53 protein-coding genes and 2 pseudogenes (1 of these 55 running past the window's edge) are annotated in these 55835 nt (G+C 68.4%); 32 read left to right on the top strand and 23 right to left on the bottom strand.

From position 1 onward, the window contains the following. Positions 1–463: 463 nt before the first annotated feature. A pseudogene (locus tag AC3RCC_RS24465) lies at positions 464–1474 on the bottom strand (P1 family peptidase); the annotation flags it as partial. Between the two features lie 456 nt (positions 1475–1930). Between AC3RCC_RS24465 and AC3RCC_RS24470 the strand changes: the two are divergent. From AC3RCC_RS24470 to purU, 4 genes are all read left to right on the top strand, one after another. Continuing rightward, a complete protein-coding gene (locus tag AC3RCC_RS24470; protein ID WP_492256883.1) occupies positions 1931–2605 on the top strand; it encodes a response regulator in 675 nt (224 codons plus the stop codon). Further along, complete coding sequence (locus AC3RCC_RS24475) at positions 2602–3990, top strand: sensor histidine kinase (RefSeq protein ID WP_492256884.1); 1389 nt, start codon at positions 2602–2604, stop codon at positions 3988–3990. Before AC3RCC_RS24470 ends, AC3RCC_RS24475 begins: the two co-directional genes overlap by 4 nt. Positions 3991–4097: 107 nt before the next feature. After that, positions 4098–4376: a GNAT family N-acetyltransferase gene (locus AC3RCC_RS24480; RefSeq protein ID WP_291636180.1), complete on the top strand. Its 279-nt coding sequence runs from the start codon at positions 4098–4100 to the stop codon at positions 4374–4376. Between the two features lie 198 nt (positions 4377–4574). Beyond that, positions 4575–5435 carry a formyltetrahydrofolate deformylase gene (gene purU, locus AC3RCC_RS24485; protein ID WP_291636178.1) on the top strand — a complete coding sequence of 287 codons (861 nt, stop codon included), beginning with the start codon at positions 4575–4577 and terminating at the stop codon, positions 5433–5435. 99 nt (positions 5436–5534) lie between these two features. Here purU and AC3RCC_RS24490 read toward each other — a convergent pair whose 3' ends face one another. Further along, a complete protein-coding gene (locus AC3RCC_RS24490) occupies positions 5535–6197 on the bottom strand; it encodes a L,D-transpeptidase (protein ID WP_492256885.1) in 663 nt (220 codons plus the stop codon). Between the two features lie 52 nt (positions 6198–6249). Next, positions 6250–6885, bottom strand: coding sequence for a DsbA family protein (locus AC3RCC_RS24495; RefSeq protein WP_291636175.1), 636 nt, complete (start codon positions 6883–6885; stop codon positions 6250–6252). Between the two features lie 187 nt (positions 6886–7072). On the opposite strand from AC3RCC_RS24495, the gene AC3RCC_RS24500 reads away from it, so the two are divergent. Together AC3RCC_RS24500 and AC3RCC_RS24505 are read left to right on the top strand one after the other, a co-directional pair. Further along, on the top strand, positions 7073–7735 hold the full coding sequence (locus tag AC3RCC_RS24500) for a response regulator (RefSeq protein WP_291636173.1): 663 nt from the start codon (positions 7073–7075) through the stop codon (positions 7733–7735). Beyond that, a complete protein-coding gene (locus tag AC3RCC_RS24505; RefSeq protein WP_492256886.1) occupies positions 7732–9060 on the top strand; it encodes an ATP-binding protein in 1329 nt (442 codons plus the stop codon). Before AC3RCC_RS24500 ends, AC3RCC_RS24505 begins: the two co-directional genes overlap by 4 nt. A gap of 38 nt (positions 9061–9098) precedes the next feature. Here AC3RCC_RS24505 and AC3RCC_RS24510 read toward each other — a convergent pair whose 3' ends face one another. The 6 genes from AC3RCC_RS24510 to AC3RCC_RS24535 form a co-directional block, all read right to left on the bottom strand. Beyond that, positions 9099–9326 (bottom strand): hypothetical protein, encoded by a 228-nt coding sequence (locus tag AC3RCC_RS24510; RefSeq protein WP_291646433.1) that lies wholly within the window; start codon positions 9324–9326, stop codon positions 9099–9101. Positions 9327–9405: 79 nt separating this feature from the next. Beyond that, entirely contained in the window at positions 9406–11343 is a 1938-nt protein-coding gene (locus AC3RCC_RS24515) for a mechanosensitive ion channel family protein (RefSeq protein WP_492256887.1), read from the bottom strand. 168 nt (positions 11344–11511) lie between these two features. Then, on the bottom strand, positions 11512–12501 hold the full coding sequence (locus AC3RCC_RS24520) for a TRAP transporter substrate-binding protein (protein ID WP_492258826.1): 990 nt from the start codon (positions 12499–12501) through the stop codon (positions 11512–11514). Next, complete coding sequence (locus AC3RCC_RS24525) at positions 12498–14363, bottom strand: TRAP transporter large permease (protein WP_492256888.1); 1866 nt, start codon at positions 14361–14363, stop codon at positions 12498–12500. Before AC3RCC_RS24525 ends, AC3RCC_RS24520 begins: the two co-directional genes overlap by 4 nt. A 4-nt stretch (positions 14364–14367) precedes the next feature. Beyond that, complete coding sequence (locus tag AC3RCC_RS24530) at positions 14368–14682, bottom strand: NIPSNAP family protein (RefSeq protein ID WP_291636160.1); 315 nt, start codon at positions 14680–14682, stop codon at positions 14368–14370. Next, positions 14679–14930 (bottom strand): hypothetical protein, encoded by a 252-nt coding sequence (locus AC3RCC_RS24535; RefSeq protein ID WP_492256889.1) that lies wholly within the window; start codon positions 14928–14930, stop codon positions 14679–14681. Before AC3RCC_RS24535 ends, AC3RCC_RS24530 begins: the two co-directional genes overlap by 4 nt. 63 nt (positions 14931–14993) lie before the next feature. Here AC3RCC_RS24535 and AC3RCC_RS24540 point away from each other — a divergent pair, with 63 nt between their 5' ends. The 8 genes from AC3RCC_RS24540 to AC3RCC_RS24575 all read left to right on the top strand — a co-directional run bounded on the left by AC3RCC_RS24540 (position 14994) and on the right by AC3RCC_RS24575 (position 21783). Further along, a complete protein-coding gene (locus AC3RCC_RS24540) occupies positions 14994–15347 on the top strand; it encodes a hypothetical protein (RefSeq protein ID WP_452119455.1) in 354 nt (117 codons plus the stop codon). A 221-nt stretch (positions 15348–15568) separates the two neighbouring features. Continuing rightward, positions 15569–16090, top strand: a complete 522-nt coding sequence (locus AC3RCC_RS24545; protein WP_492256890.1) for a YcnI family copper-binding membrane protein — start codon at positions 15569–15571, stop codon at positions 16088–16090. A 45-nt stretch (positions 16091–16135) separates the two neighbouring features. Beyond that, positions 16136–17731 (top strand): copper resistance CopC/CopD family protein, encoded by a 1596-nt coding sequence (locus tag AC3RCC_RS24550; RefSeq protein WP_492256891.1) that lies wholly within the window; start codon positions 16136–16138, stop codon positions 17729–17731. Positions 17732–17772: 41 nt separating this feature from the next. Then, complete coding sequence (locus AC3RCC_RS24555; protein ID WP_291636151.1) at positions 17773–18252, top strand: copper chaperone PCu(A)C; 480 nt, start codon at positions 17773–17775, stop codon at positions 18250–18252. Positions 18253–18450: 198 nt separating this feature from the next. After that, positions 18451–19215 carry an SDR family NAD(P)-dependent oxidoreductase gene (locus tag AC3RCC_RS24560; RefSeq protein WP_492256892.1) on the top strand — a complete coding sequence of 255 codons (765 nt, stop codon included), beginning with the start codon at positions 18451–18453 and terminating at the stop codon, positions 19213–19215. 265 nt (positions 19216–19480) lie between these two features. Continuing rightward, positions 19481–20479: a tonB-system energizer ExbB gene (gene exbB / locus AC3RCC_RS24565; RefSeq protein ID WP_492256893.1), complete on the top strand. Its 999-nt coding sequence runs from the start codon at positions 19481–19483 to the stop codon at positions 20477–20479. A 6-nt stretch (positions 20480–20485) separates the two neighbouring features. Then, positions 20486–20926, top strand: coding sequence for a TonB system transport protein ExbD (gene exbD / locus AC3RCC_RS24570; protein ID WP_452119460.1), 441 nt, complete (start codon positions 20486–20488; stop codon positions 20924–20926). Then, on the top strand, positions 20923–21783 hold the full coding sequence (locus AC3RCC_RS24575; protein WP_492256894.1) for an energy transducer TonB family protein: 861 nt from the start codon (positions 20923–20925) through the stop codon (positions 21781–21783). The genes exbD and AC3RCC_RS24575 overlap by 4 nt, the downstream gene beginning before the upstream one ends. A gap of 54 nt (positions 21784–21837) precedes the next feature. Here the strand turns inward: AC3RCC_RS24575 and AC3RCC_RS24580 are convergent, their stop codons facing one another. The 3 genes from AC3RCC_RS24580 to AC3RCC_RS24590 all read right to left on the bottom strand — a co-directional run bounded on the left by AC3RCC_RS24580 (position 21838) and on the right by AC3RCC_RS24590 (position 24383). Continuing rightward, positions 21838–23085 (bottom strand): alpha/beta hydrolase, encoded by a 1248-nt coding sequence (locus AC3RCC_RS24580; protein ID WP_465247188.1) that lies wholly within the window; start codon positions 23083–23085, stop codon positions 21838–21840. Positions 23086–23224: 139 nt separating this feature from the next. Then, the gene (locus tag AC3RCC_RS24585; protein WP_492256895.1) at positions 23225–23989 is read right to left on the bottom strand and encodes an SDR family NAD(P)-dependent oxidoreductase; all 765 of its coding nucleotides are present in this window, start codon (positions 23987–23989) and stop codon (positions 23225–23227) included. A 103-nt stretch (positions 23990–24092) separates the two neighbouring features. Then, complete coding sequence (locus AC3RCC_RS24590; protein WP_291636137.1) at positions 24093–24383, bottom strand: metal-sensing transcriptional repressor; 291 nt, start codon at positions 24381–24383, stop codon at positions 24093–24095. A 201-nt stretch (positions 24384–24584) separates the two neighbouring features. On the opposite strand from AC3RCC_RS24590, the gene AC3RCC_RS24595 reads away from it, so the two are divergent. Further along, the gene (locus AC3RCC_RS24595; RefSeq protein WP_492256896.1) at positions 24585–25484 is read left to right on the top strand and encodes a nickel/cobalt efflux transporter; all 900 of its coding nucleotides are present in this window, start codon (positions 24585–24587) and stop codon (positions 25482–25484) included. Here AC3RCC_RS24595 and AC3RCC_RS24600 read toward each other — a convergent pair. The 8 genes from AC3RCC_RS24600 to AC3RCC_RS24635 all read right to left on the bottom strand — a co-directional run bounded on the left by AC3RCC_RS24600 (position 25465) and on the right by AC3RCC_RS24635 (position 33107). Beyond that, positions 25465–26328: a GNAT family N-acetyltransferase gene (locus AC3RCC_RS24600; protein ID WP_492256897.1), complete on the bottom strand. Its 864-nt coding sequence runs from the start codon at positions 26326–26328 to the stop codon at positions 25465–25467. The genes AC3RCC_RS24595 and AC3RCC_RS24600 overlap by 20 nt on opposite strands. Then, on the bottom strand, positions 26325–26846 hold the full coding sequence (locus AC3RCC_RS24605) for a hypothetical protein (protein WP_492256898.1): 522 nt from the start codon (positions 26844–26846) through the stop codon (positions 26325–26327). Before AC3RCC_RS24605 ends, AC3RCC_RS24600 begins: the two co-directional genes overlap by 4 nt. Before the next feature lie 12 nt (positions 26847–26858). Continuing rightward, positions 26859–27788, bottom strand: coding sequence for a nucleoside hydrolase (locus AC3RCC_RS24610; RefSeq protein WP_492256899.1), 930 nt, complete (start codon positions 27786–27788; stop codon positions 26859–26861). A 5-nt stretch (positions 27789–27793) separates the two neighbouring features. After that, on the bottom strand, positions 27794–28555 hold the full coding sequence (locus AC3RCC_RS24615) for an ATP-binding cassette domain-containing protein (protein ID WP_492256900.1): 762 nt from the start codon (positions 28553–28555) through the stop codon (positions 27794–27796). A 139-nt stretch (positions 28556–28694) separates the two neighbouring features. Beyond that, positions 28695–29615: a sugar ABC transporter substrate-binding protein gene (locus AC3RCC_RS24620; protein WP_492256901.1), complete on the bottom strand. Its 921-nt coding sequence runs from the start codon at positions 29613–29615 to the stop codon at positions 28695–28697. A 91-nt stretch (positions 29616–29706) separates the two neighbouring features. Continuing rightward, positions 29707–30654 (bottom strand): ABC transporter permease, encoded by a 948-nt coding sequence (locus AC3RCC_RS24625; protein ID WP_291636123.1) that lies wholly within the window; start codon positions 30652–30654, stop codon positions 29707–29709. Positions 30655–30662: 8 nt separating this feature from the next. Further along, positions 30663–31442 (bottom strand): SDR family NAD(P)-dependent oxidoreductase, encoded by a 780-nt coding sequence (locus AC3RCC_RS24630; RefSeq protein WP_492256902.1) that lies wholly within the window; start codon positions 31440–31442, stop codon positions 30663–30665. Positions 31443–31613: 171 nt separating this feature from the next. Then, positions 31614–33107 carry a xylulokinase gene (locus tag AC3RCC_RS24635; RefSeq protein WP_492256903.1) on the bottom strand — a complete coding sequence of 498 codons (1494 nt, stop codon included), beginning with the start codon at positions 33105–33107 and terminating at the stop codon, positions 31614–31616. Between the two features lie 234 nt (positions 33108–33341). Here AC3RCC_RS24635 and AC3RCC_RS24640 point away from each other — a divergent pair, with 234 nt between their 5' ends. The 11 genes and pseudogenes from AC3RCC_RS24640 to AC3RCC_RS24690 all read left to right on the top strand — a co-directional run bounded on the left by AC3RCC_RS24640 (position 33342) and on the right by AC3RCC_RS24690 (position 44331). After that, positions 33342–34256, top strand: coding sequence for a LysR family transcriptional regulator (locus tag AC3RCC_RS24640; RefSeq protein ID WP_291646403.1), 915 nt, complete (start codon positions 33342–33344; stop codon positions 34254–34256). Between the two features lie 231 nt (positions 34257–34487). After that, on the top strand, positions 34488–34958 hold the full coding sequence (locus tag AC3RCC_RS24645; RefSeq protein WP_291646402.1) for an NAD(P)H-dependent oxidoreductase subunit E: 471 nt from the start codon (positions 34488–34490) through the stop codon (positions 34956–34958). Beyond that, positions 34955–36526, top strand: a complete 1572-nt coding sequence (locus AC3RCC_RS24650) for a formate dehydrogenase beta subunit (protein ID WP_291636113.1) — start codon at positions 34955–34957, stop codon at positions 36524–36526. Before AC3RCC_RS24645 ends, AC3RCC_RS24650 begins: the two co-directional genes overlap by 4 nt. Positions 36527–36536: 10 nt before the next feature. Further along, complete coding sequence (fdhF, locus tag AC3RCC_RS24655) at positions 36537–39419, top strand: formate dehydrogenase subunit alpha (protein ID WP_492256904.1); 2883 nt, start codon at positions 36537–36539, stop codon at positions 39417–39419. Next, on the top strand, positions 39406–40248 hold the full coding sequence (gene fdhD / locus AC3RCC_RS24660) for a formate dehydrogenase accessory sulfurtransferase FdhD (RefSeq protein WP_492256905.1): 843 nt from the start codon (positions 39406–39408) through the stop codon (positions 40246–40248). The genes fdhF and fdhD overlap by 14 nt, the downstream gene beginning before the upstream one ends. Next, complete coding sequence (locus tag AC3RCC_RS24665) at positions 40245–40544, top strand: formate dehydrogenase subunit delta (RefSeq protein WP_492256906.1); 300 nt, start codon at positions 40245–40247, stop codon at positions 40542–40544. The genes fdhD and AC3RCC_RS24665 overlap by 4 nt, the downstream gene beginning before the upstream one ends. Positions 40545–40615: 71 nt before the next feature. After that, positions 40616–41379 (top strand): annotated as a pseudogene (locus AC3RCC_RS24670) (IS5 family transposase). Between the two features lie 191 nt (positions 41380–41570). Beyond that, entirely contained in the window at positions 41571–42083 is a 513-nt protein-coding gene (locus AC3RCC_RS24675; RefSeq protein ID WP_291636107.1) for a cupin domain-containing protein, read from the top strand. An 82-nt stretch (positions 42084–42165) separates the two neighbouring features. Continuing rightward, positions 42166–43017 (top strand): alpha/beta fold hydrolase, encoded by an 852-nt coding sequence (locus AC3RCC_RS24680; RefSeq protein WP_291636105.1) that lies wholly within the window; start codon positions 42166–42168, stop codon positions 43015–43017. Between the two features lie 210 nt (positions 43018–43227). Continuing rightward, positions 43228–43623 carry a c-type cytochrome gene (locus AC3RCC_RS24685; RefSeq protein ID WP_291636103.1) on the top strand — a complete coding sequence of 132 codons (396 nt, stop codon included), beginning with the start codon at positions 43228–43230 and terminating at the stop codon, positions 43621–43623. 261 nt (positions 43624–43884) lie between these two features. After that, complete coding sequence (locus tag AC3RCC_RS24690) at positions 43885–44331, top strand: NUDIX hydrolase (RefSeq protein WP_291636101.1); 447 nt, start codon at positions 43885–43887, stop codon at positions 44329–44331. An 18-nt stretch (positions 44332–44349) separates the two neighbouring features. Here the strand turns inward: AC3RCC_RS24690 and AC3RCC_RS24695 are convergent, their stop codons facing one another. Further along, complete coding sequence (locus AC3RCC_RS24695; protein ID WP_492256907.1) at positions 44350–45096, bottom strand: 2OG-Fe(II) oxygenase; 747 nt, start codon at positions 45094–45096, stop codon at positions 44350–44352. A gap of 187 nt (positions 45097–45283) precedes the next feature. Between AC3RCC_RS24695 and AC3RCC_RS24700 the strand changes: the two genes are divergently transcribed. Next, positions 45284–47794, top strand: coding sequence for a heavy metal translocating P-type ATPase (locus tag AC3RCC_RS24700; protein WP_492258827.1), 2511 nt, complete (start codon positions 45284–45286; stop codon positions 47792–47794). An 11-nt stretch (positions 47795–47805) separates the two neighbouring features. Next, positions 47806–48216, top strand: coding sequence for a Cu(I)-responsive transcriptional regulator (gene cueR, locus AC3RCC_RS24705; RefSeq protein WP_291636095.1), 411 nt, complete (start codon positions 47806–47808; stop codon positions 48214–48216). Between the two features lie 218 nt (positions 48217–48434). Here the strand turns inward: cueR and AC3RCC_RS24710 are convergent, their stop codons facing one another. Continuing rightward, positions 48435–48716 (bottom strand): hypothetical protein, encoded by a 282-nt coding sequence (locus tag AC3RCC_RS24710; protein WP_291636093.1) that lies wholly within the window; start codon positions 48714–48716, stop codon positions 48435–48437. Between the two features lie 214 nt (positions 48717–48930). Here AC3RCC_RS24710 and AC3RCC_RS24715 point away from each other — a divergent pair, with 214 nt between their 5' ends. The 3 genes from AC3RCC_RS24715 (at position 48931) to AC3RCC_RS24725 (ending at position 53079) form a co-directional block, all read left to right on the top strand. Beyond that, entirely contained in the window at positions 48931–50373 is a 1443-nt protein-coding gene (locus tag AC3RCC_RS24715; RefSeq protein WP_492256908.1) for a cytochrome P450, read from the top strand. A 372-nt stretch (positions 50374–50745) separates the two neighbouring features. After that, positions 50746–51183 carry a YMGG-like glycine zipper-containing protein gene (locus AC3RCC_RS24720; protein WP_291636089.1) on the top strand — a complete coding sequence of 146 codons (438 nt, stop codon included), beginning with the start codon at positions 50746–50748 and terminating at the stop codon, positions 51181–51183. A 366-nt stretch (positions 51184–51549) separates the two neighbouring features. Further along, positions 51550–53079 carry a hypothetical protein gene (locus AC3RCC_RS24725; protein WP_492256909.1) on the top strand — a complete coding sequence of 510 codons (1530 nt, stop codon included), beginning with the start codon at positions 51550–51552 and terminating at the stop codon, positions 53077–53079. An 8-nt stretch (positions 53080–53087) separates the two neighbouring features. On the opposite strand, the gene AC3RCC_RS24730 is transcribed toward AC3RCC_RS24725, so the two are convergent. After that, positions 53088–53678, bottom strand: a complete 591-nt coding sequence (locus AC3RCC_RS24730; protein WP_291636086.1) for a hypothetical protein — start codon at positions 53676–53678, stop codon at positions 53088–53090. Positions 53679–53935: 257 nt separating this feature from the next. Here AC3RCC_RS24730 and AC3RCC_RS24735 point away from each other — a divergent pair, with 257 nt between their 5' ends. Further along, on the top strand, positions 53936–55835 hold the 5' portion of the coding sequence (locus AC3RCC_RS24735) for a hypothetical protein (protein ID WP_492256910.1). It continues 488 nt past the right edge of the window; only the first 1900 of its 2388 coding nucleotides appear in the window; the start codon lies at positions 53936–53938; its stop codon lies beyond the right edge, outside the window.

A 55835-nucleotide genomic window follows, 5' to 3' on the forward strand; every position in this document is an offset into this window, starting at 1 on the left:
CGGGCCGTTCTCTGCAGCAATGAACGATCGCCTCGCGGGCGCTTTTGCGGTGGTCCGGGCCTATGACGTTCCCGGTCTCGGGCATCCCCTACAAGGCAGAGCTCGACCGGCTGCACTGGAAGCTACTCTCTCGCTTGCCTGGACCGCGCCTTCGCGGCGACGCTTCGGCCGTTTCCGCGATGGGCCGCCGCAAGGCCAACGAATTCGAGGCATCGCGGTCCCGCTACACCCCCGGTCGTCAAGGAGAACCAGGCCCGGGGCACGGCCGCAGCTCCGGCCTCCGTTCGAGGCGAAGGAATCGACAGGAAATCTGCGCGCGCAGTCCCGCGCGCGCTCGCGTGAGCGCTAGGCAGGATCGTCCGCAGACCTGCCTACGAGGTTTTCGGGAAGCCCTGTTCCCAGGAAAGCGGCCGCATCTCGGCGCCGGCAATGGCCCGGGTCGAGCAAGGCTCGCTGCCGGGGCTCAGCCGATCGAGGGCTTTCCCGCTCCGCCATCGTAATCGCGCCAGGCCGGAAGGTCGTGCTCCGGCAGACTCTCCGCGCTCATGATGGCGCGCGCCACCGCATGCGCCATCACCATCGCGGCGATCGTCCCGATAACAGTGACATCGGCGCTGACATCCACCGCCTTGCCAGTCGAAAGCGCGAAGATGGTGTCGCCATCGAACATGGTGTGGATCGGGTTGATGCTGCGGGCGAACCCGTCATGGGCCATCTGCGCGATCTTGCGCAACTCGGCCTTGCCGAAGGGCGCGTTGGTCGCGATCGCGCCGATTGTGGTGTTGGCGCCGCCGAAACCCGTCACGCCATAGCCGCCCATCATCGCAGCGACCGTATCGCGGAAGCCGCTCCCCTCGCCGCTGCGCGCGCCGGCGAGGATCCGGCCGTTTCGGGGATCATAGACATCGCCGACGGCGTTGACCGCGACGATCGCGCCGACGACGATCCCGGTGCCCGGTACGGTCCAGCTCGCCGTGCCGAGCCCGCCCTTCATCGCGAACGCCGGACCGAAGAGCTTGCCGATGCTCGCGCCGGCGCCGGCGCCGACATTGCCCTGCGCCGAAGGCTCCCGCGTCGCGGCGAGGCAGGCGGCATAGCCGGCATCGGCATCGGGCCGGACCGAGAAATCGCCGACGCCGAGATCCATCAGCACCGCAGCCGGGACGATCGGCACCACGCCGGCGCCGATCGGGAAGCCATGCCCGCGCTCCTCCAGATAGCGGGCCACGCCGGTCGCCGCCGCGAGGCCATAGGCGCTGCCGCCGGAAAGCAGCACCGCCTGGACCTTCTGGACATAATTGCTGGGATCGAGCAGGTCGGTCTCGCGCGTGCCGGGCGCGGCGCCGCGGACATCGACGCCCGCCACCGCTCCCTCCTCGCAGAGGATGACCGAACAGCCGGTCGGGCGAGCGGTCAGGCTGTGATGCCCCAGCTTGATGCCGGGCACGTCGACGATGCAGCCGCCGAGAATGTCGCTTCGATGGTCCAAGGTCATCGCCCTTCCCTTAATCACAGATCGCCATGTCGCAGCCGGAGCACGGCCAGCAGGTATTCAGGTGGGGCACGACAGGCGAGCATGACACCGGTAAAGCGGCGGCGAAACTCGGTGCGGCCGAGGATGTCAGCTGAAGCACTAGCGAGCGACAGATTGCAGTTACGTTAAGAACTCGACGCTCCCTGCATTCCGACCGGCTGCGATCATGTCTTGCGATGACCGCAGATCAAGTGGCACGTGTGCAGCAACCTTACGGCAGAGGACGGCGGCAGCAGGACCGGCTCGACCGCGCTCGCAGTGCCGAGAGCAAGCCGCCTGGGCCATTTGCGATTGCGCAAGGATTGAACCGCTTATCTAGGCGCGGCTTTTCGAACGGGGGTTCGTCGCGGATCGGCAGGTTTGCCGTCACCGGCGGCCAAGGATGGGCTTGCGGCTTTGAGATTACTGCTCGTCGAAGACAATGACGAACTCGCCGGCCTGATCGAAGGCCAGCTCCAGGCCGGCGGCTATGGCCTCGACCGGGTCGACTGTGTCGCCGATGCGATCGCAGTGCTGGACTCGCGCAGCTACGCTGCGATGATCCTCGATCTCGGCCTGCCCGATGGCGATGGCCTCAAGGTCCTGCGCCATGTCCGCAGCCGCCAGCTCTCCTTGCCTGTGCTGATCCTGAGTGCGCGCGGCGCCACGGACGAGCGGGTCAAGGGCCTGGAGCAGGGTGCCGACGACTATCTTGCCAAGCCCTTCGCCTTCGAGGAGCTGAAGGCGCGCCTTGCGGCGCTGCTGCGCCGGCCGGGAGCCCTGCTCGGCGCGCAGCTGACCGTGAGCAATCTCGTCTTCGATACGCAGGGCCGTCAGGCCAGCGTCGAGGAACGGCCTCTGCCCCTCTCCGCGCGCGAGACCCAGCTGCTCGAGCTGCTGATGCGCCGGGCCGACAGGATCGTGCCGAAGAACGCGGTCGAGGACCAGCTTTTCGGGCTCGACGACGAGTTCGGCTCCAATGCCGTCGAGGTCTATATCCACAGGCTGCGCAAGCGGCTCCAGGACGGCAAGGCCGGCGTGACCATCAATACGGTGCGCGGGGTCGGCTATGTGTTGACGGCGGCCCCATGATCCGGCCGGGACGCAGCCTGCTGTCGAAGATATTCCTGCTGCAGGCGCTGGTTCTGTGTCTGGCGGCGCTGGCCGTCCCCCTCGCCATCGACGCGATGCTGAAGCGGCGCGCCGCCTTTTTCGAGCAGAAGGTCCTGACTGACCGGGCCCGGCTGGTCGCGGAGGCGCTGGCCGTCACGCCCGACGACAGACTGGCGCTGGCGCCGGGGCGCTATTCGCGGGAAGGCGAAAGCGGGGAGTTCGGCTATGCGGTGGTCGACGCGGCCGGGACGGTATCGCTCGCCTCGTCGCCTTTCGCCGAAGGCCTGCTGGGTCCACTCGGCCGAAGCGAGAAAGCCCAGTTCTCCTCGCTGGCGGCGGAGGGCCGCCAATATCGGGCGGTGAGCTTCCCCGTCACGGTCGAGAACCGGCCCTATTGGGTGATGCTGGGCTGGAATCTCAGCGAAGAAGATGTGATCCACGACGATCTGCTGCACAATTTCCTGTGGAGCGCCCTCGCCGTCGCAGCGCCGCTGCTATTGCTGCTGCTCCTCCTCAACGCGCTGATCGTGAAGCGCTTCTTCCGCCCGGTGCTGGGCCTCTCCCGGCAGGTCGCGGCGCTGGATCCGGGCCGCAGCGATCTGCGCCTGCCCACGCAAAGCCTGCCCGCCGAGATCCTGCCGCTCGCCGAGGCTTTCAACCTCGCGCTCGAGCGGGTCGAGCAGAGCTACCAGGTCCAGAAGGAGTTCACCGCCGACGCCGCCCATGAGCTGCGTACGCCGCTCGCGGTCCTCGATGCGCGCCTGCAGACCCTGCCGGAATCGGAAGCCCGCGCCGCTTTGCTCGCGGATGCAAGGCTGATGGCGCGGATCGTCAACCAGTTGCTCGACATGGCGACCCTGGAGCAGGCGGGCCGGGACGGCGGCGAGACGGACCTGCTCGAGATCAGCCGCTCCGTGGTCGGGGACCTCGCGATCGAGGCCATCAAGAAGGGGCAATCGCTCGGGCTCATCGAGCCGGAAGGCCTGACCAGCCTGCGTGTCCAGGCGCAGGAGCAGGATGTCTGGCACATGCTGCGCAACCTCGTCGAGAACGCCATCCGCCACACGCCGGCGGGCACCACGATCGACGTCGTCCTGGAGAAGGATGGCAGCCTGACCATCCGGGACGACGGGCCGGGCATTCCGGAGGAGCTGCACGCGCATATCTTCAAGCGCTTCTGGCGGCGCAAGCGCAGCGGCAATGCGGGTGCCGGGCTCGGCATGGCGATCGTCCAGCGCGTCGCGCAATCCAATGGCGGCTCGATCACGCTGCACTCGGCCGAGGGTCGAGGCACTGCCTTCGTCATCCGCCTTCCGCTCGTGCCAGACGCAGAACCGGCGCTGGGGCTCCCCCGCCCCCATTGAGCACGCCGTTCTTTTGAGACTTGACGCACCGGGCGTGCTGCTGGTCACCTGCCGAAACGATCCGCGCGCGGCGGCTCGCTGACGCAGACCCACAGGAAGGGCCGCCGATGGACAATGCCGTCGTCGACAGACCGGATCAGAATCGCTTCGAGCTGGCGATCGGCGATGAGCTCGCCCTCGCCTATTATCGCATCGAAGGCGATCATATCGTCCTCACCCATACCGAGGTTCCGCAGGCGCTTTCGGGCCAGGGCGTCGGCTCGCGGCTGGCGAAGGGCGTGTTCGAGCAGATCCGCGCCGGCGGGCGCAAGGTCGTGCCGCGCTGCTCCTTCATGGCGGGCTGGGTCAGCCGGCATCCGGAATACAACGACCTCCTTGCCGGCTAGACCGCGTCAGCGAGCCTCACCCTCGGGTCGCACACAGACCTTGCGGAGCGCCAGGCCGAGCCGATAGGTGGGCGAGGCCGCCCGGGCGCCACGAAACGCATGCGTCCGGCCAGCATCCGATACCGACCGAACTGCCCGCCGGCGCTTCGACAGCCGTCCTTCGATCTGCGGGGGGCGATGACCTTGAGAGCCCCTTTCATGCCGACCGAACAATACCTCCTGACCCTCTCCTGCCCGAACCGCCCGGGCATCGTCGCCGCGGTTTCACGGCATCTTTTCGAGAACGGCGGCAACATCCAGGAAGCCAACCAGTTCGACGATGTCGAGACCGGCGACTTCTTCATGCGCGTCGTCTTCAATTTTCCGGAGGCTGGCTCGCTCGCGCAGTTCCGCGAGGGCTTCGGCGCGATCGCCGAACGCCATGCGATGACATGGCATGCAAGGCCGCGCCGGGAGCGCCAGCGGGTGCTGCTGCTGGTCTCGAAATTCGACCATTGCCTGGCCGATCTGCTCTATCGCTGGCGCACCGGCGAGCTCGACATGGAGATCGCCGGCATCGTCTCGAACTATCCGCGCGAGATCTATCAGCACCTCGATTTCGACGGCATCCCCTTCCATCATCTGCCGATCAGCAAGGACACCAAGCCGCAGCAGGAGGCTCAGATCTGGGAGCTGGTGCAGGAAACGCGCGCCGATCTCGTCATCCTCGCCCGCTACATGCAGGTGCTGTCCGACGACCTCGCCGGCAAGCTCAGCGGGCGCTGCATCAACATCCACCACTCCTTCCTGCCGGGGTTCAAGGGCGCCAAACCCTATCATCAGGCGCATTCGCGCGGCGTGAAGCTGATCGGCGCCACTGCGCACTACGTGACGGCCGATCTCGACGAAGGGCCGATCATCGAGCAGGACATCGAGCGCATCAGCCATCACGACACGCCCGAGGATCTCGTCCGCAAGGGCCGCGACATCGAGCGGCGCGTCCTCGCCCGCGCCGTCGCCTGGCATCTCGACGGACGCGTGCTCGGCAATGGCAGCAAAACCGTGGTCTTCCGGGACTGAGTAGGAAGGGTCGGGATCGGCGCTCAGGCCGATCCCGCACCGGATGCGATAACAAAAAGATAGATCACCGTGATCGCGTCCGGACGGACGCGCGGCGATCTAGAGAACCACCACCTTCGAGCCGCTCGGGATGCGGTTGTAGAGGTCGATAACATCCTGGTTCATCATCCGGATGCAGCCGGAGGAGACCGCTTCGCCGATCGTCTCGGGCTCGTTGGTGCCATGGATGCGGTAGAGCGTGTCCTGGCCGTTCTTGAACAGATAGAGCGCGCGAGCGCCGAGCGGGTTGTTCTCGCCGCCGGCCATGCCGCCGGCCCATTTGGCATAGCGTTCCGGCTCACGCCGGATCATGTCCCGTGTCGGCGTCCAGCGCGGCCATTGCGCCTTGCGCTCGACCACCGCCGTGCCGCTGAATTCGAGTCCGGCCTTGCCGACTCCTACGCCGTAGCGCAGCGCCTTGCCGCCCTCCTGCACCAGATAGAGGAAGCGGTTCTTCGGATCGACGACGAGCGTTCCCGGCTCGTGCTTGGTCGGGTAGTCGACGAGCTTGCGGACATAACGCGGCTGAAGATCGGCGAGGTTGACCGCCGGGACATGGAATTTCTCGGTCTCGAGCGCGCTGTAGCGCTGCGCCACCAGCGGATCGATGGCAGGCGCGGCAGCAACCTGCGGCGGCGGGGCGCGCACGGTGGTGCAGGCGGCCATGGTCAGGGCGAAGGCGATGACGGCGAGACGTTTCGCCGGCAGGAAGGCGCAGATCATGCGAGGCTTTCGGCTGAGAGGGGTAGAGCGGGGAACGGAAGCGGCGCCCGGGCTATTTTCCGGCCTGCCTGGCGCGCGCATCGGCGACCACCTGCTTGAAGCCGGCATAGTCGAGCGCCGCGGTCCGGAACGGGCCGACGAGATAGGCTGGCGTGCCTTCGAGGCCGATGGCGTCGGCCTGGGCGAGATTGCGCCGCAGCAGCGCGGTGATCGCCTCCGACTTGGCCTTGAGATCGGCCTGGAGGCGGGGCATCTCGACACCAGCGGCCTGGATCGCCCCGAGGATCTTGTCTTTGGGGATGCGCATGCTCGGCAGGGTCATCAGGGCATGGTGGGCCGCTTCGTACTTGCCCTGATAATGCGCCGCGAGGGCGAGCTGCGCGCCATAGACCGAGGCGTCGCCGAGGATCGGCCAATCCTTGTAGACCAAGCGGATCTTGCCATCGGTCTTGACGATGCGGGCGAGATCGGGCGCCGCCTTCTTGCAGTAGGGGCAGTTGTAGTCGAGGAAGGCGGCGATGGTGACGTCGCCCTTCGGGTTGCCGGCATTTGGTGCCTCGGGATCGTTGAGCACCGCGTCGGCGCCGGTCTCGACGGCGAAAGCGGGCCGGGCGCCAAGCAGCGCCGGAACGCCGGCGATGGCAACGCCGGATGCAGCCAGTCGGATGAGCGCGGCACGACGGTTCATGGGAATCTCCAGCAGGACGGCGGGGGAATGACGGGGACCGGGCGGCAGGAGCGGCTCGGCCGGCACGGGCGGCAGATGGCGGCAGGACATGGGCGACCTTTCGATCGGTTGAAGCTGCCCTGTCGAAATTCCAGCTTAAGCCAGCCTTAAGGCTGGGCTGGCTGGTCGCGGGCGAAGGAGCGAGCGGATGCGCATTCTCGTGGTCGAGGACGACCCGATCCTCGCCGACGGCCTCGCCGTCGGCCTCGGCCTTGCCGGCATGACGGTGGACCGGGTGGAGAATTGCGCCGATGCACGCGCGGCGCTCGCGACCTCGGCCTTCGACGCGATGGTGCTCGACCTGATGCTTCCGGACGGCTCCGGGCTCGACGTGCTCGGCGAGATGCGGCGCAGCGGCAACCGGACGCCCGTCCTCCTGCTGACCGCGATGGACGATACGCCCGACCGCATCCGCGGCCTCGACAGTGGCGCCGACGACTATCTCGGCAAGCCCTTCGACCTCGACGAGCTGGGGGCCCGCGTGCGGGCGATCGCGAGGCGCGGCAGCGGCCGGGCTGCGCCCCGCCTGAGCGCCGGCGGTGTCGTGCTCGATCCGGCAAGCCTCTCCGCGACGTTGAACGACACACCGCTCGCCCTGTCGCGGCGCGAGTTCGCGGTGCTCTCGGCCCTCATGGAACGGCCCGGGATCGTGCTCTCGAAATCGGAGATCGAGGACCGGCTCTATGGCTGGCAGGAGGAGATCGAGAGCAATGCGGTGGAGGTCCACATCCACCATCTGCGCGCCAAGATCGGCCGCGATGCGATCGAGACGGTGCGCGGCCTCGGCTACCGGATCAGGGCGATTTCATGAGCTCACTGCGCGGACGGCTCTTCGCGATCCTGCTGACGGCGACCGGCGTGATCTGGCTCTCCGCCGTGGTCTGGATCTATTCCGGCACCCATAGGGAGCTAGAACGCGTCCTCGACACCCGTCTCCAGGAGGCGGCGCGTATGGTGAACTCGCTGGTCGGAAGCGCCAACATGACGGTTGCGATGGCGGCGCTGCCCAATCAGCAATTCGAGCCCCTCGGCTATGAGCGCCAGCTTTCCTGCCAAATCTGGTCCTTCGACGGTCGTCTCGTCGCGCGCTCGGACGGCACACCCCCCGGCCGCCTGACGGAGGCTCCCTCGGGCTTTTCCGACCGCATCGTCGATGGCGAGCCCTGGCGCGTCTACACCGTCGCCAACGAGACGGCCGGAATCCACATCATGGTCGGCGATCGGCTGGGCCTGCGCGACCGTCTCGTCTCCGAGTTGATCAAGGGGTTGCTCGCCCCGGCCCTGTTGATCGCGCCACTGCTCGGCCTGCTGATCTGGATCAGCCTCGGACAGGGACTGCGGCCGCTGCGGGCCATGGCCAATGAGGTGCGCTCCCGTGAGGCCGACGATGTCAGGCCAATCGACAGCGCCCATGCCCCGGCCGAGGTGAAGCCGCTCACCGAGGCCCTGAACGGCCTGTTCGCGAAGGTCGAGACGGCGCGCCGGCATGAGCGCGAGGTCACCGCCTTCGCTGCGCACGAGTTGCGCACGCCGCTGGCGGGGCTGAAGACACAGGCGCAGATCGCGATGGCGACAGAAGATCCGGCGGTGCGGCAGGGAGCACTGCAGCGGATCGTGCTTTCGGTCGACCGGACCACAAGGCTGGTTCGGCAACTTCTGGCCCTGACGAAGCTCGATGCGGGCGGCCCGCCGCCCACCCCAGAGACGGTGCCCGTCGGCCTAGTCTTCGACGAGATCACCGACAATGCGCACGGCGCCGGACCACAGGTCTCGGTCGCGATCGATCCGGCGCTCCGAGATCTGACGATCCGGGCCAGCCGCGAGGTCCTGACCCTGGCGCTACGGAACCTGCACGAAAATGCCGTCCAACATTCGCCTGTTGGCGGCAAGATCATCTGGCGGGCAACCGCGAGCGGCCTTGGCATCGCCATCGAAGACGAGGGCCCGGGCATCCCGGAGGATGAGATGGCGCTCGTCACGCAGCGTTTCTTTCGCGGCCGGCACAAGAGCGCGCTCGGCACGGGCCTCGGCCTCGCCATCGCCGATGCCGCAGCACGACGCATGGGCGCCTCACTACGGCTGAGCAAACGGCTCGACCGCTCAGGCCTGCGGGCCGAGATCGAGCTAGGCGCCTGAATCTGCGGAAGCGGACAGGCGCCCGCAGGCCGGGCGGCTCAGCCCCCGCGCGCCTCGACCACCTTGCGGCAGCTCTCGGAGAGCTTGGCCTTGTTGTCACGCAGGCAGGCGTTCATCTGCTCCGACTTGCCGACGAAGGAGGCACAGAGCTTGACCGCATCGGAGCGGCAGGCCGCACGCTCCTGGGCCGTCGGCTCGGCCTGGGCGAACACTGGCGAGCCGGCCAGCAAGAGACTGGCGCAAGCGCCGACAAGATACCTGGTCATCGCATCGTCCTTTCATCGTGAGCCGCCCCCCGCGGCCCGGGGTAACGGGGATCGAAGGGAAAGCGGGGCGGCGTTTCGATCATGGCGTCGCCCCGGAGGGTTTCCCGGGCACGGGATCTGCCGCCGAGGCGCCATCCGGAACCCCAGTCGCCGAGGCTTCCGCAGCAGGTGGCGAGGCCGGCAGCTCCGCGATGGCGACCGAGACCGGGCCCGGAGCGCCGGTCATCCGCGAGTCCTCGACCACCTCCTCGATCAAATGCCGCACCAGCGGTGGCACGCGCTCGATCGCCGGCGCCACCATGTCGAAGCCGAAGCCGATGCTGCCGCCGGTGCCGTCCTGCGGTTCTGTCCGCAGCATTGCGATATCGCCGACGATCGCGGCATGGATCGTCGGCTCGCTGCGCAGGGCGGCGACCGCGTTGCGCCTGAAGCGGGTCATCCCCGCCTGGCCCGGCGGCGCCGCGAAGGGCACATCGACGATCACATGCACCAGCCGGCGGCTGTGGTTGGTGACGGTGCCGAGCTCACCGAGCGGGATGGTGTGGACGCGGCCCGACTCGTCACGCAGGCGAACGCTGCGCAGATTGATCTGCTCCAGCCGGCCGCAACGGCCGGCCGCCTCGATGGTCTCGCCGAGCCGGAAGACGTCGTCGAGCATGTAGAAGACGCCCGAGACGATATCCTTGACCAGGGTCTGCGAGCCGAAGCTGATCGCCAGGCCGGCAATGCTGGCTCCGGCGAGCAAAGGCGTGGTGTCGATGCCCATGGTCGAGAGCGCGATCAACAGGAACACGACCCCGATCAGCCCGATCGCGACGAAACGCAGGATCGGCAGCACGGTGGTGAGCCGCGCCATCCGATCATCCCCCGACGCCGTTCCGAGCTCCGCCTCGCCGGGTGTGAGCTTCGCCTCCGTCCAGACGTGGATCGCCGCCGAGAGGGTGACGGCGAGCACGAGGACGAAGGAGGCGAAGGTCAGGCGGTGGGTGAAATTGAGCCAAGCCTCGGGCGTGAAGCCGCCGAATACGTCCCGCCACCAGAATTGGATGACGATGCGGACCAGCAGCGCCGCCGCCAGCGCGTCGACCACGACGCGGACGACGAAGAAACGGCGCATGATCTCGGGCTTGCGGGAATCGCGGATGCTCACGGCCAGCGCCCGATCGAGCGCGACCGCCAGCAGCAGGATCACGATCATGCCGACAGCACCGCGATAAAGGTCGAAATCGAGCCCGATCCAACCCCAGACCCAGAAGCTGAACAGCAGGAGCACCATCCCAGAGGCGAGCAGGCGCGAGACCATCGGCAGGCCATGGCGGCCGAGATCCCGCAGCAGCCGCAGCGCCGCCAGCGCCATGCAGAGCGCCACGACCCAGGAGATCAGCCGCAGCGAAGGCAGAGGCAGCCCCATACGCTGCGCCGCGCCGAGCAGCGCATTGTGCAGGTGGCCGACGGCGAAGATGATGCCGAACTGCCAGACCGCCTTGCGGGCGCCGTGATCGTCGACCGCGACCAGGCGCAGGCGGCGCATCGTCGGCTGGAACAGGATGTGCAGCAGCGTCAGCAGCAAAAGCCAGCGGATCAGCCCCGTCGTCAGATCGCTCGGAAAGGTGCTCGTGCCGGGCGCGATGCCGAGGACGCGGACCAGCAGCACCCTGCCCGTCACGGTCGCCGCGAGCACCACCAGCGCGTCGAGCCCCGTGACCCGCATGATCCCAGCGAAGGCCGAGCGCGTCGCGCCGGCACGCTGGCGGCGATGCCTCAGCAGATGCCCGGTCAGCAGATAGACTACGAGCACGGCGCCGGCGACGAGCAGTGCCTCGGCCAGAACCACCCAGGCGGAGGGCGAACCCGGCAGGATGCGCCAGAGCGCGTCCGGCAGCAGGGGCGCAGCGTCGAGCGCCGCCAGGGCCTCCGCCTCGATACGCTTGAGCAACAGCGTCACGCCGTCCAGCGGCGAGGCCATCGCCGAGGCCGGCACCGGCGCTGCGGCCGGAACTGACGGGCCGCTCTGCATGCGGCGTTCCCCACTCTTCGCGCATCCGCGCAGCTTGCCGCTGCTTCGACGAACAGGATCGGCGCACCGGCCGATGCGCCATCCCCCTACGTCATGGGATAATCGAAGACGTGGCCGCGATCCAGATTGTCCCGGCGCGTTTCATGGCCCGGGGAGCAACCGAAGCCCTCAGGCGCTGCCGGCGATCGCCTCGATCTTCTCGATGCCGCCGAGCTTGGGCGCGAAGGAAGTCCAGAGCTTACGGGCGCCGGCCTCCCAGCCGGCCCGGTCCTCGGGCTGGGCGACCTTGCCGCCCTCGGCCTTGGCCTTGGCCATCGAAGCCTCCTCATCGGCGATGATGAGCTCGTCGAAATAGGCAGCCCCTTCCACCGCCGCAGCCGCCAACGCGGCCCTGTCCTCGGCGGAGAGCGATTTCCAGAAAGGCGCCGAGACATAGACCACGCCGGTCGCCCAGATATGGCCGGTCTCGATCAGCCAGGGCACGACCTCATGCAGCTTGAAGCCGACATAGGCGGATTTGGTCAGGTCCATCGCATCGACGACGCCGGTCTTCAGGGCGTTGTAGGTCTCTGGGATCGGGATCGGCGTCGGATGGGCGCCAAAGCCCGCCCAGAGTTCGGTGTGCAGCGGGCTCTGGATCACCCGGATGCGCTTGCCCTTGATACCGGCCGGCGTGGTGATCGGCTCCTTGGCGAGGAGATGGCGGGCGCCATAGTTGATGAAGCCGAGCACGACGAAGCCCTGCGCTTCGTATTTCGCCTTGAGCTCGTTCCCAAGCGTCCCGGCGAGCACGCGTTTCAGATGGCCGCGGTCGCGGAACAGGAAAGGCAGGTCGAGGATCTGGCCCTCCGGCACCCAGCCGGACAGGGCCGAGATGGTCGAGAGCGAAGCCTGGACCGAGCCGAGCTTGATGCCTTCGGCGACCTCCTTCTCGCCCCCCAGCGCGGCATTGGCGACGATGCGCAGGTCGAAACGGCCGGGTGCGGTCTTCGCGAGGATCTCGGAGATCCTGCGCCAGATCCGGGTTTCCGGCTTGTCCTCGCCGAGCAGCGAAGCGACCGTGACCGGACGGCCGGCAGCGAGGCCTGCACCTGCGGAGAGAAGCGCGGGCGCTGCGACGAGCCCGGCGGCGATCTGGCGGCGGGTGAAGGACATCAGAACAGCTCCTTGATCGAAGGCGAAAGTGAGGGCCAGGCGGCGGCGCCGAGGCAGAGGACCGCGAGCGCCGCGAGCAGGCTGGCGAGCAGCGGCAGCACCGCCCTGAACACCGAAGCGGCGGGCACGCGGGTGATGCCGCTGACGACATAGACGAGGATGCCGAGCGGCGGCGTCAGCCCGTGGATCATCAGGTTGACGACGAGGACGACGCCGAACTGGATCGGATCGAGGCCGGCCGCGATCGCCACGGGCAGCATGAGCGGCGCGAGCAGCAGGATTGCGGCGCCGATATCGAGGAAGAGCCCGGCGACGAGCAGGACGAGGTTGGCCAGCAGCATCACCGCATAGGGCCCGCCACCGAAGGCGGTGACGAGAGCGGCCATGTGCTCGGAAACCCGGTCGACGGCGAGCAGGAAGGCGAAGGGGGCCGAAGCCCCGATCAGCAGACCGACAGCCGCCGCCTCGCCGGCCGAGCTGCGCAGGGCCCGGCCGACGCCGGAAAGATCGAGGCTGCGCAAGGCGAGGCAGACGACGAGCGCATAGGCGACCGCCAGAGCCGAGGCCTCCGTCACCGTGACCACGCCGAAGCGGATGCCGACCACGACGACGACGCCGAGCCCGATCGCCGGCAGCGCCCCGACGAAACTGCGCCCCCGCTCGGTCGCCGTGGCCTTCGGAGCCTCATCGACAACGCCGCGGACGCTGAGATGGATGCCGATGGCGAGCGCCGGCACCAGCACCGCGCCGGCTACGAAGCCGCCGACCAAGAGCGAGCCGACCGAGAGATTGGTCGCCGTCGCCAGGATCAGGAAGGCGATCGAGGGCGGGATGATGTTGTCGAGCATCGAGACGCCGGCAACGATCGCCGCCGCATTGGCCGGCGGGTAGCCGCGCGCCACCAAGGCAGGAGCCATCACCTTGGCGCCGAAGGCGGCGTTCGCCACCGAGGAACCGGAAGCGCCGGAGAACAGCGTGCTGGCGACCAGCGCCGTCTGCGCGAGACCGGCGCGCCAATGCCCGACGAGCGATGCGGCAAAGCGCACCAGCCGCTCGGCGAGACCGCCGGCGGTCAGGAGTTCGCCGGCGAGCAGGAAGAAGGGGATCGCCAGCAGCAGGAACTTCGAGACGCCGGAGACGGTGTTCTGGACGATCGCCGGCTCGGGCAGCAGGCCGCCGAACGGGCCGGAGAGCGAGACGCCAGCAAGCAGCGCGAAAGGCAGCGGCGCACCGATCAGCAGGCCGATCCCGGCCGCAAGCGCCGCAACCAGGCTCGGCGTCGTCAGCGACAGGCCCGTCGTGCTCTGAGCGGCGAGGTAGAGGCCGATGCCGAGAAGCAGCGAGGCCAGGGCGGCGGCAGCCGAGCGGTCTAGCGCGGCCCGCCAGAGCAGGAGCAGCACCGTCAGCCCTCCGCCGATCGCGAATGCGGCGAAGCGCAGGCTCTCGGGCAGGCCGAGCACGGTCGAGGTGCCGCCGACCAACGCGGCAACGCCGGCCCCGCCGATGGCGATGACGAGCGCACCATGGATCGCGATCGCATCGGCAAGGATCGCCGCCAGGCGCTGCCCGGCTCCCGGCAGCAGCCGGACGAGGACGTCGAGCCGCATCGACAGGGCGCTGGTCGCGGCCAGCGGCATGCCGAGCGCGACCAGCACGACATTGAGCCAGATCGCGAGCTCGTCGGACCAGATCAGCCCGGCACCGAAGAGATAGCGGCGCAGGACGGCCAGCATGACGATGGCGAAGAGCAGACCGAGCACGGCCGCCCCCAGCCATTCGAGCACCGCCGAGACGCCGGCGAGGCAGCGCTCGCCCTGTCGGCGAAGCGCGGGCGAAGCCGGCGTTCGGGCAGCAGCGAGATTCACAAAGCTAGCGTAGCGGCGAGAAATCTGTCGGCCGCAGGATGCGGCTGCGCATCTCCAGCACATAGGGAGCGGCCTTGGCGCGGAACTCCTGCCAGCGCGGATCGGCCTCCATCGCCGCGCGCCGGCGCTCGCGGTCGCCGGCATCCTCGAAACGCCACATATGGACGACCTCGTTGACGACACCGCTATCGGTGGTGAACCAGCCGATCAGCTGGCCGAGATGCGAGACCTGCAGCGCCATGCCCTCCTTCACATAGAGGTCGAGATAGTCGCGGACATGGGCCGGCTTGATCGCGTAGGTGCGTTCGTCGAGGATCATGAAACAACCTGTTCCTGGGCTGCGGTGCGATCGCGGCGCAGCCTGTCGAATGCCCGGTCCTGCCGGGCGACGGCCGGTCCGAATGCCGGGCCAAAACCGGCGCGGAGGATCGCGGCCGAACCGAAGCCGGTCAATAGAACCGACCACCTTAAAGCGCCAGCGCCGTAGAAGGATTTTCTCCTTCTGGTCGAGGACACGGCCTGCGGCAACGCGCCCGCCCCTACGAAATTGACGCGCCGCGCCGCCATGCTATCGAAGGGGCAGGAGGGCAGAGCTTGTCCGCAATACGCCGCAAACCAGGATGGAGCCGGTTGGCCGCGATCGCCGCCGCCTATCTGCTCGTGCTGCAGGCGGTGTTCGGCGGGCTGGCCTCCGGCGCGCATGCGGCCGGCATGAGCCTCGACCGCTCGCTGGGCATGACGCTCTGCGCGCCCGGAGAGATGCCACCCGCCGATGGCGGCGCCGCGCCCCACGAGATGCCGAGCTGCTGCATGCTCGGCTGCTTCCTCTCAGGTTCCGGCGCGCCCGCCGCGACGGCCGGCTTCACCCCGGTCATCCATCGCCCGGTCGATCTGATCGCCTTCCAGCTCAGGCGCGACCTGCCGCATGGCTTCGCCGCCGGGCGTTCCCCGGCCAATCCGCGCGCGCCACCCGCCGCCATCTGAGCCCGCCCGCGCAAGGCGCGCCGGCAGCTCCCCGCCCTTTCACGTCAGGCCGCCCCGCCCGCGCAGGGCCGGCGACCGCACAGCGTGCAATGGGCGACCTTCTCAGCAAACAGCGCCTTCGTTGCTCCCGCTCAACGTGAGCGGCCCGCGCGCAGGCTCATCCTCAGGGCAAGCTCGCCCCTTCGCGCCCCCGCGGCCGAAGACGCCAAAGGCTTCAGACCATGTCGAAATCCGCATTCCTCGCGGCAGCGTTCGCCGCTCTCGTCACCTCCCCGACCCTCGCCCATGTCACGCTCGAAACCCAGCAGGCCGCGGTCGGCTCGACCTACAAGGCCGTGCTGCGCGTGCCCCATGGCTGCAAGGGCGCTCCGACGATCAAGGTCCGCGTCCGCGTGCCGGAAGGCATGATCGCGGTCAAACCGATGCCCAAGGCCGGCTGGGCGCTGGACACGGTGAAAGGCAAGTACGGCAAGACCTACGATTATTACGGCACGCCGACCGCCGAGGGCGTCACCGAGGTGGTCTGGAGCGGCGGCAAGCTGCTCGACGAGCATTACGACGAGTTCGTGCTGCGCGGCTATCTCACCGCCGACCTCAAGCCGGAGACGACGCTGCACGTGCCGGTCGTCCAGGAATGCGAGGGCGGCGGCGTCGAGCGCTGGATCGAGATCCCGGCCGAGGGCAAGAGCACGGACGACTACAAGTTCCCCGCTCCCGGCCTCAAGCTCGTCCCGAAAAAGTGAGGCGAAGGCGGCCGGGCCTCGTGCCCGGCCGCCGGCTCCAAACCCATGATCCGGCGCCTCTTCATCCTTCTCATCCTGCTCGCGGCCTGCGCCGCGGCGACGTTGCGGCCCGGCTCCGCCCTCGCCCATGCCGCGCTCGTCACGACGCTGCCGGCGGACGGTGCCGTGATGGCGCGCGCGCCCGCGCAATTCACGCTGAGCTTCAGCGAGCCGGTCTCGCCGCTGGTGCTGCGCCTGATCGGCCCGGACGGGGCGGCCAAGACGCTCGAACGCTTCTCGCTCGGCGACAGGACGCTGACGATCGAGGCGCCGGCCGATCTCGCCGAGGGCAGCTATGTGCTGAGCTGGCGGGTGATCTCCGAGGACGGCCATCCCGTCGGTGGCTCGGTGGTGTTTTCTGTCGGAAGGCCGAGCGAAAGGCCGCCGGAGGCAAGCTCGCAACGAAACTTGCCGGTCACCCTGGCGCTCTGGCTGGGGCGCGTCGGGCTCTATCTCGGCCTCGCCCTCGGCATTGGCGGCGTCACCTTCTCGGCCTGGGTCGAGCCCTTGCCCGCGAGCGCGGGCAAGCCGCTCCGCCTCTTCCTCCTCCTCGGCCTCGCCGCCCTGCCGCTGGCCTTAGGCGCGCAGGGCCTCGACGCCCTGGCCGCCCCGGCTTCCGACGTCTTGCGTCCAGAGATCTGGCGGGCCGGGATCGGCAGCAGTTTTGGCCGCACCGCCGCGATCGCGAGCCTGGCCCTGCTGGCTGGGCTGATGTCGCTGGCGCGGACAGGGGGCGCCGGCCACGCGCTCGCAATCGCCGCCCTGCTCGGTGCCGGGCTGGCGCTGGCGGCGAGCGGCCATGCCAGTGCCGCCTCGCCGCAATGGCTGATGCGCCCCGCCGTCTTCCTGCACGGGCTCGCCATGACGGCCTGGGCCGGCGCGCTGCTTCCCCTCGCTCTGGCTTTGCGCGAGGCCGGCGGAGCTGATGCGCTGACCCGGTTCTCGCGCCGCGTGCCATTGGTCCTGGTCATCCTGCTCGCCAGCGGCGTCGCCCTCGCCATCGTCCAGGTCGAGCAGCCCGGTGCGCTACTGACCAGCGCATATGGCCTCGTTCTCACGGCCAAGCTCGCTTTGGTCGCCGCCCTGCTGGGGCTCGCAGCCTTCAACCGCTACCGACTGACCGCGCCGGCGCGAGAGGGCGCCGAGCCGGCTCGGCGCCGCCTGCGACGCGTGATCGGCGTCGAGATCGTGGTCGTCCTGGCGATCCTCGCCACCGCCGCACTCTGGCGCTTCACGCCACCGCCCCGGGCCTTGGCGGTAGCCGTGGCCGCAGCGGCGCCGGCCTCGGTCCATATCCACAGCGACAAGGCGATGGCCGAGATCAGCATCATGCCGGGACGGGCGGGCCCCAGCAGCGTCTCCATCTCCCTGCTCGACGGCGATTTCGGCCCGCTCACGGCCAAGGAGGTGCGCCTCTCGCTCGCCAACCGCTCCGCCGGCATCGAGCCGGTCGAACGCCCGGCGCTGCGCCAGCCCGACGGCAACTGGCTGGTCGAGGGCCTGACCATTCCCGTCGCCGGGCCCTGGAGCGTCGAGATCGAAATCCTGATCTCGGATTTCGAGATGATCCGCCTGAGCGACACCATCGAGATCAAGCCTTGATTCCCATTCAACCTTTTCAACCCGGCTAAAGGAGCCTCAAGATGAACTCTCTCATTCGTATGTCCGCCGCCCTGGCCTTCTCGCTCGTGGGGTTCTCGGCCCTGGCCAACGACTACACCGCCGGGCCACTCAAGCTCGAACAGCCCTGGACGCGGGCGACGCCGGCCGGCGCCAAGATCGCCGGCGGCTATCTCGTGGTGACCAATACCGGCAGCGCCCCGGACCGCCTGCTCGGCGGCAGCAGCGAGGTTTCCGGCAAGGTGGAGATCCACGAGATGGCGGTAAAGGACGGCGTCATGACCATGCGCGGCCTGCCCGACGGCCTGGTGATCAAACCCGGCGAGAAGACCGAGCTCAAGCCCGGCAGCTACCATCTGATGCTGATGGATCTGAAACGTCAGCTCAAGGAGGGCGAGAGCATCAAGGCGACGCTCAATTTCGAGAAGGCCGGTGCCGTCGCGGTCGAATTCACGGTCCAGTCGGTCGGAGCCCGCGCCCCGGCCGGCGGCCACAAGCACTGAGCACGAGCGCCGACCTCTCCGACAGGCATCACTGCCGCAGGGCGGGCCCCTCCCCGCCCTGCGGCATTACGTTTCGGCAGGGGCTAGCCGAAGGGAGATCGCCGGCTCGGCGTTTCTGTTTCATAGAGCTGGTGCGCGATCCGCCGGGCGGGTCGAGGGGACCGGCCCGCCGCCGGCCATGCTGATGGAGCCCTGCCGATGACGCTTTCGGCGATCTATCCCGACCTCGCTGGGCGCGCGGCCCTGGTCACTGGCGGTGCCGACGGTATCGGCAGGGCCATCGTCGTGGCACTGGCGGCGCAGGACTGCAAGGTCGCGTTCCTCGACCGCGACGCCGCTCGCGGCGATAATCTGGCGGTGGAACTGGCGGCCCTCGGCCGCACCGTCTCCTTCCATGCCGTCGACCTGCGCGACATCCCGGCGACACGAGCCGCCATCGCCGAGGCGCGTGCGCTGCACGGCCCCTTCGCGATCGGGATCAACAATGCCGGCCATGACGAGCGGCATGATTTCGATCAGGTGACGCCGGAATACTGGGACGACCGCCTCGCGGTGAACCTCCGGCCGATGATGTTCGTGGCACAGGCCCTGGCGCCCGATATGCGCGGGCTTGGCGGCGGGGCGCTGGTCAACCTGTCCTCGACCTCTTGGATGAAGGGCTCGCCGCACATGATCGCCTATACGACAGCCAAATCAGCCGTGCTCGGCTTCACCCGCTCGCTGGCCCGCGGGCTCGGCCCGGACGGGATCAGGGTCAATTGCGTCACGCCCGGCTGGGTGATGACCGAGCGGCAGCGCAGGCTCTGGGTCACTCCGGAGAAATGGCAGGCGGCCCAGCAGGCTCAGTCGATCAAGGGCGACATCCTGCCGGCCGACATCGCCGCCATGGTGCTGTTCCTCTGCGCGGACGCCTCGCGCATGTGCACCGGCCAGAACTTCATCGTCGATGCGGGGACGGTCTGAGGGGGCGCCGGGCGGTCCATCCGCACCGTGCGTTCCGCCGGCCGGCCGCAACCCCGACGCGGTCAGCCGCACTTTAGAAAGCATGTAAATTATTGTATTTGCTAAGTTATCTTGTTTGTCTTAACTGCTGCGAACGGTCGTACCGGCGGCGTCCTGCCCGGATGCATCCCCAGCGGCCACGATACGGCCGAGCGCCCGCCTGTCATCTCGCGAACCTCCGGCGCTCCCATCAGAAGGCACTCGGCCCAGGCTACGGAACCATTCGATGCAGCGTTTGATCGGCCTTGTCCTGCTCGCGATGAGCCTCGCCGCCCTCCCCGGAGCGAGCGCGCTCGCGCAGAGCATTCCTTCGCCCGCCGCTCCGGCCCTGCCCGCCGAGGCGCAAGTCCAATCCGCGCCGACGATTCCCGAAGGCGTGCCCCACGGCGCGATCGGCGGTCCCTCCACCCCGTCCACGATGACGCCGCTTTCGCCGCTGCCCGCACCGATGCCGACCGTGGTCGCGCCGGCGACCCTGCCGCATGATCTCTCCGCCTGGGGCATGTTCATGGCGGCCGACATCGTGGTGAAGGCGGTGATGGTCGGGCTTGCCTTCGCCTCGCTGGTGACCTGGACGATCTGGCTCGCCAAGGCCGTCGAACTCGCCGCCGCCAAGGCCCGCGCCCAGCGCGCGACGCGCCGGCTGCAACAGGCCGGCAGCCTGGACGAAGCGGCGCAGGCCATCGCCGGGCGCAAGAGCCAGGGGCGTGGGCCGGTCGCGTTCCTGGTCGCCGCCGCCCAGAACGAGCGCGAGCGCTCCGCCGATCTCGGCGAGGAAGGCATCAAGGAACGCGTCGCCATCGCCCTGTCGCGGATCGAGGCCCGGGCTGGGCGCAACATGGCGCGCGGCACCGGTCTGCTGGCGACGATCGGCTCGACCGCCCCCTTCGTCGGCCTGTTCGGCACGGTCTGGGGCATCATGAATTCGTTCATCGGCATCAGCCAGGCGAAGACGACCAATCTCGCAGTGGTCGCGCCCGGCATCGCCGAGGCGCTGCTGGCAACCGCGATCGGCCTCGTCGCGGCGATCCCGGCGGTGATCATCTACAACGTCTTCTCGCGCTCGATCGCCGGCTATCGGGCGACGCTGTCCGACGCGTCCGGCGAAGTGCTGCGCCATCTCTCGCGCGATCTGGAACGGATGCGCCGCGCCCCGCAGGCGCGCGCCGGGCTGCATGCGGTTCCGGCACAGGCCGCGGCGCTGCCGCGCGCCCGGGCGGAGTAGGCGGAGATGGCGGTTTCGCTCAAGGAGCCCCAGGATGGCGATCTCGCCGAGGTCAGCGAGATCAACGTCACGCCGTTCATCGACGTCATCCTGGTGCTGCTGATCATCTTCATGGTGGCAGCGCCGCTCTCCACCGTCGACGTCGCGGTGGACCTGCCGGTCTCGAACGCGCAGCCGCAGCCCCGCCCGGACAAGCCGGTCTTCCTGACCGTGAAACAGGATCTCTCGCTGGCGCTGGGCAATGACAGCGTGGCGCGCGAGCACTTGCAGGACGTGCTCGACCGCCAGACCGGCCATGACCGCGAGCAGCGCGTGTTTCTGCGTGCCGACGGAGCCGTCGCCTATCGCGAGTTGATGGAGGTGATGAACAGCCTGCGCCAGGCCGGCTATCTCAAGATCGCGCTGGTCGGGCTCGAGGACACCGGCCAGGGAGCGACGAAGCCATGATCGCGATCGCCCCGCAAAGACGCGGCCTCGCCGCCCTGCGATGGGCCGCGGCGGCGCTCACCGTCGCCTCGGTCCATGGCGGCGCGGCCTGGGTCGCGCTCAACTGGCGCCCGGCGGAAGCCGCCGCCGGCGCGCCCGAGCCGGCCGTGATGATCGAGCTTGCCGCCCTCTCGATCGCGCCAGAGGCACCGGCCGAGGACCTGCCGGTCGCGCCCGAGCGCGTCGAGCCCGAAACCGAGCCGACGCCGGAGCCCGAGCCGGTCGAAGAGATCCTGCCGGAGCCGGAGCCCGAACCCGAGCCAATGCCGGTCGAGCAGCCGGAGATCGAGCTGCCGCCGCTTCCGGCGATCCCGCAGCTCGACGCGGTGCTGCTGCCGCCTCCGAAGCCCAAGGAGGTGGAGAAGAAGCGGCCACCGAAGCCGAAGATCGTCGAGAAGAAGGAGCGGCCGAAGAAGCTGGTGGAACGCCGGCGGGTCGATCGCGAGCGTCCGAAGGCGCGCGAGGCCGCCGCGCCGCAGGCCTCGACGCCGACAGGCGCGGCGCCGTCCATGGCACAGGGCGCGGCCTCGCGCCCCAGCGTCTCCAGCGCGTCATGGCGCGGCATGCTGATCGCGCATCTGAACCGCCACAAGCGCTTCCCGGCCGGCGCCAATCCCGGCACGGTACAAGTCGCCTTCGCGATCGACAGGGGCGGACGGGTGCTCTCGGCACGGGTCGTCGCCTCCTCCGGCGACACCGCGCTCGACGCCGAGGCCGCGGCGATGATCCGGCGGGCCAGCCCGGTTCCGGCGCCGCCGGACGGCGTCGGCGGTGGCGGAACCGTCTCGCTCTCGGTGCCGGTGCGCTTCAACCGCTGAGGGGGCAAGGCCGCCAGAAAGCCTGGCCAGGGTCAGCGCTCGACCGGGCGATCTTCACCTTTGCTGGCTGGCACGCTCCAATGGCGCGGCCACGGCCTGCCCGGTGGCATCGCCGGCATCCTTGATGCTGCGGCCAAGCTCCTCGACCTTGTCGCCGAAATTATTGCGCGTATGCGGGTCGATGACCGCGATCGGCGCCGAGACGACAAGGCCGGCCGCGGTACCGACGGCCGCAGCGGCCGAGCCGGTCGCCTGGATCAGCCGGTCGCCGAGGCCGACGCGCGAATCGGTGATCGGCTGGCCGGAGACCAGACGCGTGCCGATCAGCTTCACCACTTCGGGGCTCTCGGCGAACTTGCCATGGTTGAGGCTGTCGCCGCTCTTGAGCTTGGTCAGGTTGAGGACGGTGATCTTGTCCGCCTCCATCTCGCTCTTATAGGGCTCGACGTCTGGGTCGATCGCCCCCAGGCGCGCGGTCGAGCCCCAGACGCGGCGGGAGACCGCGAGCGCCCGATCGTCCTGCGAGACGAACAGGGTGAATTTCGGCTTGCGCCCCTCCATCTCCTTGACCTGGGTCCGGAAGACGTCGACGTCGACATCGGGCGAGGCCAGCATGACGTTTGCGATCTTCGCGGGAATGCCGCGATTGCGGATCGCCATCAGCGTCAGCGCCTCGAGCGTGACCCAGTTGCCCATGGAGTGGGCGAGGATCGAGACCTCGCCGACGGCCGGGTCGCGGGCGAGCGCCTGGAGCAGGTTCTCGAGCGCATGGCGGGAGTAGTTGGAACTCTCGCGATCATAGCCATAGGCGAAGATCGAGCCGCGCGAGGGCCAGGTGAACAGCACCGGCACGACCTCGGCGCCGGAATCATGGACGATCTGGGCGAAGCGATAGACCGCATCCTCGAAACGGTTGTTGAAGCCGTGGATGAAGACCATGACACGGCGCTTCGGCACTTTCGACGCCGCCGCATGCAGACGCGCCAGCGCGGCGGTCCGATCGAGCTTGTCGACCTTCAGCGTGACGAAATCGGTCGCCGGGTTGCCGGGCAGCCGGCTCGGCCATTGCACCTCGCCGATCGTGCGCTTCTCGTCAGGCGGCAGCGAGACGGTGATCTCGGCGAAGGCGGACTTGCCGCGCTCGCCCGAGAACAGCACGCCCTCATCCGCATCGGGCGCGCGCGTCGTCGCGACCAGCATGGTCACCTTGCTGGTGCCCGGCGCGCCCGCGGCGACGGGCCCGAGCACGCCTTTGACGTCACCGGCGCAGCCCGCCAGTAGCCCGGCCAGCAGAAGCGCCACCGGCGCGGCAGAACGTCGATGCCGGACCGTGGCCGGATTGCTGCTCAACACTGTCACAGGCCACCCCGAGCCACCCCAACGGCCCGACCATTGTCGGCGCCGACGGGCGGCGTCAAGCGCCACGTCGGCGCTATGCCGGCTACACCATGAACTGGCCGCCATTGACCTCGAGGGTCTGGCCGGTGACGTAGCCGCTCATCGACGGGCTGGCGAAGAACAGGAACGCCCCGACATTCTCCTGCGGCGTGCCGACGCGACCCATCGGAATCGTCTGGCGCATGGCCTCGATCTGCTGCGGCGTCGAATAGCGCTCGTGGAACGGCGTCATGATCACGCCGGGCGAGACGGCGTTGACGCGGATCCCGAAGGGCAGGAACTCCTTGGCCATGCCGCGGGTCAGGTTGAGCACGAAGGCCTTGGAGCTGGCATAGAGCGAGGACCCCGGACCGCCGCCATTGCGGGCCGCGACCGAGCTCAGATTGATGACGCTGGAATGGCCGGACTGCTTGAGATGCGGCAGCGCGGCCTTCGAGGCCATCACCACCGAGCGGACATTGAGGTCGACGACGCTGTCGAAGAAGGCGTCGTCCACTTCCCCGATCGGGGTGCGCTTCACCAGCGCGCCGGCATTGTTGACGAGGACATCGAGCCCGCCGAGCTTTTCGGCCGCCTTGCCGACGAGATCCTCGGTCGCGGCGCTGTCGGAGACATCCGCCTTGAACGCATGCGCCTCGCCGCCGGCGGCGCGGATCTCGGCGACGACCGCATTGGCCTCCGCCTCGCTCGACTTGTAGTGGACGATGACGCGCATGCCATGCGCCGCATAGGCCTTGGCGACGGCCGCACCGATGCCGGTGCTGGAGCCGGTGATCAGGGCGCGCATGCCCTTCAGATCCTCAAGCATAGTTCCTCCACTTCGGATTAAATCGTTTCAACCGCGATCATGCGCGACAGGGGGCGAGATCGCCAGCGCCGTGCAGGCAACCCGGCCATTCGCTGGCGCCGGCTCAGAGGAACCTGGTCATCGCCTTGAATTCGGCCAGCAGCTCGCGCGAGCCATCCGGGATATGGCCGGCAGCCTCCTCCAGGCAGTGGTCGATATGCTCCTGGATCAGGATCTTGCGGGCATTCGCGATCGCTCCCTCGACCGCTTGCAGTTGCTGCGCGATGTCGAGACAGGAGCGGACATCGACCACCATCTCGATGGTCGCACGCAGATGGCCCTCGGCCCGCCTCAGCCGGGTGATGACCTCCGGGTGTCGATGATGGTGGATCTTGGCGTGGGCATCGTCCTGCATCTTGATCCTATCCTCCTGGGGAGGTTATAGGCCGGTCCAGCCGCTGCACAAGCGGACCCCGATCAGGCAGGCGCCGGCGCGAGACCGGGCGCATCCCGAAGATCGGGCGGGCGAGGACGAGACGGGCGCCCCCGACCAGCGCCGGCAGATGCCGGACGGCACGGCAGCGTTCGATCCGTTCCGGATCCGGAGCACGAGCGCGTGCCTAGCTTCACCGAACTGCTCGCACAGGGTGCGGGCCATGCCTGGCTGTTCATTCCAAGCGCGATCCTGCTCGGCGCGCTGCATGGGCTCGAGCCCGGCCATTCCAAGACGATGATGGCGGCCTTCATCGTCGCGGTGCGGGGCTCCGTCCCGCAAGCGGTGCTGCTCGGCCTCGCCGCGACGCTCTCGCATACGCTGGTGGTCTGGGCGGTGGCCCTGACCGGCCTTTATCTGGCGCGCGATCTCGACGCCGAGGCGACGGAACCCTGGTTCCAGCTCGCCTCCGGCCTGATCATCATAGCGATCGCGCTCTGGATGATCTGGCGGACATGGACGGAGCAGACAGCGTTACGGACGGCCGGGCACGGGCATACGCATGGTCATGGCCATTCGCACGGTCATTCCCATCGGCACTCCCACGGGCATTCGCATGGGAACGGCCACGCGTATCGCCATGACGGCGAGGACGCGCCGATGGATACCCATCAGCGTGCCCATGCCGAGGACATCCGGCGTCGTTTCTCGGGCCGGCCGGTGACGACCTGGCAGATCGCGCTGTTCGGGCTGACCGGCGGCCTGATCCCCTGCCCCGCCGCGATCACCGTGCTGCTGATCTGCATGCAGCTGCGCGAGATCACGCTCGGCGCCGTGCTGGTGCTGTGCTTCTCGATCGGCCTGGCGCTGACCCTGGTCTCGGTCGGCGTCGTCGCCTCGCTCAGCCTGCGCGCGGCCGAGAAGCGATCGAGCTGGCTGTCGACCCTCGCGGCACGGGCGCCCTATGTCTCGGGCGTCCTGATCGTGCTCGTCGGCCTCTACACCCTGCATCACGGCTGGAGCGGGCTACGGGCGCAGGCGACGCGTCCCGTGGCGATGCTGGTCAGCCCAGCGCCTGGTTGACCAGGGCGAAAAGCCTCGCCGGACCGCGGGCGATCGGTGGCTGGCCATGCGCCATGACAAGACCGGACGCGACCTGCGGCAGGCCGCGCTCGCCGAGCCAGCCACCGAGGCCCGTCGACGCGGGCACGTCGACGCGAATGAACTCGCCCGGCCTGGCCGCCAGGCCATGAGCGATCAGGCAGCGCGCCGCCCGATCGTCGATGGCGGCGACGGGACCGATCAGCCAGCCCAGCCCGTGGCGGCGCAGGACCGCGAAGCCCGCGACGACGCCGTCCAGTTCCAGAACATGCGCCTCGCCGCGATCGAGCAGGGCCGCGAGAACCGGGGCACGCGGCAGGCCCGTCGCGGCCTCGTCGAGCCCGGCCAGAACCGGAAGATCGGCCTCGGTCGCAAGGCGCAGAGTTTCGCCCGGATCCAAGGGAAGAGCTGCGATCGCCGGTGCCGACCCCTGATGCTGCAGGACCGTACCGGCTGGCACGAAGCCGTATTTCGCATAGAGCGGCCGGCCCTCCTCGGTCGCGATCAGGCCGCGCGAACGGCCCCTCGTGGCCTCGATCAGCCCCTGCATCAGCAGCTTGCCGATGCCCGCGCCCTGGCGCTCAGGCGCAACCACGATGCTGCCGAGCGAAGCGTGGCCGGAGCCGAACGCCCACCACATCGCGGTGCCGACGAGCTCGCCTTCGGCGATGGCGGCGAGCCCCTGGCCGAGGCCGAGCACCAGCGTCCAATCCTCGCGCCGATGCGCCCAGCCGACCGCCGCCGACAGGCTGTGGCAGGCGTCGAGATCATCCGGCGTCAGCGCACGCAGATGAATCTCGCCAGCGGTGCTCGGCACAGCGCTCATCGGCAGAAATCGGCGCAGCCGGCCTCCCAGAACGGCGCCCCTTCCGCCAGCGCCGGCACCGAGGGGCGCGGCTTGGCGCCGGGCAGATCGGCCGGAACCGGTACGACCAGCTCCCACCAGCGATGGGCGCATTGCGAGCGGAAGGCCATCTGCTCGCTGATCGAGGTGCCCTCGCGGGCGAGCGCGGCGTCGAGCGCCTCGCAGCTCTGGCGCAGCGCCGTGTCATGGGCGTCGCTGGGATCATTGGCATAGTCGTGGAAGGCTTCGGTGAAGGCTTCCATCTCGCGGGCGATATGCGGCCACTCGCTGCGGCCGAGATTCCAGGCATCCATCCATTCGCGCACCACGGTCTCGACGGCCTCTGCCTTCGGCTTTGTGGCGACCTTGCGGGCCGTGGTCAGCATATGCCGCATCAGCTCGGCGCGGGCATGGATATGACGGGCGGCGAGGGCGGCGCTCTGCATGGCCGCGACGGCGCGCTGCGCTTCCTGCTGCAGATCCTCGACGAAATGGGGCATGGTCTTCTCCGGTCAGGGCAGGGTCGCGAGGCGGGCGAACGTCCGCTCGAACAGCGCCTCGGCCTGGACGGTCGCGACGACATGGGCATTGGGCTCGCGCTTGAGGCGGCCGTTCCAGTCGATGGTGGTGCGCCCGCGCAATGGGCCGTCGGCGGTCTCGACCTCGACATGACAGTCGCGGCCGGAGAACAGCTCGGGCCAAAGCAGAAAGGCGATGACGCAGGGGTCGTGCATGGGGTGACCGACCGTGCCGAGTCCGCCGGGACGGGGCCGGGTCAGCATGCCGTGCACGACCCGGCCGGCCGCGTTGCCGTGTTCGAGCAGGCGCGCGACCTGTTCGTGCGCCGCGATGGCCTGCAGGGTGACACCGAGCCCCATCATCACGATAGGTCGGCCACAGCCGAAGACGATCGCCGCCGCATGCGGGTCGACATGGATGTTGAACTCGGCCGCCGGAGTGACGTTGCCGAGCGCCAGCGCCCCGCCCATCAGGAGGATGCGCTTCACTTTCGGCAGCACGTCCGGCGCCAGCCGGAATACGAGCGCGAGATTGGTCAGCGGCCCGAGCGGACAGAGCGTGACGCCGTCATCCGGAGCCGCCCGCAGGATCGCGATCAACGCCTCGACGGCGTGGCCGGGCGCAGCCTCGCCACGCGGCGGCGGCAGATCGGCACCGGCGAGCCCGTCCGGCCCGCAGACGAACTCCGCCGTCGAAAGCGGATAGACCAACGGCACATCGGCGCCGCGATGGACGGGGATATCCTCGCGCCCGCCGAGCTCGCGGATACGCAGCGCATTGGCGGTGGTCTGTGCCACCGGGACATTGCCGGCGACGGTGGTGATCGCCCTGAGATCGAGTTCGGCGGCGCTGGCGAAGGCGAGCAGCAGGGCGACGGCGTCGTCCTGGCCGGGATCGGTGTCGATGATGATGGTTTCGCGCATGGTGTTCAGGCGGCGCGGGCGTTGCCGGCCATGATCATGTGACTGAGATCGTCGGCGGTGAGACCGCCGAGCGGCTGATCGACATATTTTCGGCCGGCGCCCATGATCACCACGCGGTCGGCGAGCGCGACGACATCGCGCATATTGTGGCTGATCAGCAGCACCGTCTTGCCGTCGGCCTTGAGCTTGCGGATCAGATCGAGGACGAGCGCCGTCTCCTTGACGCCGAGCGCCGCCGTGGGCTCGTCCATGATGATGATCTCGGCCTTCCAGCGCAGGGCGCGCGAAATCGCGACCGCCTGGCGCTGGCCGCCGGAAAGCCGTTCGACCGGCCGGTCCATGTCCTCGACCGCGACCGAGAGCTGCTTGAGGAAGCCGCGTGCCTCATCGGCCATCTTCTTCTTGTCGAGCACGCGCAGGAAGGGCAGCAGCACGGGCTTGGTCAGCTCCGAGCCCATGAAGACGTTCTGGGCGATGGAGAGACGCGGGGCGAGCGCGAGATCCTGGTAGATCGTCGCGACGCCATGGCTCAGCGCATCATGCGGCGATGCGAAGACGACCTGCTTGCCGCGCATGAAGATCGTGCCCGCCGTCGCCTCCTCGGCCCCGGAAATGACCTTGATCAGGCTCGACTTGCCGGCGCCATTGTCGCCGCAGATCGCGACGACCTCGCCGGGGTGGATGTCGAGATCGACCTCGCGCACCGCCACGACCGGGCCGTAGCTCTTGCCGATGCCGCGCAGGGACAGGAGGGGGGTGGCGGTCATCGCAAATGGCTCCGAAAGCTCCGTCCGTCATGCTCGCCCTTGTGGCGAGCATCCACGTCTTGAACACCGCATCGGACGAACGAAGACGTGGATGGTCGGGACAAGCCCGACCATGACGATGAGAGGTTCGCCCTTATCTTCACTTCAGGAACTGCTGGACGTTGTTCTTGTCGACCAGCACGGCGTCGGTGAAGAGATAGGGACCGGAGGTGATGGTCTCCTTCGGCTTCTTGTCGACGACGATGGTCTGGACCGCGTCGACCGCCTGCTTGCCCATCTCCTCGAAGGGGATCGAGACGGTGGCCATGAAGGTCGAGTTCGGATCGGCGATGCGGGCATAGGTCTCCTTGCCGCCATCGACCGAGACCAGCGGGATCTGGCCCTTCTTCACGCCCTGCGCCTGCAGCAGGTCGTCGATGATATAGGCCTGGCCGTCGAAGGAAGCCCAGATGCCGTTGATCTTGCCCTGGTTCTGCAAGAGCAGCGCCTGCATGCCGGCGCGGACATCGTCGCGCCAGCTCTGGGTGCGGGCCATCGAGAACTTGCCGAGTTCCTTCACCGCCTGGTTCTCGGAGAGCACGGCGTCGAGCAGCTTGCCGCGGATCCGCGAGGCGACGTTGAGGTCGAAGCGGGCCGAGACGATGTTGCCCTGGTAGCCGAGCTGGCCAAGCAGGTAGAGCGCGGCCTCGGCACCGACCTTGTACTCATTGGTCTGGATGTCGAAGAGCGCATGCGGGCTCGCGCCGGACTGCACGGTGATGACCGGGATCTTGGCGTCCTTGGCCGCCTTGAACTGTGCGTCGGCCTCGACCGGCTTGCCCATGGCGATGATGATCGCGTCGACCTTCTTGGCGATCAGCGCGTCGAACTGCTCGGCATGCCTGGGCAGCGCGCCCTCGGAATTCAGCAGCGTGACGTTCCAGCCCTTGGCCTTGGCCGCGGCGGCCGCCGCATTGGCGACGCGGGCATGGGTCTCCGAGGTGAACTGGAAGCCGATGACGCCGAGCTCGAAAGCCTGTGCGCCCTGCCCCAGACCGACAACGGCAGCGGCCGCCAGCATGAGCGATTTCATTGTCTTCATTGTCTTTCCCCTCCGACTTCCGTTTCTCCCCGGCCCTCATCCTGAGAAACGACGAGATGATAGCCAAACCTCAGACCTTGAATGCCGCCTTCTTCATCGCGCTGGCCGAGAAGGCGACCGAGCCGATGATGATCAGGCCGAGAACGATGTCCTGAACGTAATAGGGCTGGCCGAGCAGCACCAAGCCGTTGCCGAGCACCTTGAGCACCAGCGCCGCGAAGACCGTGCCCGGTACGTTCGGCTTGCCGGGCTCGAACATGGTCATGCCGAGCAGCACGGCGGCGATCGCATAGAGCAGGTAGTCGCCGGCCATGTTGGGCGCCGCCGAGGACAGGTTGGCGGCGAGCAGCACGGCGGTGATGCTGGCCAGGACGCCGGCCAGCAGGAGGCCGATGCGCTTCATCCGCGCCGTGGCGATGCCGGCGAGCCGCGCCGCCTCGTCGGCCTCGCCGGTCGCGACCATATGGGCGCCGGTGCGGGTCCATTTGACCAGCCCCCAGGCGAAGAGCGTGACGCCGGCGAGCCAGAGCACGAGATTGGGAATGCCGAAGCTATAGCCGCGGGCCAGCCCGGTGAAGCCGGTCGGCCAACGCCCGACGAAGGCGACGCCCTGGGTGATCATGAAGGCGAAGCCCTTGGCGATCGCCGCCGTGCCGAGCGTCATGATCAGCGAAGGGATGCGCAGCACGGTGACGCCATAGCCGTTGACCGAGCCGAGCACGACGCCAACGGCAAGCGCCGCCGCGACCGCGACCAGCGGCGGATACTGCAACTGCACCAGCCAGCCGCAGACCACGGCAGCGAGGCTCGCCATCTCCGAGATCGAGAGATCGAGCTCGGCGACGGTGAAGGCGAGCGCGAAGCCGAGCGCCAGGATGGCGAGGAAGCTGGTATCCTTCAGCACGTTGACGATGTTCATCGTCGTCGCGAAATTCGGCGCGAAGGCGACGAAGAAGACGATCAGCAGGAGGCCGGCCAGCGCCGTGCCGTAGCGGCCGATGAAGTCGCGCATGCTCATGCCGGCCATCATGCCGGTCCCTTGGCGATCGCCGAGATCGGCGAGAGGATTTCGATGCCGCCGGTAACCGGGATCAGCGCGCCGGTGACGAAGGCGGCAGCCGGCGAGAGCAGGAAGGCGATGACGCCGGCGACATCCTCCGGCCGGCCGAGCCGGCCGAGCGGGGTACGCTGCGCGGCGCCCTCGACCAGCGCGTCGAACTGGCTCGCAAAGCCGCCGCGGACCATCGGCGTGTCGATGATGCCGGGCGCGACCGCATTCACCCGAATGCCGTGCCGGCCGAGCTGCTGGGCCATGCCGTAGGTCAACGTCGCGACACCGCCCTTGGCCGCGCCATAGGCGAGGTTCGCGCCGCCATTGCTATGGGCGATCGAGGAGATGTGGACGATGGCGCCGCCCTCACCCTGTGCGATCAGCTGCTTCGCGGCGGCCTTGGAGACACGGAAGGCGGCCGAGAGGTTGATGTCGACGAACTTGTCCCATTCCTCGTCCTCCATCTCGACCATCGGCACCGGGCGCGAGGCCCCTGCCCCGGTGACGAGATTGTCGAGACGGCCGAAGCGCGAGACGGCAAGCTCGACCAGCGCCTTGCCGAGCTCGCGATCGCGGACATCGCCGGCGAGCCCGACGGCCTCGCCGCCATTCGCCTCGATGCCCGCCGCCATTTCAGCGAGCGGACCGGCCTCGAGCCCGGACAGGACGAGCCGATGGCCGGGCGCCAGGGCCCTGGCGAGCGCACCGCCGATACCGCCCGATGCGCCGGTGATCAGAGTGACGGGCCGTGCCATCAGGCGAAGCTGGGCCGGAGGCAGATACGGGAGGGAACAGGCTTCACGGGATCGGGCGGCGGCATGCGGGAACTCGGAGGTCTGGATGCCCGTCGGTAAGGCGCAAAGCCGGGCGCGGCAACCCCAATCGCAATCGCCCGGTGGAGATCGCGATTGCCCCGGAGCGGGACTTCAGGGCCGGCTGCCCCCCCAGGACCAGGTGGCGAGCTCCTGCGAGATCGGCCCGAGCGCCTGCTCGCTGCGGCGATAGAGGGCGAAGAGCGCGTCATAACCCTGCTTGCGGGAGAGGTCGGGCTCGAAACGGGAGGCCGTCGCGACCAGCGCTTCCTGCGCCTCCGCCAGCGAAGCGAAGCGGCCGAGCCCGGTGAAGGCGATGATGGCGGCGCCGAGCAGGCCGGGCTCCGGCGACGCGCCGACGACGACCGGCCGGCCGCAGATATCGGCCTTGATCTGGCTCCAGACCGGATTCGCCGCGCCCCCGCCGCCGAAGCGGATTTCGGTGACGGGCCTTCCCGTCGCAGCTTCGGCCCCCTCGAGCACGATCCGGTTGAGGAAGGCGACGCCTTCCAGAACCGCAAAGGCGAGATCGGTGGCACCGTGCCGGCGATTCAAGCCGATGAAGGCGCCGCGCAGCGACGGATCCCAATAGGGGACGCGCTCGCCCTGGAGATAGGGCAGGAAGAGCACCGGCTGCCCCTGGCGCGCCCCCGAAAGCAGCGCATCGATCTCCGCGCCGATCGCCGCACCGTCGCGCCCGAGCAAAGCGAGCAGCCAGGAGACGGTGTCGGCACCGGTCTGGCTGGGGCCGCCGAGCTGGAACAGGCCGCGCCAGTCGACGGTGAGGAGCCCTTGCGCCTGCGCCGGTTCCGGGCCGAGCACGCCCAGAACCTCGGTGGTGCCGGAGATGTTGTAGGCATAGCCGTCGCGCATCGCGCCGAGACCGACCACCGCCGCCCAGGTATCATTGGAGGCGCAGAACACAGGCGCGCCCGCCAGCCGGTCGAGAGGCGCCGGCAGGCCCGGCAGGACCGGAGCGACCTGCTCCCAGGGCTCGCGCAGCGGCGGCAGGATCGTGGCCGGAAAGCCGGCGGCCGAGAGCAGGTCGCCGGCGGGGCCCGACGCTGCGCAGGCGCGCAGGCGTGCCATGGAGACAGGATCGCTCGCCAGAACGCCGGTCAGGCGGAAGTTCAGATAGTCCTTGGGCTCGAGCACGGTCGCGAGGTCACGGACCGTCTCCGGCTCGGCTTCGCGCAGCCAGGCCAGCCGCGCCAGCGGGTGGAAGGCATTGATCGCGGCGTGCTCGGCATGAGCCGGGTCGAGCCGCGCGCGCAGGCGGGCGGCCGCGGCTTCGGCGCGCGTATCCTTCCAGGTCATCGCCGGGCGCAACGGCCTGCCGCCCTGCCCGAGGATGATCTGGGTCCGGGTGACGCCGCAGATCGCGACGGCCTCGATGGCGGCGAAGAGCTCGGGCGCCTTTCGGTCGAGCCCAGCGCAGGCCTCGATCAGCAGGCGCCACCAGGCATCGGCATCGATCTCGGACGCGCCGGCCATATCGAGGCTGGCGGGCCCCGGAACGGCACTCTGGGCGCAAAGCCGCCCGCTCCCGTCGACGAGCGCGGCGCGGAAGGAGGTGCCGCCGAGATCGCAGGCGAGGACGACGCTCACGCTCGGCGCTCGGCAGCGAGGAAGACCGGGAGCGCGGCTGATGCCGGGGCGGGACAGGCGCTCGCGGACAGGCGCGGACGAGGTAAAGCCATGCAGAACAAGCCGTGCGGACCGGGATGGGACTGGACTCTGCCGGCTCTAGCGCTTGCCAAGCCGGGCGGCTACCGAAATGCTCATGCCCAAGAAATACTCGCCGAAGAAACGCTCGCGCCGAGGCTGGGGCAGAACCGCCGCATGATCATCCGCCAACTGGTCTATCTCGACGCGCTCGCCCGCGAGAAGCATTTTCGCCGCGCCGCCGAGGCCTGCCATGTCTCGCAGCCGACCCTGTCGGCCGCCATCGCCCAGCTCGAGGAGGAACTCGGCATCCTGATCGTCGAGCGCGGCCGGCGCTTCCAGGGGCTGACCAAGGAGGGCGAGGTCGTGCTCGCCCATGCGCGCCGCATCCTCGCCGAGGCCGACCAGATGAAGGACGCGATCGCGGAGCTGCGCGAGGGCGTCAGCGGCCGGATCAGACTCGGCGCCGTCCCCACCGCCCTGCCGATGATCGCTCACATCACCGCACCGTTCTCGACGCGCTATCCCGGCGCCGCGCTGACCGTGCTGTCGCTGACCTCGACCGAGATCCAGAACGGAATCGACAATTTCGAGCTCGATGTCGGCCTGACCTATCTCGACAACGAGCCGCTGGAACGTGTCGTCTCCAAACCGATCTACCAGGAATCATACGTCCTGCTGACCCGCGAGGACGGGCCGCTCGGAGGGCGCGAGACGATCAGCTGGGCCGAAGCCGCCGCGCTGAAGCTCTGCCTGCTGACCTCGGACATGCAGAACCGGCGGATCATCGACGGCATTTTCCGTTCGGTTGGCCATGCCCCGAAGCCGGCGATCGAGACCAATTCGATCTTCAACCTGTGCTCGCATGCCGGCATCCAGGGCGTTTCCAGCATCGTCTCGATCCAGCTCCTGGAGTTCTTCGGCGTCCCGCTCGGCACCAAGGCGCTGCCGCTCACCGCGCCCGACGCCAAGCGCACGATCGGCCTGATCATGGCCGATCGTCAGCCCGCGGCGCCGCTCGCGCGCAACCTGCTGATGATGTCCGACACGGTGGCCGATGCGGCGCTGCCGCGGCGCCCCATCGTCAAATAGCCACAGACTATCGAAACAGTCGAAAGGGACGGCCCCCTGCCCGGCCAGCCAAACGATAAGCAAAGGCTATCGGCGGTTTTTCTACGCCCCAGCGGATCGGCAACGCAGCCCACTTCCTTTTTAATAGTCAAAACCTATCGATCAGTCAGAACAAACGATTTGAAATCATCCTAAACTTCGTCACCCTCTGCGGAAATTCGAAAGTCGCGAAACGGCTTCCTTGGAGGGACGATGGCCCAATACCCAGCCTGGGATCAGGACGAGGCGCGCTCGCTCATTGCCGGCCTCGCGCATCTCGAAGGTGCGACCCTGCCGATCCTGCACGCCCTGCAAGAAGAATTCGGCTATGTCGATCCGCAGGCCGTGCCGCTGATCGCCGAGGCGCTCAACCAGTCGCGGGCCGATGTCCACGGCACCATCTCCTTCTACCATGATTTCCGCACGGCCCCGCCGCCGCGGCGCGTCGTCAAGCTCTGCCGGGCCGAGGCCTGCCAGGCGCTGGGCTGCGAGACGCTGGTCGAGGACCTAGCGCGCGAGCACGGCATCGTCGTCGACGGCCATGGCGGCGGCCACGATGCGGTGGTCGAAACCGTCTACTGCCTCGGCAATTGCGCGCTCGGCCCCTCCGCCCTGAGCGACGGCGAGCTGATCGGCCGGGTCGATGCCGATCGCGTCGCCGCGCTGTGCGGAGGCCGGCAATGAGCGAGACGGTCCGGATCTATGTTCCGATCGACGCGGCAGCGCTCTCGGTCGGTGCCGAGGCGGTCGCCCGCGCCGTCGCGCAGGAGGCGCAGGCGCGCGGCCGCAATGTCCAGATCGTCCGGAACGGCTCGCGCGGCATGCTCTGGCTGGAGCCGCTGGTCGAGGTCGAGACCTCGAAGGGCCGCATCGCCTATGGCCCGGTCGCGGCGAAGGACGTCGCCGGGCTGTTCGAGGCCGGCTTCGAGCGCGGCGAGGCGCATAAGCTGCGCCTCGGCCAGGTCGAGGAACTCGACTGGCTCAGGCGCCAGCAGCGCCTGACCTTCGAACGCGTCGGCGTCACCGACCCGCTCTCGCTCGCCGATTATCGCAGGCTTGGCGGCCTGAAGGGGCTGGAAAAGGCACTCGCCCTGTCCGGCCAGGGCATCGTCGATGCGATCAAGGCGTCGGGCCTGCGCGGACGCGGCGGTGCCGGCTTCCCGACCGGGATCAAGTGGCAGACGGTCCACGACGCCAAGGCGGAGCAGAAATATATCGTCTGCAATGGCGACGAGGGCGACAGCGGCACCTTCGCCGACCGGATGCTGTTCGAGGGTGACCCTTTCCTGCTGATCGAGGGCATGACGATCGCCGCGATCGCGGTCGGCGCGACCAAGGGCTATCTCTATATCCGCTCGGAATATCCGCACGCGATCAGGACGATGCAGCAGGCCGTGCTGAAGGCACGCAATGCCGGCATTCTCGGCGCATCCGTGATGGGTTCGACCCGCCATTTCGACATGGAGGTGCGCGTCGGCGCCGGCGCCTATATCTGCGGCGAGGAGACCTCGCTGCTGGAAAGCCTCGAGGGCAGGCGCGCCATCGTCCGGGCGAAACCGCCGATCCCGGCCCTGCAGGGCCTGTTCGGCAAACCGACCGTCGTCAACAATGTCCTTTCCTTCGCAGCCGTGCCCTGGATTCTCGACCATGGCGGCCAAGCCTATGCCGATTACGGCATGGGTCGCTCGCGCGGCACCTTGCCGGTCCAGCTCGGCGGCAATATCAGACGCGGCGGGCTGATCGAGCTCGCCTTCGGCATCTCGCTGCGCGCGATCATCGAGGAGATGGGCGGCGGCACACTGTCGGGCCGGCCGATCCGGGCCGTGCAGGTCGGCGGGCCGCTCGGCGCCTATCTCACCGAAAAGCAGCTCGACACCCCGATGGACTACGAGGCGCTGGCCGGCATCGGCGCGATGCTCGGCCATGGCGGTATCGTCGTCTTCGACGACAGCGTCGACATGGCCAAGCAGGCCCGCTTCGCCTTCGCATTCTGCGCCAAGGAGAGTTGCGGCAAGTGCACGCCCTGCCGCATCGGTGCGACGCGCGGCGTCGAAATCGTCGACAAGATCATCGCCGGCCATGAGCGGCCGAAGAATCTCGCCGTGCTGCGCGACCTCAACCGTCTGATGACCGACGCCTCGCTCTGCGCCATGGGCGGGCTGACGCCGATGCCGGTGATGAGCGCGCTGAACCATTTTTCCGAGGACTTCGACCGCCCGCCGCCCGAGCGCCTGCCGCTGGCGGCCGAGTGAGGAGCTCACCATGAGCCTGATCAAGGAAATCGATTTCGGCACGCCGATCCGGATCGCCGAGAAGACGGTGACGCTGACGATCGATGGCGAGAGCGTCACGGTTCCGGCCGGCACCTCGGTGATGGCCGCGGCGATGAGCATGGGCACCGCCATTCCCAAGCTCTGCGCCACCGACTCGCTCGAGCCCTTCGGCTCCTGCCGGCTCTGCCTGGTCGAGATCGAGGGGCGGCGCGGCACGCCCGCCTCCTGCACGACCCCGGCCGAGGAGGGCATGGTGGTGCACACCCAGTCAGAGCGGCTGGCGGGTCTGCGCAAGGGCGTGATGGAACTCTACATCTCCGACCATCCGCTCGACTGCCTGACCTGCTCGGCCAATGGCGACTGCGAGTTGCAGGACATGGCCGGAGCCATCGGCCTGCGCGAAGTCCGCTATGGCTATGAAGGCGAGAACCATGTCCGGCCGACCGGCGCAGAAGGCTTGGCCAACGAGAACTGGCTGCCCAAGGACACGTCTAACCCCTATTTCACCTATGACCCCTCGAAATGCATCGTCTGCAATCGCTGCGTGCGGGCCTGCGCCGAGGTGCAGGGCACCTTCGCGCTGACGATCACCGGGCGCGGCTTCGATTCGCGCGTCGCCGCCGGACCGACCGATTTCCTCGGCTCCGAATGCGTCTCCTGCGGCGCCTGCGTGCAGGCCTGCCCGACCGCGACGCTGATCGAGAACAAGGTGATCGAGTTCGGCCAGCCCGAGCATTCCAAGGTCACCACCTGCGCCTATTGCGGCGTCGGCTGCTCGTTCAAGGCCGAGATGCAGGGCGACCGTGTGGTGCGCATGGTGCCTTACAAGGATGGCAAGGCGAATGAGGGCCATAGCTGCGTCAAGGGCCGTTTCGCCTGGGGCTATGCCAACCACAAGGACCGCATCACCAGCCCGATGATCCGCGAGAAGATCACCGATCCCTGGCGCGAAGTGTCCTGGGAGGAGGCGATCAACCACGCCGCCAGCGAGTTCAAGCGCATCCAGGCCAAATATGGCCGCGAATCCGTCGGCGCCATCACCTCCTCGCGCTGCACCAATGAGGAGGTCTTCCTCGTCCAGAAGCTGGTGCGCGCCGCCTTCCGCAACAATAATGTCGATACCTGCGCCCGCGTCTGCCATTCGCCGACCGGCTACGGCCTCAAGACGACGCTCGGCACCTCGGCCGGCACGCAGGATTTCAAATCGGTCGCCAAGGCCGACGTGATCCTGGTGATCGGCGCCAATCCGACCGACGGCCACCCGGTCTTTGGCTCGCGGATGAAGAAGCGCCTGCGCGAGGGCGCCCGCCTGATCGTCATCGATCCACGCAGGATCGACCTGGTGAAATCGCCGCATGTCAAGGCGGAGCATCACCTCCAGCTCAAGCCCGGCACCAATGTCGCGCTCGTCAACGCCCTCGCCCATGTCGTGGTCACCGAAGGGCTGATCGCCGAGGATTATGTCCGCGAGCGCTGCGACCTCGCCGATTTCGAGATCTGGGCCCGCTTCATCGCCGAGGAGCGTAATTCCCCGGAAGCGAGCGAGGCGTTCACCGGCGTGCCGGCAGCCGATGTGCGTGCCGCTGCGCGGCTCTACGCGACCGGCGGCAATGGCGCGATCTATTACGGGCTCGGCGTCACCGAGCACAGCCAGGGCTCGACCACGGTGATGGCCATGGCCAATCTCGCCATGGCGACCGGCAATATCGGGCGCGACGGCGTCGGCATCAATCCGCTGCGTGGCCAGAACAATGTCCAGGGCTCCTGCGACATGGGCTCCTTCCCGCATGAATTCTCGGGCTATCGTCATGTCGCCGACGACGCGACGCGGCAGAGCTTCGAGGCCCTGTGGGGCGTGCCGCTCGACGCCGAGCAGGGCCTGCGCATCACCAACATGCTCGACGAAGCCGTCGGCGGCAGCTTCAAGGGCCTTTATGTCCAGGGCGAGGACATCGCCCAGTCGGACCCCAATACCCAACACGTCACCGCCGGCCTCGCCTCGATGGAATGCGTGGTCATCCAGGACCTGTTCCTGAACGAGACCGCGAAATACGGCCATGTCTTCCTGCCGGGTTCCTCTTTCCTGGAAAAGGACGGCACCTTCACCAATGCCGAACGGCGCATCAACCGCGTCCGCCAGGTCATGGCGCCGCTCTCCGGCAAGGCGGAATGGCAGGTGACGATCGAGCTCGCCCGGGCACTCGGCTACGAGATGGGCTATAGCCATCCCTCGCAGATCATGGACGAGATCGCGGCGCTGACGCCGAGCTTCGCCGGGGTCAGCTACGACACGCTCGAGACGCTCGGCTCGGTGCAGTGGCCCTGCAACGAGAAGGCGCCGACCGGCACGCCGCTGATGCATGTCGACCGCTTCGTGCGCGGCAAGGGCAAGTTCATGATCACGGAATACGTGCCGACGCAGGAGCGCACCGGCCCGCGCTATCCGCTGATCCTGACCACCGGACGCATCCTCTCGCAATATAATGTCGGCGCGCAGACCAGGCGCACCGAAAACCAGGCCTGGCATGCCGAGGACGTGCTGGAAATCCACCCCTTCGACGCCGAAAGCCGCGGCATCAAGGATGGCGACCTCGTCGCCCTCGCCAGCCGCTCCGGCGACATCTCGCTGCGCGCCGAAGTTTCCGAGCGCATGCAACCGGGCGTGGTCTACACCACCTTCCACCACGCCGCGACCGGCGCCAACGTCATCACCACCGACTATTCGGACTGGGCGACCAACTGCCCGGAATACAAGGTGACGGCGGTCGAGGTGCGAAGGACCAACTATTATTCGCAGTGGCAGGAGCGCAACCGCGACGAGGACGTCACGCTGCGCCTGATCGCGGGACGCTTGCCCGATGCCGCGGAATAGCCCGCCTGCCCAGCCGCCGGCGAGCGTCGCGACGCCGGCACCGACATTGCGTTTCGCCTCCGGACGGACCGAGGCCGCGAGCGCCGAAGTCGCGGTCGAGGCGGCGGTCAACATCGTCTACGGCAACCTGCCCTATGCCGTGATGATGGCAACGCCGTCGGATCTCGAGGATTTCGTCGTCGGCTTCAGCCTGACGGAAGGCATTGTCCGCAGCGGCGACGAGATCAAGGATATCGCGGTCTGCCCCCAGGCCGACGGCATCGTGGTCACCGTGGCGCTGACCCCCGGCCGCTTCCGCGAGCATCTGGCGCGGCGGCGCAATCTCTCGGGCCGCACCTCCTGCGGTCTCTGCGGCGTCGAGACGCTCGCCGACCTGCCGACGGCGGAAGCGCGCGCCGGCACCGCAACGGCGATCACGCCGGTGGCGATCGCCGCTGCGCTGTCCGCGCTCGAGCGCCATCAACCGCTGCACCGGCTGACCCGTTCGGTGCATGCCGCCGCCTGGTGCGACCGCGACGGGAGGATCCTGGCGGCGCGCGAGGATGTCGGCCGCCACAACGCGCTCGACAAGCTGATCGGCGCGCGGCTGCGGGCGGGCCAGCCGGTCAATGACGGCTTCGTGCTGGTCACCAGCCGCGCCTCCTTCGAGATGGTCGAGAAAGCCGCTATCTTCGGTGCAGGGACGCTGGTCACGATTTCGGCTCCGACCTCGCTGGCGATAGAGCGGGCCAAGGTGCTTGGACTGACCCTCGTCTGCGTCGCCCGCGAGGACAGCGCACGCATCTTCGCCGGCGCGCTGGCCAACCCTGTGGAGGCCGAGGCGCCATGACCGAGATCCTTGTAACCGAGACGGTTGTGACCGAGATTCCTGCAGCCGCGGCGGAAGCCCATGCCCAGCCGGGCGATCACCTCACCAAGCTCGCGCGCATGGCCAACCAGATCGCCGAGTTCTTTCAGGCCTATCCGGAAGCCGAGGCGGTCGAGGCGATCGCCGACCACATCAACCAGTTCTGGACCCGGCGCATGCGCGAGGACTTCCGCGCCGGCTTCGCCGAGGACGCCGCCGCCCTGTCGCCGCTGGTGCGGCAAGCGCGCGAGAAGGTCAGGGCCTCGCCACCGGGCTAGGCTCTGAACTCAATCGGGTTGCGGTTGGTTTGCTCGGCTGATTCAAAGTCTCTGCTGTTGTGGAGGCATGGATGGGCAAGTCGCTGACTTGGTTAAGCGATGCGGAGTGGGAGCGGATCGAGCCGTTTCTGCCGCGCGGTCGCTGTGGAGCCCGGCGTGTGGATGATCGCCGGGTAATCTCGGGGATCGTGCATATGCTGCGGATCGGGGCGCGCTGGCGCGATTGCCCGCCGGAGTATGGCCCCTACACGACCATCTACAATCGCTTTCACCGCTGGAGCCGACAGGGCGTCTGGTTTGCGGTGTTCGAGGCGTTGACCGGCCACAGCGGCGCGTGGGGTGCGGTCGCGATCGATTCCACCAGCATCAAGGTCCACCGCTCGGCGGCCGGCGCAAAAGGGGGGCCTTCGTACAAGGCATCGGCACCTCGCGCGGCGGACGTACCAGCAAGATCCACGGACTGACCGATCTCGCCGGACGGCCGCGCATCCTGTTGATTTCGCCGGGCAACACGTCCGACATGACGATGGCACCAGCTCTGATCGAAGCGGCGCGCGGTCGCTTCGACAAGCTGATCGCCGACCGCGGCTATGACACCAATGCCATCCGTGCCGCGATCCAGCAGCAGGGTGCCGAGGTTGTCATCCCCGCTACGCGCAGCCGCAAGGCCCCGATCCCTTACGACCGTAACGCCTATCGCAACCGCAACCTCGTCGAACGCCTCTGGTGCAGGCTGAAAGACTGGCGCCGCATCGCGACCCGCTACGACAAGCTCGCCACCAACTTCATGGCAGGCGTCTTCATCGCAGCTGCAATCACCTTCTGGTGTGATTGAGTCCCGAGCCTAGGGCTCGCAAGCCGGCCCGCAGCCCGCCGATCGCCCCCCATCCTGCCGGAAAAGCCTCGCCTTACCTAGGGTCCCGTCCTGCGTGACGGCCTACCCGGCCATGATCAAACGCGGCTACAACTCTGCCGCGCCCGGCGTCACGATCCGAACACAATCCCATCGAGCGGGAGGGAATCGGAATGGTGGCGCGATCTGCCGGCGAGATCAGGGTGCTTGGCCCGCAGGACGGCGAAAGCTTCTGGCAGCCGGTTCCGGCCAATGGCTTCGTGCGCAATCTTCTGCGCGACCGGGCGGTTGCCAGCGCCAACCGCTTCGCCATCGGCACCCAGACCGTCGCCCCGCACTCCTTCATCCGCGAGCACACCCATGACCGCAATGAGGAGATCATCTTCGTTGTCAGGGGCCGCGGCATCGCCCGCATGGACGGCGTCGACCATCCGCTGGAGGAAGGCTCCTGCGTTTTCGTCGGCCGGGACCGCAAGCATCATTTCCTCAACCCCCATGACGAGCCACTGACCTTTCTGTGGCTGATCATGCCTGGCGGCCTCGATGATTTCTTCGCCGAGATCGGCCGGCCACGCAGCCCAGGGGAGCCGGCACCGGAGCCGTTCCCACGCCCGGCGAACATCGCCGAAATCGAAGCCCGCACCGTCTTCGGCTGGACCGATGCGAGCTTCGACCAGCATAAGTAAGTGACAGGCGCGCCCGCGCCGCAGGAGACGCAGCGATGAAGAAGACCGGATCGAACAGCCTCGCACGTGCCGGCGGGGCCCGATGAGCGCCGTCGCACAACGTGCAGCGGGCGGCGAATTCGAGGTCCATACCGCCGACGGCGCCGTGTTGCGTGCCTGCTCGCAGGGCGAGGGTCAGACGCTTCTTCTGGTCAGCGGCCTCAACGGCGCTGCCGCATTCTGGGACGACAATGCCGCGACGCTTGCCCGCTCCTTTAGGGTGCTGCGCTTCGACCAGCGCGGCATGGGGGCCAGCACGCGCGGCACCGCGCGCTCGACGATCGACCAGCTGGCGCAGGACTGCCTTGCCGTCCTCGACGCTGCCGGCGTCGAACGCGCCGTGCTGCTCGGGCACTCGACCGGCGGCTGCATCGGCCTGTCGCTGGCACGCCAGGCCCCGCACCGGCTCGCCGGACTGATCCTGAGCGGCAGCTGGCTGAAGCAGAACCGCTACATGTCAGCGCTTTTCGAGACACGCCTCGCCATTCTCGACCAGCATCCGCGCGCCTATGCCGCGAGTGCGACATTGATGGCCTATCCCCCTGCCTGGCTGGAGGCCCATTGGCAGGTCTACGAGAACGCCATCACCAACGCGCCGGCGACGAATGAGGAAAGACAGGTCATGCGCGAGCGCATCGACGCGCTGCGCTCTTTCGACGGCTCGGCCTGGAGCGCCGGCCTGAGCCTGCCCGTGCTGATCCTCGGCGCGCGCGACGACATGGTCGTTCCCGCCTTCCTGCAGGACGAGCTCGCCGCCGGCCTGCCCGGCGCGCGCAAGACCATGCTCGACACCGGCGGCCATTATTTCCCCGTCTCGCGACCGGATGCCTTCACGGCCAATGTCGCGGAATGGATCAGCGAGATCGCAGCGCGCGCCGCTCCCACGGGATCGTGAAGCAGAACGCCGCGGGCGGGCGCGCAGGCGCAGTTCATCCGCGGCGAACTGACCCGTTTCAGAATTCCTCCAATTCGCTATCCCATAGTCGCCGGGGTTCGGTCGGTATCGCCGGTTTGCGCGATGCCGCCCGGACACCGCGAGCGAACGGGTCGTGCCGACCTGCCTGCCCGGTCCCGTGCCACGCACCTGCTTCAAGAAGGATCGACCATGAAAACCATCGCCAGCGCCGCCCTTCTCACCCTCGGCCTCGCCACGGCCGCCGCAAGCTCGGCCTCGGCCCAGGACATCGCCGCCGGCGAGCGCTCCTGGAACAAGTGCCGCGCCTGCCATCAGATCGGCGAGGGCGCCAAGAACCTGGTCGGCCCGCATCTGAACGGCCTGTTCGGCCGGCACACCGGTGCCGTCGAGGGCTACAGCTATTCGGCCGCCAACAAGGGCGCCGACATCACCTGGAACGAGGCGATCTTCGCCGAGTACATCAAGGATCCGCGCGCCAAGATCCCGGGCACCAAAATGATCTTCGCCGGCATCAAGAACGAGAAGGAAATCGCCGATCTGACGGCTTTCCTCAAGCAGTTCGGCAAGGACGGCAAGAAGAGCTGATCCGGGCAGCGTCGCGACAAGGCTCCTTCGCGCCGCGCGCGAGGGAGCCTTGTGAACATGGCGGATTGCTTCCGGAACGGTGCGGCAGCTCGCCTTGCCGTTCCCGACAACTGGCCTGAACGCAGCCGGCGGCGGCGCCAGGACGATGCCGTTACGGCACCTCCTGCCGATAATGATTGCCGGCTACAAATTTTCTGGCCGTGCCGACAACGAATCACCCTATGCTGCTGCGGGGGAAAAAGCGCGCGAAGGTCATCGAGGGTGGCGAAGACGACAGCCGGCAAACGGCCGGCCGAGCCGAAGGTCCAGGTCGGCGCCATCCCGTTCAGGCGGCGCGCCGACGGCGCGATCGAGATCATGCTGGTGACGACGCGCGAAACCCAGCGCTGGATCGTCCCGAAGGGCTGGCCGATCCGTGGCCTCAAGGGTCACGAGACCGCTGCGCGCGAAGCGATGGAGGAAGCCGGCCTGATCGGCGAGATCGGCAGGAAGCCGGTCGGGCGCTACACCTACTGGAAGCGCAAGCCCGACCATTTCATCCTGTGCAAGGTCCGGCTCTATCTGCTCGAGGTCAAACAGCAGCTGCCGGTCTGGCCGGAACAGGACCAGCGCCGCTGCCTCTGGTTTACCCAGGCCGATGCAGCCGATCTGATCGACGAGCCGGCGCTCGGTGCGATCGTCGCCGGGCTCGACATCGCCGCCCCATGAAGGCGCGCAAGGCCCGGTTCAGCGGGCATCATGGAAGATCAGCCCGGCGGTGAAGCGCTCGCCACTGCGTATGCGGCTGACGCCATGGCGCAAATTGACCCGATAGGAACCACGTGTGCCGGCAACCGGCCGGTGCTGAACGGCGAAGATCGCCGCCTCCCCCTGCGCGAGCGGCTCGACCTCCGGCCGCGACTGCATGCGCGGCCGCTGTTCGACCAAGGTGAACTCGCCGCCGGTGAAATCGCGGCCGGGCTGCGAGAGCAGGATCACCATCTGGAAGGGGAAGAACAGGTCGCCATAAAGGTTCTGGTGCAGGCAATTATAGTCGCCGGCCTCGTATTTCAGCAGCAGCGGCGTCGGGCGCTGCTGGCCGGCCGCATGGCAAAGCGCCAGGAACGCGTCGAGGCTTGCAGGATAGCGCTGGGCGATGCCGAGCGTCTCGTTCCAGCGATTGGCGATCGGTGCCAGCCGCGCATAGATCAGGGGCCGCAGGTCAGCGATCGGCCCAGGCAGCGGATGGGCGAAGTACTGGTACTCGCCGCGCCCGAAGCCGTGCCGCTCCATCACGATCCGGCTGCGGAAACGCGCCGGCTCGCCATAGAGACCGCGCAAGGCAGCGCAAGCCTCTGCATCGAGCATCCGGCCGGTCAGGCCGACGCCATACGCGTCGAGCTCGGCTTCGATCCCTGCCCAATCGAGCGCTGAGACCATCGACTCGAGGTCCTGCTCGTCGGACGACATGCTTTGGCGGTTCGTTGCAGGCATGGCGCTTCCTTTCGAGCCGGGAACTGCGCCCGATCTCGCCAGCGATCCAGCCGGCGCGCCACCCGGTTCCTGCGATTTCGCCATCGCGCCAGCAGTCGCGAAACAGCCAAAATCGCCGCTTGACCTTCCAATGATGGGAAGGTGTAGCCATCTCAGCACGATGAGAAGGAAAGCGGACATCATGGCGATGCAAGCAACGCTCGAACCGCGCGGAACCACCGTGCTCGACATCCCCGTGGACGGCATGAGCTGCGCCTCCTGTGTCGGCAAGGTCGAAAAGGCGATCGCGGCCGTGCCCGGCGTGACCAGTGCGCAGGTCAATCTCGCGACCGGGAGAGCGCAGATCGCAGGCGGCGAGACGGCCGCCATCGTCGCGGCGATCCGCGGCGCCGGCTACGAGCCGGTCGAAACCGAGGTGAACCTGTCGGTCACCGGCATGACCTGCGCCTCCTGCGTCGGCCGGGTCGAGAAGGCCCTGCGCGGCGTGCCCGGCGTGCTGGCGGCGAACGTCAACCTCGCCACCGAGCGCGCGACCATCCAGCTGGCCGACCCCGCTGCCGTGCCGGCACTGATCGCCGCCATCGCCGCTGCCGGCTACGAGGCCGAGCCTCTCGGCGCCAATGCGAACCCGCAAGCCGGCATCCAGGAACGGCGAGAGGCGGAGCAGAGCGAGCTCGGCCGCGCGGTCATCGTCGCCACGCTGGCGACGCTGCCGCTGATGATCATCGAGATGGGGCCGCATCTGAGCGACGCCTTCCATCACTGGCTCCTCGGCCGCTTCGATCCTTTCACTCTGAAGTTCAGCGCCTTCGCATTGGCCAGCCTCGTGCTGTTCTGGCCCGGGCTGCGCTTCTTCCAGAAGGGCGGGCCGGCGCTGCTGCGCGGCGCGCCCGATATGAACGCGCTCGTCATGATCGGCGCCGGCGCGGCCTATCTCTACTCGGCAGTCGCGACCTTCCGGCCTGGCTGGCTGCCCGAAGGCACGGCCCACACCTATTTCGAGACCGGCGCGGTGATCGTCACCCTGATCCTGCTCGGACGCTGGTTCGAGGCCCGCGCCAAGGGCCGCACCAGCGCGGCGATCAGCCGGCTCGTGACCCTGCAGGCCCGGACCGCCCGCGTGCTGCGCGACGGCGCCGAACGCGAGATCGCGGTCGAGCAGGTGCGCGTCGGCGATCTCGTGCTGGTGCGGCCCGGCGAGAAGGTCCCTGTCGATGGCGAGGTCGTCGAAGGCTCGTCCTATGTCGACGAATCGATGGTCACCGGCGAGCCGGCTCCTGCCCATAAGAGCGCCGGAGCCGGCGTGATCGGCGGCACAATCAACCGGAACGGTGCCTTGCGCTTCCGGGCCGAGAAGGTCGGCGCTGATACCTTGCTGGCGCAGATCCTGCGCATGGTCGAGACGGCGCAGGGCGCCAAGCTGCCGATCCAGGCGCTGGTCGACCGCGTCACCAACTGGTTCGTACCGGCGGTGATCGCCGTCTCGGTTCTGACCTTCGCGGCCTGGCTCTATTTCGGCCCCTCGCCGGCCCTGACCTATGCGCTGGTCAATGCGGTCGCGGTGCTGATCGTCGCCTGCCCCTGCGCGATGGGTCTCGCCACCCCGACCTCGATCATGGTCGGCACCGGCAAGGCGGCCGAGCTCGGCATCCTGTTCCGCCAGGGCGCGGCCCTGCAGAGCCTCAGCGGCATCTCCACCATCGCCTTCGACAAGACGGGAACCCTGACCAAGGGCACGCCCGAGGTGACGGAGATCCTGGCTGCCGCCGGTTTCGACGAGGCGGAAGCACTGCGTCTGGCCGCTTCGGCGGAAAGCGCCTCCGAGCATCCCTCGGCCGAGGCGATCGTCGACGAGGCGGGCCGGCGCGGCCTTGCGCTCGCCCCGGCCAGCGAATTCCAGGCCGAGCCCGGCATGGGCATCGAGGCCGTTGTCGAAGGGCGGCGCGTCGCCGTCGGCTCGCAGCGCCTGATGCAGCGGCTCGGCATCGATCCGGCCAGCTTCGCCGGGCGTGCCGAGGCCCTGGCGCGCGACGGTCAGTCGCCGCTCTATGCCGCGATCGATGGCAGGCTCGCCGCGCTGATCGCGGTCGCGGACCAGATCAAGCCCGGCACGCCGGCGGCGATCGAGAGCCTGCGCCGGCAGGGGCTGCGCATCGTCATGGTGACCGGCGACAACCGGGCGACCGCCGAGGCGATCGGCCGCCGGCTCGGAATCGACGAGGTCCGCGCCGAGGTGCTGCCGACAGATAAGGCTCGGATCGTCGCCGAACTCCAGGGCGATGGCGCGCGCAGCATCGCCTTCGTCGGCGACGGCATCAACGACGCACCCGCTCTGGCCCAGGCCGATATCGGCATCGCCATGGGCGCGGGAACCGACATCGCCATCGAAAGCGCCGATATCGTGCTGATCTCGGGCGATCTGCGCCATGTTCCCGAAGCGATCGCGCTGTCGAAGGCGACGATGGCCAACATCCGGCAGAATCTCGGCTGGGCCTTCGGCTATAACATCCTGCTGATCCCGGTCGCGGCCGGGCTGCTCTATCCGCTCTGGGGGGTGCTGATGTCACCGGTCTTCGCCAGCTTCGCCATGGCGTTCTCCAGCGTCAGCGTGCTCGGCAACGCATTGCGGCTGAAGCGCTTCGCCGCGCAGCCGCGGACGGAAGAGGCCCGGCCTGCCACTCTGCCGGCCACGGCCTGAAGGAGGACGGCATGAATATCGGACAAGCGGCGGAGGCTTCCGGCGTCAGCGCCAAGATGATCCGCTATTACGAGGAGATCGCACTGATCCCGCCGCCGGCGCGCTCGCAATCGGGCTATCGCGTCTATGGCGAGGACGACGTCCACACGCTCCGCTTCGTGCGCCGGGCCCGCAGCCTCGGCTTCTCGATCGAGGAGACCGGCGCCCTCCTCGCCCTCTGGCGCGATCGCTCGCGGGCGAGTGCCGACGTCAAGGCGATGGCGCTGAAGCATGTCGCCGAACTCGAGGAGAAGGCGGCGGCGCTCAAGGCGATGGCCAAGACGCTGCGCCATCTGGCCAGCCATTGCCATGGCGACGGTCGGCCGGACTGCCCGATCCTGGACGAGATCGGCAGTCAGGGCAGTGCGCAGCAATCGGCCTGAACCAGCCCGTTTCGCTTTTCAGTGCCGTAACGAAAAAGCGATGCCGGCCCAAAAGGCCGGCATCGCTTCATTCTGTGGATCGCAGAAGAAACTGGCGATCGACCCTGGATCGCCGCGCGTCGGTTCGGACGCGGTCACGGTGATCTATCTCATCGTTATCGCATCGGAGTCTTCCGAAGAGTGGAGTCCACTTTTCGGTCCGATGCTATGGCGGCAGCTCAGCGCCGCATCGCCTCGGCGAGACGCGGCGAGAAGGTCCGCACCGGACGACGAACGACGACGACCGCGCGGTTCGGCGTCGTCACCATGGTGCGGTTGGCAGCCTTGCGAACCAGCGGCACGACGTCGGAAACCGGCACGCCCATCAGATTGGCGGCGATCTCGGCCTGCTCCTGCGGCAAATCGCTCAGGCCCTGCGCGGCCGTAATGGCCTCGTCCAGGGTCGGCGGCTCGACTCGGGGCCGCAAGATGCGCGGCGGGGGATTCTTGTAGGCAGGCATTGGATCGCTCCTTGGGGGCGAAGATAGGCACCTATTGTGCATCGCACAAGATTATGTCGGAGTTTAGCCGCAGCGCAGCAATCACCTCCGCTCTGCACTAGATGCATGACCAAGACCGGAATCGCGCCGTGACATGTCACCGCGCCTTGATGCGGCCCGAAAGCGGCGACAGGCTTGCATCGGTCCGCACCGCCTTCAGCGGGAGACAGCGCCGATGAACCCAACCGGTTTTGCGAGCGATCCGAGAGCGCGGCAGCGGCAGCGCCCCCCTGCGCCGCTGCCGGGCGAGCGCGAGCTCAGCCGGCTCGAGATCCTGCTGCGCCTGCGCCGCAACCCACTGACCATCTGGCGCCGACGCCATTTCCGCGAGCCGATCATCGCGGGCGACGGCATCTTCGGCTATGGCGTCGTCCTGTCCGATCCGACGGCCATACGCCATGTCCTGGTCGACAACGCCGCAAATTATCGTAAGGACGACCTGCAACGCAGCATCCTCGCCCCCGGGCTGGGCGAGGGGCTGCTGACGGCCGAGGGAGAGGCCTGGAAACGGGCACGTCGGACGCTGGCGCCATTGTTCACTCCGCGCGCGGTCGCCGCGCTGGCCACCAGGATGCTGGGTCCGGCCGCAGCGGCCGCAGAGCGCCTTTCCCGGAGGCGGCCGGGCCGGATCGTCGACATCGCGCAGGAGATGACGCGGGTCACCTTCGACATCCTGGCCGAGACCATGTTCTCGAACGCGATCGCCGGCGGTGCCCCGGCCTTCGCCAAGGCCCTCACCGCCTATTTCGGAACGCAAGGTAGGATCGACCCGCTCGACATTCTCGGCGCCCCGGCCTGGCTGCCGCGCCTCGGACGCTGGATGGCACGTCCTTCGATCGCCTTCTTCGAGGCGCAGGTCGAGGCGATCATCGCCGCGCGCCGCGCCCTGCGCGTCCATGTCTCGGCAGCCGGCCAGCCCGATCTGCTCGACGCGCTGCTCGAGGCGCGCGACCCGGCGACCGGCTCCGGCCTGTCCGAGGCGGAGATCGGCGCCAACATCATCACCTTCATCGGCGCCGGCCACGAGACGACCGCCAATGCATTGACCTGGGCGCTCTACCTGCTGTCGCAAGCCCCCGCGACGCGGCAGGCGGTCGAGGCAGAAATCGACGCGGTCAACGACCTGGCGACAGCAGCGCTGTCCTGTTCCGGGCTGGCGCTGACCCGTGCCGTGATCGAAGAGGCGATGCGCCTCTACCCGCCGGTGCCCTCGCTGTCGCGGACGGCGCTGGCCGACGATGATGTCGGCGGGCGCTGCTTCATCCCGAGAGGCGCGCTGGTGGTGATCTCGCCCTATCTGCTCCATCGGCACGAGACCTTGTGGCGCGAGCCGGACCGCTTCCGGCCCGAGCGCTTCCTGCCCGGCACCCGCGAGAGCATCGAACGCTATGCCTATCTGCCTTTCGGGGCCGGACCACGCATCTGCATCGGCCAGCAATTCGCCATGGTCGAAGCCATGATCGTGCTCGCCACACTGCTGCGTGCGTTCCGCTTCGAGCATGCTGGAGAGACACCGATGCCGGTCCAGCAGATTACCTTGCGGCCGGACCAGGGCATGCCGATGCACGTCAGGCCACGCCACGTGGCACCACGATTCGACACAAGTGACCTTTCGTAATGCAGACAGGTCAGGCGCGACCAATTAACCACAGGCGCCAAGAAAAAGGCATTCATCCGACAAGATGTCGTCTTGATCTGACTTCGGCTCGCCAGCTCGGGTTTCCGCGCATGGAACCCTGTGGCGACGGCTTTTGCTTCACGCTGACCGCGTCTCCGGGCACAGCTCTGCCACTATTGGCACAAGCGACTGCCACATTTCTGACCTCTTGCCCGGAAATGGGCGATATGGAACAGATGGCGCGTGTGGTGCTGCATGTTCCTGGCCGGTTTGGCGAAAACGGCCCAGCCGGCCGCAAAGGCTGTGACAGCTGCAAGCGCCATGTTTCAAGAAGCAAACTTGCAGTGGGGTGACGTAATGCATGCCAAGACCATGAAAGTCGGAACCATTCTCGTCGCTGGCGCGCTTGCGCTGGGCGGCTGCACCGCGTCGCAGGAGCGTGTCGCGACCGGTGGCGCCATCGGCGCCGGCGCCGGCGCCCTGATCGGCGGCGCGTTCGGCGGCTGGCGCGGCGCGGCGATCGGCGCGGCGATCGGCGGCCTGACCGGCCTCGTGATCGCCGATGCGATCGAGCGTGAGCGGGCCCGCGAGGCCGCCTATATCGCGGCACGTTCGGGCTCGAACACCCAGCGCTTCCGCAATTCGAGCGGCCAGGACGTGGTCGTGAAGGCGCGTACGGTGAAGTCCTACAACAACAGCGCCGGCCAGCGCGTTCGCGTCGTCGAGCGCACCGTGACGCGCAACGGCCAGGCCGCCGGTACCGATACGGTCGAGGTCAATCTTTCGACGAACGAAGCGTCCGGCATCTGAGCCGGACACAGCCAGAAGAACGACCCTCCCTCGCGCCGCGAGGGAGGGTCCATGGGGACGAGGATGACGGCGAGAGCGTTGCCGAAGTTGGTGAGTTGGATGGCGACGGTCTGGCTCATAGCCGCGTCGCCGACCGTAGCGGCGGCGCAGACCCAGACCTTCCCAGGATATAATCCGCAGGACCCAATCGGTTCGGCGGCGCAGGCCCTGTGGCAGCGCATCGAGAAACAATGCGGCCCGTTGAAGCTGCCGATCCGAATCGGTACGGCGTCGCGTCCCCAGCCTGAGAACGCCTTCTCGCGGGACCAGGGCAATAACGTCATGCAGCAAGTCCATGCCGCATTCTCACGGCTGGACGGCGTCCGGATGGCACCCTTCCTCGACATCGGCCCGGTTCTGAACCTCAACGACACCGGTATCCTCGACAGCGTCCTCGCCGGCAATGCCAAGGAACAGCTCAGCAAGATCGAGATCGAGATCCGGGCCACCGGCCAGCGCATCGGCGCCTCGACCCGGCTGCTGCTTTCGGCGCATGGCTGGAACGATTATGTGAGCTGTTCTCCGAGCCTCGACCCCTTCACGGTTTCCGAGGAGTTCATCGGCGAAATCTATCGGCGGACGGAGAACATCTTCGACGAGGTCGCCGAGGCGGTCTGGGAGCAATCGACCGAGACCTCCAACACGCTGGCCCTGTCCGCGCACATGCTGAACGGCGCGCCGGTCAATCCCGGTTGGCTCGAATTCTTCTCCGACCGCATGCGTCGAGCCTTGAGCAAACAGGCCGACGAGGAGAAAAAGTCGCGCATCCGGGCGCCCCGGCAGGTATCCTTCGCGATGCTGCACGACCCGTCCTCGGAAGAAGGCAGGCGCTGGAGCGCCTCAGTCTCGGTCGAGCAGCGGCACAATGGCTACCGCATCTCCGTCAGCGCCAACCGCAAGGATACGACACCGGTGTTCAGCGGTGGCCTCGTCGCCTTCGATGATCTGCCGACGGCAACGCATTGGGCGGCGCTCGGCTCCTCGCGCAGCCAGGCCGCAGTCTCGGCCCCGCGCCTGGGCGAGGCGCCGCTGCGGATCGACGGCCGGGTCGAAGGCGGACGCGGCCTGCAGCAATACGCCTTCTCGATCGCCCGTGAATCCTATGTCGAGGTCGACATCCCGCTGCCGAGCCTGCGCGGCCCCGGCAAGCTGCTGGTCGAGGTCTTCGCGCCGGGCCATCCCCCGCTGCGGACGATCCACATCGCCAATCCCAGCCGGCCGAACCTGCGCCGCTACCGCCTCGGCCCGGGCCAGTACACCATCCGCGTCGCCAATACCGGCCCGACCCGGCAGGAATATCAATTGCGGGCCCGCGCGGTCGACACCAGCGACATGCTGATGCCGGAAGCACCCGGCCGCCTGATCCGCCGATTCCAGAACTGGTATGCCAGCGTCGTCGAGAATCCGGCGACCGGCAAGCGGACCTGCTATGCCTATACCGCCGCCACCGAGGCCGGGCCGCTGAACTGGCGCGAGCAGGCGCCCTTCATCCTGCTCTCGGCCGAGAGCGAGGGCAGCGGCGCGATCCAGCACCTGCTCGACGACAAGCGCTATTACCGCACCGGCGCGCCGATCGAGGCCTCGGTCACCGAAGGCGGCGAGGTCCGCCCGCTCAACGCCAGCGCGCCCGGCAACTTCATCCGCCCGATGAAGGAAGGCTCGAACGGCCAGCCGATCCTCGATATGGACGCGGTCGCCGGCTACAACAAAGGCACGACCCTCGAACTCACCGGCACCACGCCCGATGGCCGGCCGGCCCATGTAGTCTATTCGCTGCAGGGCTACCGTGCCGCCGTCAACGCCATGTCGCTCGAATGCGGCCGCCGCGATCTCGCCAACGCCCTCGTCTGGAAGTAGCCGGCGGCTCAGGCCAGCGCCAGCGCGACCCGCGCCGGCGCCTCGCCCGAGCCTGGCTCGAACCGGATCAGGCCGCGCCGAAGTCCGGCACCGGACTCGCGCAGGACGGCGGCGAGCGAACGGGCGGAGCGCTCGAACACGCCCAGCAGGGTCTCAACCAGACGCGGATCGCTCCAGATCTCCTGGGCGCGCCGGCCGAACGGCGCCAGGAAAGGCTCGATCCCACTCCAGGCCAGGATCGTCTCACGCGGTCGCGCCGTGCCTTCCGCGGTTTCGAGCAGGATGCGCTCGATGATCGGCGCCCAGACACCGTCGTCATAACGACCGATCGGCAGCAGGATCACAAGCCGCTCAGCGCCAGCCAGCGCTGCCCGCGCCTCCGCCCCGGCCTGGACCGGCTCACGGAACAGGCGCGGCAGCAGGCGCGGCGCCAGGAAGCTCGCCTGCGTCTCCTCCTCACGAGCGGTCTCGGCGAGGCCGGTCAGGATGAGGCGACGCCGCACGACTTCGTCGCCCGTCGGCGCGTCGGTAGCCGAAACGCCCCATTGCGCGGGCAAGGCGGCGGGCAAGGCCGCGAAACAAACCGGCTCTGCCGCCATGAAACCGCTCTCCGCTCTGTTCGCTTATCGACATGTCCGGCTCGAACGAGCAGGACAAGGCAAGCACGTCCCGCAAAGTCGCGCGCCCATCTCGGCAAGATTAGGGCGGGACCACTAGACCCCGCAAGCGACAGCTTCCGCCAGCAATACGGAAGCTTCGCCGCCAGCCATGCCCCAACGTCTTGCAAGACGACGGACCATCGCGCAAGGTCCGCCACCGACATCCTCCCGCGCCAGCCCATCCGGAGCCAGCCCCCGTGCATCTTTCCGTGGCGCCCGTCGCCATCATCTGGGACGGCTCGCGCCATGTCGCCGCAATCTGGAACGAAGGCGCCCGAGCCCGCTTCCTCGCGGCCGAAGAAGCCGGTGGCCGCGTCACGCTGATCGCCGCGGGCGATGACGAGGACGCGCCGCTGCATGGCTCGCTGCCACCCGGCTGCCGCGTCCTTCATGCCGTCACCATCGCCGGCGACGGCCAGAGCCGCTCCGTCGCGATACAACTCGACGAGCGCCTGACACCGAACCAGGCCGATCCGGCCGGCGCCGGCCTCTCGCTGCTGCGGGCGCATGCCGGCGACGCGGCAGGAAGCTTGTCGCTCGAGCGCCTCGCGCTCGCCGAGCGCCCCGCTTCGGTTCCGCCGTCTCTGATCGCCAGCGGCTTGAACCAGCTCGCGGAAACCGGTTCTGGCGCCTTGAGCCTGCTCGCAGGCCCTTTCATGCACCCGGCCGACGAGCAGGCGACCCTGACGCGCGTCGAGGCAAGCCGCGATAACGGGCTGACACTCGACTTCGCCGGCGCAGGCAGCCAGGCCGGCATTCTGGTGGCGCATCTGCCGGCCGCGATGCGGCAGGCCCGTCAGGCCCTGGCACAGCTCGACCAGGAGCTGCGGCTCGCCGTCGAGGAGGAACTCGACGCGCTCGGCGTCGCTCCCGCCGATCTGCGCGATGCCGACGCGACCGGCCTCGGGCGCGTCGCGGCGCTGCGCCGCGGCTTTCGCCTGCTGCGCCCGAACGACGAGACCGACGGACGCTGCCGGCTGATCCTGACCGACTGGCTCGAAGAGGACGAGGTTCTGATCTTCGCCGAGCCGCGCCGGCAGCTCGTCTGGACCGGCGCGGGCGAGGCGGCGAGCGGCGCCCCGATGACGATCCGCTGGCAGGACGGCGAGTTCGGCGCCGTCGCACATCGCGAAAGCTACGCCGCCTCGGTCTCGACAGGCCTCGCGCTCGGCGGCGGCACCGGGCAGGCGCTTGTCGTGGCGACGCCCGGCGCGGCTGCACCGCTGCGCGACGATCTCGCCCTGGCCGCCGGCCGGGCGGCCGAGGGCCTCTGGCAGGAAACGGCGGCGCGCCCCGCCCGCCTGAGCGCGCTTCTGGCCGAGCTCGCGGCGGCGCGCACTCCCTTGCAGGCCGAGGCCGGCCCCTTCGCCCGGATCGACGCGCGCGCCAAGGCGCCAGGGGCCACCGAAAATCTGCTGGGTGCGGCGGCCGCCTTGACGGGCCTCGATCCGTCGCGAGCCGACGAGCTCGGCGAGCGCGCGCTCGCAGAGCAGACCGCCATGCTGCTCTGGGCGGTGGCGCAACCGAAGGTCGCGGCGCGCGCCTGCACGGTGCGCCTGCTCCTGCCCAGCCCCGGCCCCGGACATCCCGCGGCGGAAACCGAACGCCTGCTCGGCTGGTATGAGGACCCGGCCTTGCCGCAGCTCCTGAGCCGCGAGGCGATGACGCTGGCCGGGCAGGACCGCCGGGCGATGCGCCTTCTGCACGACATCGCGGCCTGCGCGCATCAGAGCTGGCTGGATACCGACGTGGTCGCCGAGGTGGAGCAGACGATCTCCGAGGCTCGCAAGCGCCGCGGCCTGCGCCCGCTGAGCAATCTCGACGGCCTGCTGCTCGAATTGCGACGCACGATGCAGCGCCGGCCGCCGACCACGCCGGCGCTCGAGGAGGTGGCGCGACAGCGCAGCGAGCTCGTCGCTTCCGGCGCACAGGCAGGCCAGCCGTCGGCGCTGCTGGACGAAGTCGCCAAGCGGCTGGGTGAGCTCACGCCGGGCGAGATCATGCTGCTGCACGCCTATTTCGCAGGGCTTCGCCGCGAAGCCGCGCAGAAACGGGCGGCGGGCGAACTCGTCACCAGCTGGGAGGCCATCGCGGGGC

Source organism: Allobosea sp. GW823-FHT01F03, assembly GCF_058798075.1.

Coding starts and splice junctions, on each gene's coding strand:
- AC3RCC_RS24475 (WP_492256884.1), top strand. CDS start 2,602: ATGATCCGGCCGGGACGCAGCCTGCTGTCGAAGATATTCCTGCTGCAG.
- AC3RCC_RS24480 (WP_291636180.1), top strand. CDS start 4,098: ATGGACAATGCCGTCGTCGACAGACCGGATCAGAATCGCTTCGAGCTG.
- purU (WP_291636178.1), top strand. CDS start 4,575: ATGCCGACCGAACAATACCTCCTGACCCTCTCCTGCCCGAACCGCCCG.
- AC3RCC_RS24490 (WP_492256885.1), bottom strand. CDS start 6,197: ATGATCTGCGCCTTCCTGCCGGCGAAACGTCTCGCCGTCATCGCCTTC.
- AC3RCC_RS24495 (WP_291636175.1), bottom strand. CDS start 6,885: ATGAACCGTCGTGCCGCGCTCATCCGACTGGCTGCATCCGGCGTTGCC.
- AC3RCC_RS24500 (WP_291636173.1), top strand. CDS start 7,073: ATGCGCATTCTCGTGGTCGAGGACGACCCGATCCTCGCCGACGGCCTC.
- AC3RCC_RS24505 (WP_492256886.1), top strand. CDS start 7,732: ATGAGCTCACTGCGCGGACGGCTCTTCGCGATCCTGCTGACGGCGACC.
- AC3RCC_RS24510 (WP_291646433.1), bottom strand. CDS start 9,326: ATGACCAGGTATCTTGTCGGCGCTTGCGCCAGTCTCTTGCTGGCCGGC.
- AC3RCC_RS24515 (WP_492256887.1), bottom strand. CDS start 11,343: ATGCAGAGCGGCCCGTCAGTTCCGGCCGCAGCGCCGGTGCCGGCCTCG.
- AC3RCC_RS24530 (WP_291636160.1), bottom strand. CDS start 14,682: ATGATCCTCGACGAACGCACCTACGCGATCAAGCCGGCCCATGTCCGC.
- AC3RCC_RS24535 (WP_492256889.1), bottom strand. CDS start 14,930: ATGGCGGCGCGGCGCGTCAATTTCGTAGGGGCGGGCGCGTTGCCGCAG.
- AC3RCC_RS24545 (WP_492256890.1), top strand. CDS start 15,569: ATGTCGAAATCCGCATTCCTCGCGGCAGCGTTCGCCGCTCTCGTCACC.
- AC3RCC_RS24550 (WP_492256891.1), top strand. CDS start 16,136: ATGATCCGGCGCCTCTTCATCCTTCTCATCCTGCTCGCGGCCTGCGCC.
- AC3RCC_RS24555 (WP_291636151.1), top strand. CDS start 17,773: ATGAACTCTCTCATTCGTATGTCCGCCGCCCTGGCCTTCTCGCTCGTG.
- AC3RCC_RS24560 (WP_492256892.1), top strand. CDS start 18,451: ATGACGCTTTCGGCGATCTATCCCGACCTCGCTGGGCGCGCGGCCCTG.
- exbB (WP_492256893.1), top strand. CDS start 19,481: ATGCAGCGTTTGATCGGCCTTGTCCTGCTCGCGATGAGCCTCGCCGCC.
- exbD (WP_452119460.1), top strand. CDS start 20,486: ATGGCGGTTTCGCTCAAGGAGCCCCAGGATGGCGATCTCGCCGAGGTC.
- AC3RCC_RS24575 (WP_492256894.1), top strand. CDS start 20,923: ATGATCGCGATCGCCCCGCAAAGACGCGGCCTCGCCGCCCTGCGATGG.
- AC3RCC_RS24585 (WP_492256895.1), bottom strand. CDS start 23,989: ATGCTTGAGGATCTGAAGGGCATGCGCGCCCTGATCACCGGCTCCAGC.
- AC3RCC_RS24590 (WP_291636137.1), bottom strand. CDS start 24,383: ATGCAGGACGATGCCCACGCCAAGATCCACCATCATCGACACCCGGAG.
- AC3RCC_RS24600 (WP_492256897.1), bottom strand. CDS start 26,328: ATGAGCGCTGTGCCGAGCACCGCTGGCGAGATTCATCTGCGTGCGCTG.
- AC3RCC_RS24605 (WP_492256898.1), bottom strand. CDS start 26,846: ATGCCCCATTTCGTCGAGGATCTGCAGCAGGAAGCGCAGCGCGCCGTC.
- AC3RCC_RS24610 (WP_492256899.1), bottom strand. CDS start 27,788: ATGCGCGAAACCATCATCATCGACACCGATCCCGGCCAGGACGACGCC.
- AC3RCC_RS24615 (WP_492256900.1), bottom strand. CDS start 28,555: ATGACCGCCACCCCCCTCCTGTCCCTGCGCGGCATCGGCAAGAGCTAC.
- AC3RCC_RS24620 (WP_492256901.1), bottom strand. CDS start 29,615: ATGCTGGCGGCCGCTGCCGTTGTCGGTCTGGGGCAGGGCGCACAGGCT.
- AC3RCC_RS24625 (WP_291636123.1), bottom strand. CDS start 30,654: ATGAGCATGCGCGACTTCATCGGCCGCTACGGCACGGCGCTGGCCGGC.
- AC3RCC_RS24630 (WP_492256902.1), bottom strand. CDS start 31,442: ATGGCACGGCCCGTCACTCTGATCACCGGCGCATCGGGCGGTATCGGC.
- AC3RCC_RS24640 (WP_291646403.1), top strand. CDS start 33,342: ATGATCATCCGCCAACTGGTCTATCTCGACGCGCTCGCCCGCGAGAAG.
- AC3RCC_RS24645 (WP_291646402.1), top strand. CDS start 34,488: ATGGCCCAATACCCAGCCTGGGATCAGGACGAGGCGCGCTCGCTCATT.
- AC3RCC_RS24650 (WP_291636113.1), top strand. CDS start 34,955: ATGAGCGAGACGGTCCGGATCTATGTTCCGATCGACGCGGCAGCGCTC.
- fdhF (WP_492256904.1), top strand. CDS start 36,537: ATGAGCCTGATCAAGGAAATCGATTTCGGCACGCCGATCCGGATCGCC.
- fdhD (WP_492256905.1), top strand. CDS start 39,406: ATGCCGCGGAATAGCCCGCCTGCCCAGCCGCCGGCGAGCGTCGCGACG.
- AC3RCC_RS24665 (WP_492256906.1), top strand. CDS start 40,245: ATGACCGAGATCCTTGTAACCGAGACGGTTGTGACCGAGATTCCTGCA.
- AC3RCC_RS24675 (WP_291636107.1), top strand. CDS start 41,571: ATGGTGGCGCGATCTGCCGGCGAGATCAGGGTGCTTGGCCCGCAGGAC.
- AC3RCC_RS24680 (WP_291636105.1), top strand. CDS start 42,166: ATGAGCGCCGTCGCACAACGTGCAGCGGGCGGCGAATTCGAGGTCCAT.
- AC3RCC_RS24685 (WP_291636103.1), top strand. CDS start 43,228: ATGAAAACCATCGCCAGCGCCGCCCTTCTCACCCTCGGCCTCGCCACG.
- AC3RCC_RS24695 (WP_492256907.1), bottom strand. CDS start 45,096: ATGCCTGCAACGAACCGCCAAAGCATGTCGTCCGACGAGCAGGACCTC.
- AC3RCC_RS24700 (WP_492258827.1), top strand. CDS start 45,284: ATGCAAGCAACGCTCGAACCGCGCGGAACCACCGTGCTCGACATCCCC.
- cueR (WP_291636095.1), top strand. CDS start 47,806: ATGAATATCGGACAAGCGGCGGAGGCTTCCGGCGTCAGCGCCAAGATG.
- AC3RCC_RS24710 (WP_291636093.1), bottom strand. CDS start 48,716: ATGCCTGCCTACAAGAATCCCCCGCCGCGCATCTTGCGGCCCCGAGTC.
- AC3RCC_RS24715 (WP_492256908.1), top strand. CDS start 48,931: ATGAACCCAACCGGTTTTGCGAGCGATCCGAGAGCGCGGCAGCGGCAG.
- AC3RCC_RS24720 (WP_291636089.1), top strand. CDS start 50,746: ATGAAAGTCGGAACCATTCTCGTCGCTGGCGCGCTTGCGCTGGGCGGC.
- AC3RCC_RS24725 (WP_492256909.1), top strand. CDS start 51,550: ATGGCACCCTTCCTCGACATCGGCCCGGTTCTGAACCTCAACGACACC.
- AC3RCC_RS24730 (WP_291636086.1), bottom strand. CDS start 53,678: ATGGCGGCAGAGCCGGTTTGTTTCGCGGCCTTGCCCGCCGCCTTGCCC.